At 63.1% G+C, this 57,671-nt stretch carries 50 protein-coding genes, 1 tRNA gene and 1 pseudogene; 30 read left to right on the top strand and 22 right to left on the bottom strand.

The window, feature by feature from the left end:
• The first annotated feature begins 767 nt into the window (after positions 1-767).
• The 9 genes from AC1DCF_RS14165 to AC1DCF_RS14205 all read left to right on the top strand — a co-directional run bounded on the left by AC1DCF_RS14165 (position 768) and on the right by AC1DCF_RS14205 (position 8,602).
• The gene (locus AC1DCF_RS14165) at positions 768-1,655 is read left to right on the top strand and encodes a ParA family protein (RefSeq protein ID WP_441789308.1); all 888 of its coding nucleotides are present in this window, start codon (positions 768-770) and stop codon (positions 1,653-1,655) included.
• A complete protein-coding gene (locus AC1DCF_RS14170) occupies positions 1,639-2,448 on the top strand; it encodes a segregation and condensation protein A (RefSeq protein WP_477211578.1) in 810 nt (269 codons plus the stop codon). The genes AC1DCF_RS14165 and AC1DCF_RS14170 overlap by 17 nt, the downstream gene beginning before the upstream one ends.
• Positions 2,438-3,079 (top strand): SMC-Scp complex subunit ScpB, encoded by a 642-nt coding sequence (gene scpB / locus AC1DCF_RS14175; RefSeq protein ID WP_477211579.1) that lies wholly within the window; start codon positions 2,438-2,440, stop codon positions 3,077-3,079. Before AC1DCF_RS14170 ends, scpB begins: the two co-directional genes overlap by 11 nt.
• Positions 3,076-3,909 carry a pseudouridine synthase gene (locus tag AC1DCF_RS14180; protein WP_477211580.1) on the top strand — a complete coding sequence of 278 codons (834 nt, stop codon included), beginning with the start codon at positions 3,076-3,078 and terminating at the stop codon, positions 3,907-3,909. The genes scpB and AC1DCF_RS14180 overlap by 4 nt, the downstream gene beginning before the upstream one ends.
• A gap of 79 nt (positions 3,910-3,988) precedes the next feature.
• Entirely contained in the window at positions 3,989-5,071 is a 1,083-nt protein-coding gene (locus tag AC1DCF_RS14185) for a prephenate dehydrogenase (protein WP_477211581.1), read from the top strand.
• A 4-nt stretch (positions 5,072-5,075) separates the two neighbouring features.
• Entirely contained in the window at positions 5,076-5,786 is a 711-nt protein-coding gene (cmk, locus tag AC1DCF_RS14190) for a (d)CMP kinase (RefSeq protein WP_477211582.1), read from the top strand.
• Complete coding sequence (der, locus tag AC1DCF_RS14195; RefSeq protein ID WP_477211583.1) at positions 5,779-7,302, top strand: ribosome biogenesis GTPase Der; 1,524 nt, start codon at positions 5,779-5,781, stop codon at positions 7,300-7,302. Before cmk ends, der begins: the two co-directional genes overlap by 8 nt.
• 330 nt (positions 7,303-7,632) lie before the next feature.
• Positions 7,633-8,076 carry a TlpA family protein disulfide reductase gene (locus tag AC1DCF_RS14200; protein ID WP_477211584.1) on the top strand — a complete coding sequence of 148 codons (444 nt, stop codon included), beginning with the start codon at positions 7,633-7,635 and terminating at the stop codon, positions 8,074-8,076.
• The gene (locus AC1DCF_RS14205) at positions 8,060-8,602 is read left to right on the top strand and encodes a DUF4395 domain-containing protein (RefSeq protein WP_477211585.1); all 543 of its coding nucleotides are present in this window, start codon (positions 8,060-8,062) and stop codon (positions 8,600-8,602) included. Before AC1DCF_RS14200 ends, AC1DCF_RS14205 begins: the two co-directional genes overlap by 17 nt.
• A 179-nt stretch (positions 8,603-8,781) precedes the next feature.
• Here AC1DCF_RS14205 and AC1DCF_RS14210 read toward each other — a convergent pair whose 3' ends face one another.
• The 3 genes from AC1DCF_RS14210 to AC1DCF_RS14220 all read right to left on the bottom strand — a co-directional run bounded on the left by AC1DCF_RS14210 (position 8,782) and on the right by AC1DCF_RS14220 (position 11,819).
• A complete protein-coding gene (locus tag AC1DCF_RS14210) occupies positions 8,782-10,260 on the bottom strand; it encodes a DUF2252 domain-containing protein (protein WP_477211586.1) in 1,479 nt (492 codons plus the stop codon).
• A 321-nt stretch (positions 10,261-10,581) separates the two neighbouring features.
• A complete protein-coding gene (locus AC1DCF_RS14215; protein WP_477211587.1) occupies positions 10,582-11,067 on the bottom strand; it encodes a hypothetical protein in 486 nt (161 codons plus the stop codon).
• A 152-nt stretch (positions 11,068-11,219) separates the two neighbouring features.
• The gene (locus tag AC1DCF_RS14220) at positions 11,220-11,819 is read right to left on the bottom strand and encodes a GNAT family N-acetyltransferase (protein ID WP_477211588.1); all 600 of its coding nucleotides are present in this window, start codon (positions 11,817-11,819) and stop codon (positions 11,220-11,222) included.
• Positions 11,820-11,937: 118 nt separating this feature from the next.
• Between AC1DCF_RS14220 and AC1DCF_RS14225 the strand changes: the two genes are divergently transcribed.
• The 3 genes from AC1DCF_RS14225 to AC1DCF_RS14235 all read left to right on the top strand — a co-directional run bounded on the left by AC1DCF_RS14225 (position 11,938) and on the right by AC1DCF_RS14235 (position 13,640).
• Positions 11,938-12,014: transfer RNA gene (locus tag AC1DCF_RS14225), tRNA-Pro, on the top strand.
• Between the two features lie 177 nt (positions 12,015-12,191).
• Positions 12,192-12,446, top strand: a complete 255-nt coding sequence (locus AC1DCF_RS14230) for a helix-turn-helix domain-containing protein (RefSeq protein ID WP_477211589.1) — start codon at positions 12,192-12,194, stop codon at positions 12,444-12,446.
• A gap of 21 nt (positions 12,447-12,467) precedes the next feature.
• On the top strand, positions 12,468-13,640 hold the full coding sequence (locus AC1DCF_RS14235; RefSeq protein WP_477211590.1) for a tyrosine-type recombinase/integrase: 1,173 nt from the start codon (positions 12,468-12,470) through the stop codon (positions 13,638-13,640).
• 565 nt (positions 13,641-14,205) lie between these two features.
• Here AC1DCF_RS14235 and AC1DCF_RS14240 read toward each other — a convergent pair.
• Positions 14,206-14,517: pseudogene (locus AC1DCF_RS14240) on the bottom strand (IS3-like element ISAar46 family transposase); the annotation flags it as partial.
• 468 nt (positions 14,518-14,985) lie between these two features.
• On the opposite strand from AC1DCF_RS14240, the gene AC1DCF_RS14245 reads away from it, so the two are divergent.
• On the top strand, positions 14,986-15,597 hold the full coding sequence (locus AC1DCF_RS14245) for an HD domain-containing protein (protein WP_477211591.1): 612 nt from the start codon (positions 14,986-14,988) through the stop codon (positions 15,595-15,597).
• Between the two features lie 311 nt (positions 15,598-15,908).
• Here the strand turns inward: AC1DCF_RS14245 and AC1DCF_RS14250 are convergent, their stop codons facing one another.
• The 3 genes from AC1DCF_RS14250 to AC1DCF_RS14260 form a co-directional block, all read right to left on the bottom strand.
• Positions 15,909-16,580: a cyclase family protein gene (locus tag AC1DCF_RS14250; RefSeq protein ID WP_477211592.1), complete on the bottom strand. Its 672-nt coding sequence runs from the start codon at positions 16,578-16,580 to the stop codon at positions 15,909-15,911.
• Between the two features lie 334 nt (positions 16,581-16,914).
• The gene (locus AC1DCF_RS14255; RefSeq protein WP_477211593.1) at positions 16,915-17,301 is read right to left on the bottom strand and encodes a hypothetical protein; all 387 of its coding nucleotides are present in this window, start codon (positions 17,299-17,301) and stop codon (positions 16,915-16,917) included.
• Positions 17,302-17,489: 188 nt separating this feature from the next.
• The gene (locus AC1DCF_RS14260; protein WP_477211594.1) at positions 17,490-18,113 is read right to left on the bottom strand and encodes a TetR family transcriptional regulator C-terminal domain-containing protein; all 624 of its coding nucleotides are present in this window, start codon (positions 18,111-18,113) and stop codon (positions 17,490-17,492) included.
• A gap of 180 nt (positions 18,114-18,293) precedes the next feature.
• Between AC1DCF_RS14260 and AC1DCF_RS14265 the strand changes: the two genes are divergently transcribed.
• Together AC1DCF_RS14265 and AC1DCF_RS14270 are read left to right on the top strand one after the other, a co-directional pair.
• Positions 18,294-19,055, top strand: a complete 762-nt coding sequence (locus AC1DCF_RS14265) for an MBL fold metallo-hydrolase (protein WP_477211595.1) — start codon at positions 18,294-18,296, stop codon at positions 19,053-19,055.
• Complete coding sequence (locus AC1DCF_RS14270) at positions 19,052-19,891, top strand: alpha/beta fold hydrolase (RefSeq protein ID WP_477211596.1); 840 nt, start codon at positions 19,052-19,054, stop codon at positions 19,889-19,891. Before AC1DCF_RS14265 ends, AC1DCF_RS14270 begins: the two co-directional genes overlap by 4 nt.
• 133 nt (positions 19,892-20,024) lie before the next feature.
• Here the strand turns inward: AC1DCF_RS14270 and AC1DCF_RS14275 are convergent, their stop codons facing one another.
• On the bottom strand, positions 20,025-20,468 hold the full coding sequence (locus AC1DCF_RS14275; RefSeq protein ID WP_477211597.1) for a MarR family winged helix-turn-helix transcriptional regulator: 444 nt from the start codon (positions 20,466-20,468) through the stop codon (positions 20,025-20,027).
• An 82-nt stretch (positions 20,469-20,550) separates the two neighbouring features.
• On the opposite strand from AC1DCF_RS14275, the gene AC1DCF_RS14280 reads away from it, so the two are divergent.
• Positions 20,551-20,892 carry a rhodanese-like domain-containing protein gene (locus AC1DCF_RS14280; RefSeq protein WP_477211598.1) on the top strand — a complete coding sequence of 114 codons (342 nt, stop codon included), beginning with the start codon at positions 20,551-20,553 and terminating at the stop codon, positions 20,890-20,892.
• 691 nt (positions 20,893-21,583) lie between these two features.
• Here AC1DCF_RS14280 and AC1DCF_RS14285 read toward each other — a convergent pair.
• A complete protein-coding gene (locus AC1DCF_RS14285; protein WP_477211599.1) occupies positions 21,584-22,840 on the bottom strand; it encodes an MFS transporter in 1,257 nt (418 codons plus the stop codon).
• Between the two features lie 55 nt (positions 22,841-22,895).
• Between AC1DCF_RS14285 and AC1DCF_RS14290 the strand changes: the two genes are divergently transcribed.
• The 6 genes from AC1DCF_RS14290 to AC1DCF_RS14315 all read left to right on the top strand — a co-directional run bounded on the left by AC1DCF_RS14290 (position 22,896) and on the right by AC1DCF_RS14315 (position 31,818).
• Positions 22,896-23,849 carry an ArsR/SmtB family transcription factor gene (locus AC1DCF_RS14290; RefSeq protein WP_477211600.1) on the top strand — a complete coding sequence of 318 codons (954 nt, stop codon included), beginning with the start codon at positions 22,896-22,898 and terminating at the stop codon, positions 23,847-23,849.
• Positions 23,850-24,979: 1,130 nt separating this feature from the next.
• Complete coding sequence (locus tag AC1DCF_RS14295) at positions 24,980-27,091, top strand: ATP-dependent nuclease (protein WP_477211601.1); 2,112 nt, start codon at positions 24,980-24,982, stop codon at positions 27,089-27,091.
• Positions 27,088-28,872, top strand: a complete 1,785-nt coding sequence (locus tag AC1DCF_RS14300; RefSeq protein WP_477211602.1) for a UvrD-helicase domain-containing protein — start codon at positions 27,088-27,090, stop codon at positions 28,870-28,872. Before AC1DCF_RS14295 ends, AC1DCF_RS14300 begins: the two co-directional genes overlap by 4 nt.
• Before the next feature lie 260 nt (positions 28,873-29,132).
• Positions 29,133-29,843, top strand: a complete 711-nt coding sequence (locus AC1DCF_RS14305; RefSeq protein ID WP_477211603.1) for a hypothetical protein — start codon at positions 29,133-29,135, stop codon at positions 29,841-29,843.
• Positions 29,844-29,880: 37 nt separating this feature from the next.
• Entirely contained in the window at positions 29,881-30,879 is a 999-nt protein-coding gene (locus AC1DCF_RS14310; RefSeq protein ID WP_477211604.1) for an HNH endonuclease, read from the top strand.
• Between the two features lie 465 nt (positions 30,880-31,344).
• Entirely contained in the window at positions 31,345-31,818 is a 474-nt protein-coding gene (locus AC1DCF_RS14315; RefSeq protein WP_477211605.1) for a hypothetical protein, read from the top strand.
• Positions 31,819-32,388: 570 nt separating this feature from the next.
• On the opposite strand, the gene AC1DCF_RS14320 is transcribed toward AC1DCF_RS14315, so the two are convergent.
• The 4 genes from AC1DCF_RS14320 to AC1DCF_RS14335 all read right to left on the bottom strand — a co-directional run bounded on the left by AC1DCF_RS14320 (position 32,389) and on the right by AC1DCF_RS14335 (position 35,573).
• The gene (locus tag AC1DCF_RS14320; protein WP_477211606.1) at positions 32,389-32,769 is read right to left on the bottom strand and encodes a hypothetical protein; all 381 of its coding nucleotides are present in this window, start codon (positions 32,767-32,769) and stop codon (positions 32,389-32,391) included.
• Positions 32,770-32,906: 137 nt separating this feature from the next.
• Positions 32,907-33,578: a cyclase family protein gene (locus AC1DCF_RS14325; RefSeq protein WP_477211607.1), complete on the bottom strand. Its 672-nt coding sequence runs from the start codon at positions 33,576-33,578 to the stop codon at positions 32,907-32,909.
• A gap of 389 nt (positions 33,579-33,967) precedes the next feature.
• Positions 33,968-34,228 (bottom strand): hypothetical protein, encoded by a 261-nt coding sequence (locus tag AC1DCF_RS14330; protein WP_477211608.1) that lies wholly within the window; start codon positions 34,226-34,228, stop codon positions 33,968-33,970.
• A gap of 58 nt (positions 34,229-34,286) precedes the next feature.
• A complete protein-coding gene (locus AC1DCF_RS14335; protein ID WP_477211609.1) occupies positions 34,287-35,573 on the bottom strand; it encodes a DJ-1/PfpI family protein in 1,287 nt (428 codons plus the stop codon).
• Between the two features lie 406 nt (positions 35,574-35,979).
• Between AC1DCF_RS14335 and AC1DCF_RS14340 the strand changes: the two genes are divergently transcribed.
• Both AC1DCF_RS14340 and mobF read left to right on the top strand, forming a co-directional pair.
• A complete protein-coding gene (locus AC1DCF_RS14340) occupies positions 35,980-36,921 on the top strand; it encodes a GlxA family transcriptional regulator (protein WP_477211610.1) in 942 nt (313 codons plus the stop codon).
• A gap of 882 nt (positions 36,922-37,803) precedes the next feature.
• Positions 37,804-41,289, top strand: a complete 3,486-nt coding sequence (gene mobF / locus AC1DCF_RS14345; protein WP_477211741.1) for a MobF family relaxase — start codon at positions 37,804-37,806, stop codon at positions 41,287-41,289.
• 592 nt (positions 41,290-41,881) lie between these two features.
• Here the strand turns inward: mobF and AC1DCF_RS14350 are convergent.
• Entirely contained in the window at positions 41,882-42,520 is a 639-nt protein-coding gene (locus AC1DCF_RS14350) for a TetR/AcrR family transcriptional regulator (RefSeq protein WP_477211611.1), read from the bottom strand.
• Positions 42,521-42,544: 24 nt separating this feature from the next.
• Between AC1DCF_RS14350 and AC1DCF_RS14355 the strand changes: the two genes are divergently transcribed.
• From AC1DCF_RS14355 to AC1DCF_RS14365, 3 genes are read left to right on the top strand one after another with little or no spacing between them, the layout of a single operon-like run.
• Entirely contained in the window at positions 42,545-45,022 is a 2,478-nt protein-coding gene (locus tag AC1DCF_RS14355; protein WP_477211612.1) for a glycoside hydrolase family 3 C-terminal domain-containing protein, read from the top strand.
• A gap of 60 nt (positions 45,023-45,082) precedes the next feature.
• Positions 45,083-46,369, top strand: coding sequence for an MFS transporter (locus AC1DCF_RS14360; protein ID WP_477211613.1), 1,287 nt, complete (start codon positions 45,083-45,085; stop codon positions 46,367-46,369).
• A gap of 20 nt (positions 46,370-46,389) precedes the next feature.
• Complete coding sequence (locus AC1DCF_RS14365) at positions 46,390-47,862, top strand: carboxylesterase/lipase family protein (RefSeq protein WP_477211614.1); 1,473 nt, start codon at positions 46,390-46,392, stop codon at positions 47,860-47,862.
• Between the two features lie 83 nt (positions 47,863-47,945).
• On the opposite strand, the gene AC1DCF_RS14370 is transcribed toward AC1DCF_RS14365, so the two are convergent.
• From AC1DCF_RS14370 to AC1DCF_RS14390, 5 genes are all read right to left on the bottom strand, one after another.
• Complete coding sequence (locus AC1DCF_RS14370; RefSeq protein ID WP_477211615.1) at positions 47,946-48,050, bottom strand: hypothetical protein; 105 nt, start codon at positions 48,048-48,050, stop codon at positions 47,946-47,948.
• Positions 48,051-48,509: 459 nt separating this feature from the next.
• Complete coding sequence (locus AC1DCF_RS14375) at positions 48,510-48,761, bottom strand: hypothetical protein (RefSeq protein ID WP_477211616.1); 252 nt, start codon at positions 48,759-48,761, stop codon at positions 48,510-48,512.
• A gap of 265 nt (positions 48,762-49,026) precedes the next feature.
• Complete coding sequence (locus tag AC1DCF_RS14380) at positions 49,027-49,452, bottom strand: hypothetical protein (protein WP_477211617.1); 426 nt, start codon at positions 49,450-49,452, stop codon at positions 49,027-49,029.
• Positions 49,453-50,232: 780 nt separating this feature from the next.
• Complete coding sequence (locus tag AC1DCF_RS14385) at positions 50,233-50,694, bottom strand: SRPBCC domain-containing protein (RefSeq protein WP_477211618.1); 462 nt, start codon at positions 50,692-50,694, stop codon at positions 50,233-50,235.
• 183 nt (positions 50,695-50,877) lie between these two features.
• Positions 50,878-51,048, bottom strand: a complete 171-nt coding sequence (locus AC1DCF_RS14390; protein ID WP_477211619.1) for a hypothetical protein — start codon at positions 51,046-51,048, stop codon at positions 50,878-50,880.
• 151 nt (positions 51,049-51,199) lie between these two features.
• Here AC1DCF_RS14390 and AC1DCF_RS14395 point away from each other — a divergent pair, with 151 nt between their 5' ends.
• Entirely contained in the window at positions 51,200-52,369 is a 1,170-nt protein-coding gene (locus AC1DCF_RS14395; protein WP_477211620.1) for a DUF8173 domain-containing protein, read from the top strand.
• 214 nt (positions 52,370-52,583) lie between these two features.
• Complete coding sequence (locus AC1DCF_RS14400) at positions 52,584-53,240, top strand: histidine phosphatase family protein (RefSeq protein ID WP_477211621.1); 657 nt, start codon at positions 52,584-52,586, stop codon at positions 53,238-53,240.
• 12 nt (positions 53,241-53,252) lie between these two features.
• Here the strand turns inward: AC1DCF_RS14400 and pdxY are convergent, their stop codons facing one another.
• From pdxY to AC1DCF_RS14415, 3 genes are all read right to left on the bottom strand, one after another.
• Complete coding sequence (gene pdxY, locus AC1DCF_RS14405; RefSeq protein WP_477211622.1) at positions 53,253-54,104, bottom strand: pyridoxal kinase PdxY; 852 nt, start codon at positions 54,102-54,104, stop codon at positions 53,253-53,255.
• Between the two features lie 236 nt (positions 54,105-54,340).
• A complete protein-coding gene (locus AC1DCF_RS14410; protein ID WP_477211623.1) occupies positions 54,341-54,805 on the bottom strand; it encodes a CHAP domain-containing protein in 465 nt (154 codons plus the stop codon).
• Positions 54,806-55,295: 490 nt separating this feature from the next.
• Positions 55,296-56,570 carry an AraC family transcriptional regulator gene (locus AC1DCF_RS14415; protein WP_477211624.1) on the bottom strand — a complete coding sequence of 425 codons (1,275 nt, stop codon included), beginning with the start codon at positions 56,568-56,570 and terminating at the stop codon, positions 55,296-55,298.
• 381 nt (positions 56,571-56,951) lie between these two features.
• On the opposite strand from AC1DCF_RS14415, the gene AC1DCF_RS14420 reads away from it, so the two are divergent.
• Positions 56,952-57,632 (top strand): SGNH/GDSL hydrolase family protein, encoded by a 681-nt coding sequence (locus AC1DCF_RS14420; RefSeq protein ID WP_477211625.1) that lies wholly within the window; start codon positions 56,952-56,954, stop codon positions 57,630-57,632.
• The last annotated feature ends 39 nt before the right edge of the window (positions 57,633-57,671 follow it).

Raw genomic sequence — 57,671 nt, forward strand, 5'->3', positions numbered from 1 at the left:
ACTCCTTACATCACTCCTTACATCGTTGAAAATGCGGGTGTTATTACGTGCCGGCCTGGGATTCCTCACGGACATCTCTGTAATGAGTCACGGACCCTGTGGGGGTTCGGACGGGCTTCTGATCAAGTCACGTCGAGGATCGCAGGCCGGCCCTCACGCGTKCRGYGGRGTGGACAAGTCGACAGCAAGACACGTTCCAAAGAACGGTCAGAGATCCGGCGAGTCACACCCCACCGTGCGCATGAGAACCAACCTGCCAGCTGATAGCCAGACCAGCTAGTGACCATTACAGAGATCGGGTGAGCCGATCTCTGAAGTGTGGTCGCGTCCGAGGATCGGCCGGCGGAGGTCTCGACAGGCTCGACCACCGATTCGGCCGGGTACCCAATTCAGGAACGGAGGTGTGTCGCGGCCCTGAAACCGGGCTATTTCGCCGGTTTCGGCAGGCCGACACACCTCCGCTCCTGATTTCGGTACCGGCCGGAGGTCTCGACCTGATTTTGGTACGGGACGGAAGTCCGGACGGGTGCGACCCCGAACGAGCCGAGTCCCGTGGCTAACTCAGGAAAAACGGATGCGTCGCCGCAGCATCCGCAGAATCATGCGCGCAATTTCGGGAGATCGCTGGGATTTCCTGAGTTAGCCACATCTGAAGCACGAATTCGGGGCCGGACCGGGCCTGATGCGGCGATGCGCGCCATCCGGAGGCCGCTCTCTCGCTAGAATCGAGCAGGTAATTGGCTGCAGGACGGATAGAGGACATCTCAGTGGCGCGTAGGCAGGACAACCGGACAGAGCTCCCGGGGCTCGAAGTGAAGGCTGTCGGCCCCACAGGACGCCCGCTGCGAGAGTTTCCCGACCCGCGCCCCCTCAAGCTTCATGGCCCCGCCCGCATCATCTCGCTCTGCAACCAGAAGGGTGGCGTCGGCAAGACCACGACCACCATCAACCTGGCTGCGGCGCTCGCCGGCTACGGCCGCCGCGTGCTCGTCGTCGACTTCGACCCGCAGGGCGCCCTCTCGGCCGGCCTCGGCGTGCCCACCCACGACGTGGCCACCATCTACGACCTGCTGCTGAGCGGATCGAAAGACCCGTTCGACGCCATCCAGCACACCAACGTGCAGGGCCTGGACATCATCCCGGCCAACATTGACCTCTCGGCCGCCGAAGTGCACCTCGTCAACGAGGTTGCCCGCGAGCAGATTCTGGCCCGCGTGCTGCGCAAGGTCTCGGCCGACTACGACGTCATTCTGATCGACTGCCAGCCGTCGCTCGGCATCCTGACCGTGAATGCCCTGACGGCCAGCCACGGCGTGCTCATCCCGCTCGAGTGCGAGTTCTTCGCGCTGCGCGGCGTCGCCCTGCTGATCGAGACGATCGACAAGGTGCGCGACCGGCTGAACCCGGCCATCGAGCTCGACGGCATCCTGGCGACCATGTACGACTCCCGCACGCTGCACTCGCGTGAGGTTCTGGAGCGTGTAGTTGACGCGTTCGGCAACCAGGTGCTCGAGACGGTCATCGGCCGCACGGTCAAGTTCCCCGACGCCAGCGTGGCCGGGCAGCCGATCACCGATTTCGCTCCGGAACACCCGGCGGCCAAGGCCTACCGCCAGATGGCGCGGGAACTGATCCAGCGTGGCGCTGTCGCCTAACGCGGTCGAAACTCCCGCCTTCTCGGTGGCCCTCGGCAACTTCGAGGGCCCGTTCGATCTGCTTCTCACCCTGATCGGCAAGCACGAACTCGACATCACCGAGATCGCGCTCAGCCGGGTCACCGACGAGTTCATCTCCTACCTGCGCGGCCTCGACTCGGCCGAGGAACTCGATCAGGCCACCGAGTTTCTGGTCGTCGCGGCGACCCTGCTCGACCTCAAGGTGGCCGGGCTGCTGCCGCTCGGCGAGCTCGTCGACGCCGAAGACGTGGCCCTGCTCGAGGCACGCGACCTGCTCTTCGCCCGGCTGCTGCAATACCGCGCGTTCAAGGAGGCGTCGGCCTGGTTCGCCGGACAGCTCGAAACCGAATCCGCCCGGCATGTGCGCTCGGTGCGGCTCGAAGAGAAGTACCGTCAGCAGACCCCCGAACTGATCTGGACGCTCACCCCGGCCGACTTCGCCGCCCTGGCCACGCTCGCGCTGACGCCGAAAGAGCTGCCGAGCGTCGGCCTCGACCACCTGCATGCGCCGCTGGTCAGCATCCGTGAGCAGGCCGCGCACGTCGTGGCGATTCTGCGCGCCGCCGACAGCGTGAGCTTTCGCGAGCTGATCGTCGGCGCCGACCAGAAGGGCGTCGTCATCGCCCGCTTTCTGGCCGTGCTCGAGCTCTACCGGCGCGGCGCGCTCTCGTTCGAACAGATTGAACCACTCGGCGAGCTCAGCCTGCGCTGGTGCGCCGAGAACTGGTCAGAAGAAAACCTCGCGAACCTCGGAGCCGACTATGACAACTGACAACGCGACAACTGACAACGCGATCGCAGGCAACACCGCGACGACGGATGCAACATCCGCCGACCGCGACTCGGCTCTCGACCGCAAGCTCGAAGCCATCCTGATCGTGGCCGACGAGCCGCAGAGCCTGGTTCACCTGGCCAGTGCCCTCGACGAACCGCTGCCCGTCGTGCGCGCCGCGGTCGCCCGCCTCGTCGCGGATTTCGACGGCGACGGCAACGGCTTCGGTGGCACCGTGCGCCGCGGCTTCGAACTGCGCGAGGTCGCCGGCGGCTGGCGCATCTACGTGCGGGCGACGCACGACGAACTGGTCACCGACTTTGTGCTCACCCAGAACCCGAGCCGGCTCTCGCAGGCCGCTTTGGAGACACTCGCGGTGATCGCCTATAAGCAACCGATCAGCCGCGGGGCGGTAGCCTCAATCAGGGCCGTCAACGTCGATGGAGTGGTACGCACCCTCCTCGGCCGTGGTTTGATCACTGAGGCCTTCACCGACAGCGAGACGGGTGCGATCAACTACGCCACCACAGACTTGCTGCTGACCCAGCTCGGAATCAACTCGCTCGACGAGTTGCCACACTTATCGCCGTTGCTCGATGACGGCGCAGAAGGATTTGAGGATCTACGATGACCAGCGATTTCGCACCCGACGCCGGCAACCCCGAAGCAGCCGTAGACGGCGTACGTCTGCAGAAGGTGATGGCCTCCGCCGGAGTCGCCTCCCGCCGCGTCTCTGAAGAGATGATCGCCGCCGGCCGCGTGCGCGTGAACGGCAAGGTCGTGACCGAAGCCGGGCGTCGCATCCACCCGGAGACCGACGAGATCGCCGTGGACAACATCGCCGTGCAGCTCGACACCAGCCGCCGCTACCTGATGCTGAACAAGCCGGTCGGCGTCGTGTCGTCGATGCAGGACGAGAGCGGTCGCCCCGACCTGCGCGAGTTCACCAAGGACTACGAGGAACGCCTCTTCAACGTCGGACGCCTGGACGCGATGACCAGCGGTCTGCTCATTCTCACCAACGACGGTGACCTCGCGCACGTGCTTGCGCACCCCTCGTTCGGTGTGACCAAGACCTACATCGCCAAGGTGGAGCGCCGCGTCACCGCGCAGACCATCGCCGCTCTGCAGAACGGCATCGAGCTCGAAGACGGCCCGATCGCAGCCGACAAGGCCCGCGTGCTCACCGGTCAGGGCGGCGACGGCTTCAGCCTCGTCGAGATCACCCTGCACTCCGGCCGCAACCGCATCGTGCGTCGTATGTTGGATGCCGTCGGTCACCCGGTCGTCGACCTGGTGCGCCGCCAGTTCGGGCCCCTGAACCTCGGCACTTTGCGGGCCGGCGCCGTGCGCGACCTCACTAAGGTTGAACTCGGCGAGCTGCTCACGGTGTCGCGCGCTGCGCGTCCGGCGCAGGGTGCCGCCTCCCCGGCCTCCGACAATTCAGACGCCGCCAACTAGCAGCCCCAAGCTGCAGTCAGCAGCGAGCTGGCACCAGTCAGCACTAGCCAGCAAGCTTCACACAGCAAGGAGAACGTGAGTGGTGGAGAGTCGCCTCGTCGGGCCGGTTCGCATCGTCGGTGTCGGCCTGCTCGGAACCAGCGTGGGCCTCGGCCTCCGCAACCGCGGCATTGAGACGATCCTCGCCGACGCCTCGCCCACGAACCTCAGCATCGCCATCGACTACGGGGCCGGCCGTGCCGCCCGTGACGATGACGAACCGCAGCTGATCGTGGTCTGTGTTCCGCCTGATGTGACGGCCGAAATCGTCGCGCGCGAGCTCGACGCGTTTCCGAACGCGATCGTGACGGATGTCGCCAGCGTCAAGCTGGCCCCCCTGGCCGAACTGCGGGAGCGGGGCGCCGACGTGTCCCGCTACATCGGCTCGCACCCGATGGCCGGCCGGGAACGCGGCGGACCCCTCTCGGGCCGCGCCGACCTGTTCATCGGTCGTCCCTGGGTGGTCGCCGCGCACGGCGGCATCAGCTACCAGAAGGCCAATGCGATCGACGATCTGATTCTCGACCTCGGCGCCGTGCTCATCGAAATGACCCCCGAGGAACACGACAGGGGAGTGGCGCTCGTTTCGCACGTTCCCCAGGTGATCTCCACGATCCTTGGCCGCCAGCTCGCCGACGCTCCGCATGCGTCGCTGAACCTCGCCGGTCAGGGCGTGCGTGACATGACCCGTCTGGCCGCGAGCGACGCCGACCTCTGGGTGCAGATTCTGGGCGCGAACGCGAAGCCGGTGCGGGACATCCTGCTCACCTACCGCGACGACCTCGATCGGTTCATCGACGCGCTCGCCGACCCGGCCGCGCCCGGCGCGCGTCGCAAGGTGGCCGAAGAGATGATCGGCGGCAACGCCGGCGTCGCCCGCCTGCCCGGCAAGCACGGTCACGACCGCCAGTTCTCGTCGATGATCGTGATGATCGACGACACCCCGGGCCAGCTCGCCCGCCTGCTGCACGAGATCGGCGAGATCGGGGTGAACCTCGAAGACCTGCGTCTCGAGCACTCGCCCGGGGCCGAGATCGGCCTGGTCGAAATTTCTGTTCTACCCGAGGTGGTCGCCCGCCTCACCGATGAGCTGGCCGCGCGCGGCTGGCGGATTGCCGGATAACCGTATGACCCTGAACACCCACACGACTCCCGACGACGTTCCCATCGTCGTCGCCATCGACGGACCGGCCGGCAGCGGCAAGTCCAGCGTCAGCAAGGCGGCGGCCCGTCGCCTCGGCTACGCGTTTCTCGACACCGGCGCCGCCTACCGCGCGTTCGCCTGGTTCGCGCTTTCGCGGGGCATCGACATGAGCGATGCGGATGCTGTCGCGACGTTGCTGGTGGACTTCGACTACTTCATCGGCACCGACCCCGATGACTACATCGTGCAGGTCGGCGACACCGACGTGACCGACGCCATCCGTGAGCCACGGGTGACGTCAGCGGTCAGCGCGATCGCCAAGGTTCCGGCCGTGCGCGAGCACCTCACCAACCTGTTCCGGCGCATCGCCCGCGACGTGCTGAAGCCCGGAATTGTGATCGAAGGCCGCGACATCACGACCGTCGTGGCGCCCGGCGCCGACGCTCGCATCCTTCTCACAGCATCCGAAGAGGCTAGAATGGCTAGGCGCTCTCTGGAAATATCGACCCAATCGGCCGAAACAGTAGCAGAACAGCTGCGATCGAGAGACTTGGCTGACTCGAAGGTTGTCGAGTTCATGAGCGCCGCAGACGGTGTGACCACCGTCGACTCCACCCATCTCGACTTCGAGCAGACCATTGACGCGGTCATCGACGTCATCACCACACGTACCGCGAGGAACTCGCATGAATAGCAACGATTACGACGACACGAGCCCCGAGCTCGTCGACGACGAGCTGGCCGACAAGCTGGCGAACCTTGACGAGGAATTGGAAGTAACCCGCGCCGCGGCGTTGCGTTCCGGCCTCGACGACTATGAACTTGATGAAGAGGACTTCGACGTTCTCAACCTGGCGACGGAAGACCCCGACGCCATTCAGTACCTGCCGGCCCTGCCGGTCATCGCCATCGTCGGCCGCCCGAACGTGGGCAAGTCAGCACTGGTGAACCGTATCCTCGGCCGCCGCGAGGCAGTCGTCGAGGACACCCCCGGCGTCACCCGTGACCGCGTCACCTACAAGGGTGAGTGGAACGAGCGCCGGTTCAGCCTCGTCGACACCGGCGGCTGGGAGCCCGACGCCAAGGGCATCGACGCATCCGTCGCCATGCAGGCCGAGATCGCGATCGACCTCTGCGACCTGGTCATGTTCATCGTTGACTCCAACGTTGGCCCGACCTCCACCGACGAGGCCGTCGTCAAGATGCTGCGCAAGAGCGGCAAACCCGTCTTCCTCGTCGCCAACAAGGTCGACGACATCCGTCAGGAGCCCGAAGCGGCCAACCTCTGGGCGCTCGGCCTCGGCCAGCCCTGGCCGGTCTCCGCTCTGCACGGGCGTGGCGTGGCTGACCTTCTCGACGCGATCCTTCTGGAACTGCCCGAGATCTCGAACGTTGCCAAGCAGGAAGTCGGCGGCCCGCGCCGCGTCGCCCTGCTCGGCCGCCCGAACGTGGGCAAGTCCAGCCTGCTCAACAAGGTTGTCGGCGAAGAACGTGTCGTCGTCAACGAGATGGCCGGCACCACCCGCGACCCGGTTGACGAGCAGGTTGAGCTCGGCGGCAAGGTCTGGCGTTTCGTTGACACCGCCGGCATCCGTCGTCGCGTGCACCTCTCGCAGGGCGCCGACTTCTACGCCTCGCTGCGCACCAGTGCCGCGCTGGAAAAGGCCGAAGTCGCCGTCGTTCTGATCGACGTCACCGAGGTCATCAGCGAGCAGGATGTGCGCATCATCGACTTGGTTCTCGAGTCGGGCCGTGCGCTCGTGCTCGCGTTCAACAAGTGGGACATGATCGACGACGACCGTCGCCGCTACCTCGAGCGTGAAATCGAGCAGGACCTGGCCCACGTGGCCTGGGCCCCGCGCGTGAACATCTCGGCGCGCACCGGTCGCCACATGGAGAAGCTGGTTCCTGCTCTCGAGATCGCTCTCGAGTCGTGGGACACCCGCGTCGCCACCGGCAAGTTCAACGCGTTCTTGGCCGAGCTCGCCGCGGCACACCCGCACCCCGTGCGTGGTGGCAAGCAGCCCCGCATCCTGTTCGGTACGCAGGCGTCCAGCCGTCCGCCGACATTCGTCATCTTCACCACCGGGTTCCTCGACCCGGGGTACCGCCGCTATATCACGCGTCGTCTGCGCGAGATCTATGGATTCATCGGCAGCCCGATCAACATCAGCATGCGAGTTCGCGAGAAGCGCGCGCGCAACAAGTAGCTGTTGGTCTTACGAGCCCGTCTCGACTTCGGTCGGGGCGGGCTCTTTTGCGTCTCCTCCCGTCTCGTTGATCGAGGAGCGCCCGACGAAGTCGGCCGCGTCTCGAGATCTCGTGAGTCGATCTCCGGACCTGGCCATCCCGTTGGTCGAGCCTGTCGAGACCAAGTGGGCCGATCTCTGGCGTGGGATTCCCGTTGGTCGAGCTTGTCGAGACCGCGTGGGCCGATCTCGAGACGTGGTCGCGGGATCTCGACAGGCTCGACCACCGGAACCACGTAATGTCCTGTCACACTCCGCAGGGAGCGCGGCGGCTGGCGTAGCGTCGGCAGCATGCATCCGCTCGCCGCGCTCACTCTCGTGCTCGGCCTGGTCGCCGTCGCGACCGGGCTCGGCCTGGTCTGGCGCCGCCAACAGGGGCGGCTCCGCGTCGTTGCGTCCGAGTTGATCCGCCCGACGGATGTCGCCAGCTCGGCCCCGTTCGGCGCCCGCGCGACGCTGCTGCAGTTCAGTACCGACCTCTGCTCGCGCTGCCCGGGAACGCACCGGCTGCTCGGCGCGGTGGCCGACGCCCGACCCGGCGTCGTGCACCTCGACATCGACCTCACACACCGCGCGGATCTCGCGAACCGCTTCAACATTCTGCAGACCCCGACGACGATCGTGCTCGACGGGTCGGGGCGCATCCGCGCTCGGATCAATGGCGTGCCCAACCGGAGTCAGCTCACCACGCAACTCGACGATCTTGTCAGGAGTGACCATGTCCACAGCGGCTAATACATCGGGTGCCGGTTCGGCAGGCGGCACGCAGGACAACACGCAGGACAACACGCAGGACAACACGCAGCGCAGCGCGGGGATCGACCCGCGCGGGCCTCGGTTCAGCGCTGCGATCACGGCCGTGCTGCTGCTGGCGGTGGTCTTCTTGGCGCTGGTGGGGGCGTCCGTCGCGGCGTTGGTCCTGCTCGCAGCGATTGCGGCACTGTTCGCTTGGGGTGCGTTTGCCGGGGTCAAGCGTCACCCCTACGGGCTGCTGTTCAAGAAGCTGGTGCGCCCGCACTTGCAAGCGCCAACCGAGCTGGAAGACCCGGCTCCGCCGACGTTCGCACAGGGGGTCGGACTTTTCGTGACGCTGATCGGTGTGGTGATCGGGCTCCTCGGTGTCGCGCCCGCCGTGCCGATCGCGGCGGCGGCAGCCTTTGTGGCGGCGTTTCTGAACTCCGTGTTCGGCTACTGCCTCGGCTGCCAGTTGTACGTGCTGCTCGTGCGGGCCGGGGTGCTCGGCCGGGTGCGCGCGGCCTGACCATCCCGTTGGTCGAGCCCGTCGAGACCCGGTGGGCCGGTCTCGAGACTCTGGTCGCGTGATTTCGACAGGCTCAATCACCGATCCGTTGGTCGAGCTTGTCGAGACCTGGTGGGCCGGTCTCGAGACGTTGGTCGCGTGATTTCGACAGGCTCAATCACCGAAACCGACAGGCTCACTCACTGGCGGGCAGTGCCCCTGAACAACCCCTGCGCCCGCGCCTTCTCCTGCGCGCGGGCCAGCGCCAATTCGGGCGACATGTCGGGCATGGGGAAGGTTCCGGCTCTGATCGCTTCGCCCAGCTGCACGAAGTCTGCGTGCGATTGATCGGCGTAGGCGTGAGCCCACTCGGTAACCGCAGTGGTGAAAGCATCGGAGTTGCCAATGTAACCGGCGGCAAATGCCGCATTGGGGCTCTGTGAGTGGGCACGAGCCAATAACCGACCGCAGGCGTCGACATAGTCGAGAAAGGTGTTGCGTTTCAGCGCCTCAATGTCGATCGAGATGTTGCGGTCGCGAAACTGGCGCACGTAAAACCCCAGCCCGATGCCCGTGAAGTAGCCGAGGAACGGGTCAGAAACCGCCTGCAGGATGCGTTGGTTGGCGACGACTCGGAGGCCGTGATCCGCGGTGAGGGCTTCCGGTTCGTTGAGGTGGGAGACGACCGGCTCGATGCCGCCATACTCGTTGAGCACCGAACGCCCGGCCTCCTTGATCTGCAGGATCAGACCCTCGCCGCTTGGCCCGGTGAGCACCGCGATGAAGCAACGAGTGCCGACGCTGCCGACACCGACGACGCGGCGCACGATATCCGTCACGGTGTACTGAGAGAGCAAGAAGGCGATGTCGGGCGAGACCGAGTGCCGGTAGGTCTCAATCATTTCCTTGACTTGGAACTCGTAGTCCGGAGGGACATGGGTCAGGGTCGGTGGTCGTTCGACGATGGAGATCGTGCCGTCGTCGCCGAGTTCGGTGATCCGGTTGAGTTCCCGGGCGGAAGTGCGACGTGCCGAGGCGGTGAGCGCCTGGTCGATCACCAGCTGGGTGTCCTTGCCGTAGCGAGAAGACCCCAGGTTCACCTCGGCGCGGCGGTAATAACGCTCGAGGGTGTCGAGTTCGAGCATTTCATTGAGCCCCAGCCGATACGCGGCGGCAGCGGCGTGTGCGGCTTCGCGCACTTCGCGAGACGAGAACCCCTTGTGCCTGCCGGCGATGACGACACTAGTGACGAAGCGTTTCACGTCCCACTCCCACGGGCCGAAGGCGGCCTCGTCGAAGTCGTTCAGATCGAAGACCATCGTGCGTTGCGGCGAGGCGAAGAGCCCGAAATTCGAGATGTGGGCGTCACCGCAGAGCACCACACCGGCACCGGTCGTCGGGGCGCCGGCGAGGTCGGCGGCTTGCAGGGCGGCGGTGCCGCGGTAGAACGCGAACGGGTTTTGCATCATCCGTTCCAGGCGCAGCGGCACCAGCCAGGGCAGTCGGCCCTCGTTCTGCTGGCGCAGGATGTCGAGTGGATCGCGCCCGGCATCGGCGGTGTACTCGGAATGGGCCGTTCGGGGCAGTGTCTGTCGGGCCTGACGCCCAGCCTTCAGACGATCATCCAACGTGGTGATCGGCGGGTGCTCGAACCTGTGCCGCGAGGAGGAACCGTTCATTTCGCCCGCCTTTCACCGATGAAGGGTGTGGATCAGGGTACTCCCACTGATCCCCGGATTGCACGTAGTGTTCCGACATCCGCTCGCGCGATCCGGTGGTCGAGCTTGTCGAGACCTCCGTCAGTCGGTCCTTGGATCCCGCGCCGAGTTCCGACATCCGCTCGCGCGATCCGGTGGTCGAGCTTGTCGAGACCTCCGTCAGACGGTCCTTGGATCCCGCGCCGGGTTCAGAGATCGGCTCGCGTGATCTCGACGAGCTCGATCAACGCACAAAAAGGCGGCCCCGCGCTTTCGCGCCGGACCGCCTTCGTCAGATCTGGATTAGGCCTTGGTGTCGCCTTCGGTCGGTGCTGCCGGCGTCTCGTCGTCGGCAACGGCGGGAGCGTCAACCGTTGCAGTCTCCGCCGCCGAAACGGGCGTCTCCGGGGCCGTGAACGCAACCGCAGGAGCAGTCGCGGTGGGTGCCGCGATGACGATGTCATCATCCGTGTCGGCGAAGTCGGCTTCGCTCACAGCGGCCGCAGCGACTGCCGAGCGTGCGATCACGAACGACACAGCGTGAATGGCCAGAGCGATGAGCAGGCCCAGTACGCCGACACCGATGAGGGTGGCGCCGAGCGAGCTGCCCGACTGCAGGGTGAAGAGCTTGCCGTAGTCGGCCGACTGCTTCGTGTAGAGGTCGGCCTGGCCGGAGTTCGACGAGGTCATGAGCACGTAGCCGACGAGGCCGACAACCACCGAGGCCAACCACAGAATGGCCAGCGAGTAGTTGGTTTTCGTCGGGGCGCCGGGAGTTTTCGGAGACATGATTTCCTTCGTCGTGTTGAGCGGCCCGAAGCGGGCCACTGAAAACCGTAGGGGAGTCAGCTATGTGGTTTCTATGAGGGGCCTGAGGATCCTCGCAATCTCTTACTGCCAGCGGCGGTGCGGGCGTGTCGGCGATGTTTGCTTGATAGCGCCTAGTCGGTGAGCCGCAGTTGCACCACGGCACGGTCGGATTTCGGGCGTGCGGCGACGGTGAACCCGGCGCGCTCGAAGAGCGAGAGCGGCCCGTGATAGAGGTCGGCCGAGGAAGCTCTGGGTCGCTCGGCGACGTCGACGGGGTAGGCCTCGACGATCCGTGCGCCGTGCGCGCGGGCGTGCTCGACGGCTCCCTGCAACAGGGCGCCGCTCACCCCGCGCTTTCGAAAGCCGACGCGGACGACGAAGCAGGTCACAGCCCAGACGGATGCGTCGTCGAGGTCATCGAGTCCGCCCGCCGCGACCAGGGGCATCCGTTTGAGCCGACTGTAATTCGGCCGGGGCTCGACCGCGCACCAGCCGACCGGTTCGTCGCCGAGATAGGCCAACACGCCCGGGGCGGGTGTCGGTGCCTCAATCTGTTCACGCAGCGTCCGGCTGAATTCTTCACGGGGGCGGTCGTTCCATTCGGCGTTGCTCAGCTTGAAGAATTGGCACCAGCAACCGGCCGGATCGCCGCGGATTCCAAAGACAGTGCGCACGTCATCCCACGGCACGGTGTCGACGGGGCGTACGGTCAAATCGGAGAGCACGGGCATGCTGCCACGCTAACGCGATGCCGGGTGTGCGCAAAGGGTCTGCGGAGGCGGTAAGCTATTCGAGTTGTCTCTTGCAGGTGCAAATCGGTTCGCCGGGATGCGTTTGGGGGAGTAGCAACGGGCTGTAGCGCAGCTTGGTAGCGCACCTGACTGGGGGTCAGGGGGTCGCAGGTTCAAATCCTGTCAGCCCGACCAAATGTCCCGGAAACTCAAGGGTTTCCGGGACTTTTTTGGTTAGAGATTTGATTAACCCATCACTACCCCATCACTTTCACCGTTTTGGAGCCGCTGAGCCGGCCCTGTTGTCCGGGGCGCCGACGTCGTTTTCAGTCGCTGCCGATCGTCCGGGATCGTGGCGCGCACCTTCTGGGCATGAGCATCCACGACGACAACCCAACCGCTCCTCCCACCAGCGCCTGGGGGCTCGAGCCCCTGATGGACGTTGCCGAGCTGGCGACCTACCTGGGCATCCCGATCTCCACGGTCTACGACTGGCGGGTGCACGGCAAAGGACCCACTGCCTACCGGTTCGGCAAACACCTCAAGTTCGCCGTCTCCGACGTGCGGGCCTGGATCGCCCAGCAGCGCGAGCCCTCCAGCCCGCCCGGGCGCCCCGATCGGCGGTGAGCTGAGATGGCCCGGCACCGGTTGACAATCGGCACGTTCGGCGACATCGGCACCCGTAAAACGCCAACCGGCCGATACGAGGCGAGAACCCGCTACCGCGACTGGGACGGCCACGCGCGTCTGGTGCAGGCCACCGGCGCTACCGCCAAGGCCGCCGAGCGGGCACTGAAGGCCAAGCTCGCCGACCGGGACCTGTTCCAACCCGCCGACACTTCACTCTCACCCGACAGCCTATTCAGTGACCTGGTGACCTACTGGTTGGAGGACATCGACCTGGAGGGCCGGATCTCCAAGACCACCCGGAACCTGTACGAGCGCAATATGCGCACCCTCGTGTCACCGGCGTTCGATCGCCTCACGCTGCGCGAGATCGGCGTCGCCCGCTGCGACAAGTTCATCAAGCAGCTGGCGAAGCTTTCCTACAACCGCGCCAAGCAGGCCCGGGTCGTCCTGCGGCTGGCGCTGGAGTTGGCGGTGCGGCACGAGGTCCTGCCGCGCAACCCGATGGACCACGTCTCCCGCCTCTACCGCGAGCCGCACATCCCCGAGGCTCTCACCGCCCCCGAAGTCAACGTGATCCGCGCCGCGATCGCCCAGTGGGAGATCGCCGCCGACCACATCTCCGGCCCCAAGCCCGACGGCCAGCTCGGCGCGATCGTCGAGGTCATGCTCGGCACCTCGGCCCGCATCGGCGAGGTGTTGGCCATCCGCCGCCGCGACATCGACATCACCAGCCCTGTTCCGTCCATCCGCATCGCCGGCACGATCGTCAGCCGCAAAGGCGAGCCGACCTTCCGGCAGGACCACCCCAAGACCGCCAGGTCAAGTCGCGTTGTCGCACTGCCCACCTTCACCGCCGACGCGGTCCGCCGCCGGCTCGCCAAAGTCGGGAGTATGGGCCTGGATTCACTGCTGTTCCAGTCCCGGGACGGCACCCCGCTGACCACCGCGAACGTGCGCCGTCAGCTCCGACAGGTGCTCGACGGAGCGGGCATTACTGGGGTGACCCCGCACCTGTTCCGCCGCACGGTTGCGACCGCGGTCAACGACAACGCCAGCATCGAACTCGCCGCGGAACTGCTCGGCCACACGGACACCAGGGTCACGGTGATGCACTACATCCAACGCAGCGAACTGGTGAACCCGGCCACCGCCGCACTCCTCGACCGGGCGTTCGCGAAGGATGACGATTGAACACGGTGCCGCCACGGTGGCGGTACCGTGTCATCTGGGGTTTTGCTGTTTTCCCTGAAACCTCGGTGATCACTTCACGAGCGGGCGGACTGAGAACTGGAATTGGCTTCCTTTGTACACCGAAGTTTGTCCATGCACAATCGCCATTTTGGGCTGCTGTGGGCGAGATGGGAGCGCCCACTCACGAGGCGTGCGGAATGAGATTTCGCCATGGACAGCGGGGAGACCGGCAAGAGCGACGTCCAGAAACCGGCCACGGGCGCTGCGGCACCAGGCGACGCCGCCTGGACACTGCCCGAAGCCATGACAGGCCGGGCAAGCCCCGCGAAAGCAGCGGTCGGCGACAAGCCGGTCTTCGCCTACATCGCCAGCCTGCCGCAGCCGCAGCGCGGCATCGCCGAAGCGGTCGATGCACTGGCGGCCAAGACGCTGCCCAACCTCCGGCGCTCCGTGAAGTTGGGCATGTCGTACTACGGAGTCGGCGACGGGTGGTGCTTCAGCCGCGGCGGTTTCGCCGGCCACGTCAAGCTCATGTTCATCGACAGCGCAGCGCTCGAACCGGCACCGTCGTGGCCCGTCGGCGCTCGGAAATTTCCAGCTGACGGCGCAGCCGTGCAATCTCGGCTTACTCCGGGCTCAACCGGCCAATCTTCTCGCCCGGCTTCTTACCCGCGAGCACTCCCGCGTCGCGCAGTTTTCGCCACTCGGTGATCAGCGAGGAATAGATGCCCTGCTCCCGCAAATACGCACCGCCCTCGTTGAGGGCGATGGCCACCTCATACGCGGCCAGATGATCAAGCTTCTGCGCCGGAGTGATCGTGCGCCTCGGCGTGGGACCCCCAGAATGGGGCCGGGGACTACTGCTACTGCTACTCATGGGACCACCGTCGCGCACGGCGATCAAAGAAGGGCTGGACATGCTGGATAGATTCCTGGTTCTCGCCCTACGTCATGCGGCGGACTTGCTGCGAGTGACTGGCCTCACCCAACCCTGACACGTAGGGATGCGACGGTTGCGCCGTCGGGGCAATTCATGACGCTGAGTTGTTCGCAGGGTAAGTAGGTTTCCCGAGTGGATCCGTTGCCAGATTGAGCCGATGCCACATGCTTTGGAGGATTTACCTCGTGCAGAGGAGTACTGAACACCCAGTGCTCAATGCTCGCCTGCACGACCCCGAAAACACGCGGCCCGTTGTGCAGGAGGTTATTGAAAGTGACAACCGCGAGCTTCCGGGGGAGCGTTCGGTAGACCTCCGTCTTACGAAACGACTGTCTGGCAGGTTCTGTGGACACACTGGCAGGTTCTGTGGGATACAGGTGCGTCGCGTCGTGCAGGATTGTGAACATGCGCCTGAAGGACTTTACCCCGCCTGACACTGCAGCTGCCCGGGCAGCCCTCGAACTCGCGACCACCTATCACACACCGGCCTTGCTCTCGCATGTGATCCGGTCGTGGCTGTGGGCGCAGGGATTCGCCGTCCTAGAGGGGCGGACAGACATCGACCACGAACTGCTCTACGTCTCGGCCGTGCTACACGACATCGGAACGGCCCCGGATTTCGACAACAACAGGTTGTCGTACGAAGAAGCGGGCGGTCACGTCGCCGTCGCGCTCACTACTGGGGCGGGATGGCCGCCTGCCCGACGTCAACGAGCACTTGAGGTGATCGTCCGCCACAACTGGCCATCGGTGGACCCGGCACTGGACGCAGAGGGGTACCTACTCGAGATCGCCACCGCCCTCGACATCTCAGGAGCTCGCCCCGATATGCTCCCATCCGAATTCCTGCGCGACGTGATGGCCGCGTATCCGCGCCTGACGCTGGCAGAGGAATTCACGGCCTGCGTGATGGACCAAGCCGCCCGCAAGCCGACCACCGCCGCGCACCGGCTCGTAACCGGTGGACTTGCCCGGAAGCTGAAAGAGAACCCGCTAGAAAGCGTGCTCGACCGGTAATGCGTTTCCATGCTCCGACGGCCGCTTCCCCATCAAGGGGCCGCGTTCTAGTCGGGAACCCCCAAGTTCCCGCAGAGGGTTCCGTTTGCGGGCCTGCACGCGAACACGCACTGTGATGTGGTCAACTCGGCGAGCCCGGCCGATGCTTGCGGCGTCGAGCGCAGGAAGTTACTTGAGAATCGCCACTGCAAGTGACTGGCTAGCTGTACTGCCCAGGGACGTTGGTTGAATCGGTGTGACGAATCGCTGTAGTCGTTTCTGATCGGGTTGCAGATACCCTGCGGATTGATGGCGGAGCCCGCCGAGCGATCTCAGCTTGGTCGATCGAGTTCGGCGAATGCACGCACCGGGAAGGTGCCGAAGTTTGCAATCTTCGGCGCAACGGCGGTGAACCTTGCCCCGCGCGCCGGTAGCTTGCCGAGGTTGGTGAGGTGTTCGACGATATGGATGCCGGCGCCCAGCAACAATGCGTGTACCGGTCGCTCGCCACTGGAATCCTTGTCGTCGATATTCAGCGAGTCGATTCCTACCAGGCCGACGCCGGCATCGACGAGGAATCGTGCCCCTTCTTCGGTGAGGTAGGGAGCGCCGTCTCCGTAGGTTGGCGTTCCGAAGTGCCGATCCCAGCCCGTGTGGAGGAGCACTGCGGATCCGGCGAGATCCCGTCCGCGAAATGCGCTGGCATCGACACCCCGCGCGGGGGCGTTAGGCAGATGGATGACTTCGGCGCGGAGGCCGACAAGCGAGTCGAGTTCAAGCCCGGCGAGGTCGATTCCTCCGGCAACGCAGTGGAAGGGACTGTCGATGTAGGTGCCGGTGTTGCCGATCATGGTAATTGTGTCCATCGTGAACTCGGTTCCGGGCGCGTATCGGGCCGGCGAGTCCTCGCGAGAAAGGAACGGTGTGATCGTGGGTGCGGGCAGTCCTGGGTAGGTGACGAGGCCGACGCTGATGGTGTGACTCAGGTCGATGATGTGAGGCATCGGGTTTCCTTTTCATGGTTGTGCGATGGTGATCATTCGAGATCGCCATCGATACGGTCAGGCCGTTTGGTGGCGGAACCGGACGAGAAGGTAAGTCGCCAGCACCGCCGCAAGAAACGCCGCTACGCCCGCGGCGATGATTGCTGCATGGAATCCTGCTGCAATACTTGCGATCGCCGCGATGGAGCTGAAAACACTGACGCCGATGGCGCCCCGTTCTGCGAGCTCACGTGTGCGAGTCCGGATGCGAGCCCGGATCGCTCGACTGGGATACCTGGAGCAATCACCATCGTGGACGGCGTGAAGCTCAGGGCCACACTCCTGCCCCCTTACCTCAGTGGAGCGCAAGGACCAAGTAGAGGGCCGCGAGGGCCAGCGTGGTGGGGGTCATGATGAGTCGTTCGGGTTTGCTGCGGGAGATCCCGTTCATGAGGACGCCGAGCACGAAGTATGCCGTCATCACCCACATGGTGATGGCAGTAAAGGATTCGCTGACCAACGCTGGGACTACGACGGCCTTGGCCAGCGCTGTGTAGGCGAAAAGGGCATACACGCCTATGGATACCGCGCTCCCGATTCTCAGTTTGGCAGGGAGGACACGGTGTTGCCCGCCCCACGCCATCCTCCCCAGCGGAGCTCCACCGATGAGTGCGGCCTGGAAGATGGTCAGGCCGGCCAGAAGGGAGCAGGCGAGTATTGCGAAAAGCTGATCCAACGGCATTACAAATCCATCCTCTTGTTTAGTGCCAAGCAATCTATAGGGTGCGTTTCGAACCGGGCAGCTGAGGGTTCAAACGGCACAGTGAAGGACGAACCCTCCAAGGCGTCTGACGGGCGAAAGGCTCTCAATTTCTTCCTGCCTAGTAGATTCGCCGCTCGTCATCCTCAGGCACTTGTTCGCAGTTTTGACTACCAATCCCCAAAGATCCGGACAAGCGCGCGTTTCGCCGCGGCGTAGGACTCAGCCGAACCGCTGAGGAGCGAACGCGCATTTGCCGCCTCGAGGAATGCCGTCGTCTCGAACACCAGTTGGTTCACGTCGACCTCAAGAAGTTCTCCGCTGTCGGCTGCCGCCTGGATTTCCGACGCCAGCAAGGAGCGCCATTCAAGAACCACCTTCACGACTGCTTCCCTCACCGGGCCCGATTTGGAATCCAACTCCGTGCTGGCCGCCGCGAAGAAACATCCGCCGACAAAGACCCGGTCGCGGCTGTAGGAAAGCCAAGCGTCAAGAAGGACACGAAGTCTTTGCAAGCCGGGCGCGGCGTTAAGGGAGGGCGCTACGACCGCGGCGATGAAAACCTCTCGCGCCGCTTCGACGGTCGCGATCTGAAGCTGCTCTTTCGAACCGAACAATACGGCTACTCCGCTCTTACTGAGAGCGGCACGAGACGCCAGACCCCCCATCGAGAGACCCCCGAGCCCTTCAATTGACGCCATGTTCACCGCTTGCTCCATGACACTTTTTCTTGATTTCAGGCCTCTGGCCGTCCTGCCATCCATATGGACCTCTATTCCGTGGTGTGTGATCACAAGCTTAGTGTACGCTCGTGCGTATAGTTACTGATTCGCCTCATTGTCCGCCTCGGCTTGCTGTCGGTGGACCTGTACGTGTGGCGATTCAGGCTCGGGAACCCGTCTACCTCACCACGGACTGCCCTGGTGCCGGCCACAAGGTCGACATGTTGAAATTCAAGATTCTAAGGAACACCCATGCAGACAACCCTGACCCATATCGGCACCGCAACAATGCTCGTTCAATTCGGCGGTCTCACGTTCCTCACCGATCCGGTGTTCGATCCCGCTCCTACTGAGTATGTATCGGGGCCGGTGGTCCTGCGGAGCACCATCGAGCCGGCCATGTCCGCAAGCGAACTTCCGCCATTTGACGCCGTGCTGCTCAGTCACGACGAACACCCGGACAATCTAGATGAGGCCGGCAGGAAGTTGCTGGAGGGGAAGCCCGTCATGACCACCGAAAGCGGTGCTGGACGGCTGGGTGGCCAAGCGGTTGGCATTGCCCCTTGGAGCAGCCACACGTTCGCTGTGGGGGAGAATTCCGTGATCATCACAGCGACGCCTGCGCATCACGGTCCCGGTGGGGACGTGATTGGATTCATCCTCCGGGTCCCCGGCGAAGAGAAGGTTCTTTACATTTCCGGAGACACCACCTATGAAAGCGACCTTGACCAAATCGGCGAAATGTTCTCGGTCGGAGTAGCAGTGCTGCATCTCGGCGCGGCGAAGTTTGCCATACTCGGGGACCAGATGATCAGTATGGACAGCGCGAACGCAGCCAAGTTCACTGCCTCTCTCGCGGCCGACATGGTGGTGCCGATCCATTTCTCCTCGTGGGAACACTTCACGGAAACGGAAGATGAGATCGCGGCTTCATTTGCGGGAGCCGGTCTGACTGACCGCCTGAAATGGCTCACTCCCGGGGTGCCACAAGTCCTTGAGGTAGAGGCTTCATGAGCGTGCCCCATTCGATTGTTCCCGTAGCGATGCGCTTGTTGGACGCAGTGAGTCCTCGCATCGCTGCCCACGCGGCGTCGGCGATGTTCTGGCATCTCGGCAGGCCACCTTCCGTGCGAGCGGTGGACCGGGAGATCCACGAGACCGCCGCCGTGGAACACATGGTATTCGGCCGCACTTCCGTGGCGGTATACACCTGGGGCACCGGAGACTCGGTGATTCTGCTCGTGCACGGGTGGCGGAGCCGGGCGTCCCGGTTCAGCCATCTCGTGCGGGCACTGACGAACGACGGCCGCATGATCGTTTCATTTGATGCTCCCGGCCATGGGGCGTCGGGCAAGGGGCCATCCGACGTTGTTGAGTGGGCACGCATCATTCGGGAACTTGAAGCTCGCTATGGTCATTTCGACGCTATTGTCGGGCATTCATTCGGCGTGCTTGCCGCTTTCCAGGCCGTGCGGATGGGGCTCACCACGGGCCGAATGGCGACAATCGCTGGAGTGCACAGCCTTGAGAACCTCGTGACGACCTTCACCCGAATGATCCAGTTACCGACGCGAGCGCAGGTCCATTTCCGAGGTCGAATCAATCGGCTGGTGTTTGATGCCAGCCCGTTCGCGTGGGGGCAGATTGTGTCCCAGTTCGATTCAGGCAGCAACCGTATGCCGCTTCTCGTGGTGCATGATGCCTCAGATGCCATAGTCGGCATCGACCAGGCCGGGCTCATTGCCGGCGCCCACGCTGGTCCCACCTCGGTGGTGTACACCGAAGGGCTCGGTCACAACCGAATCCTGACCGATCGACGTGTCGTGGACGCCATTACCGAATTCGTCTAAACGTAAGCCGAGTCGCCGGTTCCCGGGCGCAAGGGTGACGGTCGATCGTTCGCATGATCGGTAGCAAACGGCCGCCGATAGCCCCAGTTCCGGTCCCCCTTATCTTCGATCCACCGCCCCGCATTTCTTGAGTTCACCCTGCGGGCTTCCGGATCTTGTTGAGGACTCGCCCCAATAGTGCTAAATCCTCGTCGGTGAGGTTGGACGCGAACTGACATTCGATCGCGCGGACATAGACCGGAGCGGTTGCACGGAACTCGGCTAGTCCCACTTTCGTAATTGCCGCGTACGCTGAGCGCCGGTCGCCTGGATGCTCCTCCTTGGTGATCAGGCCTCGGCTCGCGAGTTCGTCGACGAGACGGCTGACCCTCGATCGACTAAGGACGACCCGCTCCGCGAGGTCACCTATTCGTAGTCGGCCTTCAGGTTCTGTTGCGAGCTCGAGCAGCACGTCGTACCACGACAGCGGCAGGCCGGTCTGCCTTTGGACTTCCTTGTCCAGCGCGGGAACGAGGGCGGCGTGCACTTGGAGCAGTGCGCCCCAAGCGTCGGCGGCGAGCTTCTTGCGAGAGGGCATGCCCTAAACATAGAGGAGTTGCGTGCGCACGCACGCATAGGTATTGTTGTGTGCGCACGCACATAAACCACGAAAGGGCATCATGACCAAACTCATCACCCGCGACGACCTCAAGGCAGCCATCGACTCCCGAACTGTCACCGTCATCGACGCGCTTGGAGGCATTTACTACGAGCAGCAGCACCTTCCAGGAGCACTGCCACTCGTGGGCGCGGATGTCGTAGAGCAGGCCACGAGCTTGCTTCCGGACAAGGACGCCGCGATCATCACCTACTGTTCGAATGCTTCCTGTCCGAACAGCCAGAACGTCGCGAACATGCTCACGGCAGCTGGATACACAAATGTTCGCAAGTACAGGGAGGGCATTCAAGATTGGGTAGAGGCTGGTCTGTCGATCGAGTCGGGCGCATACATCTGTCCCTGATGGAATGACCGATCTGGTCGGGCCAGCAGCTGGGCACATGTCCGCGGCGAGGCTCGATGACCCGGGCGCCTGCTGGCAAGAAGACTTACTGCCGCCTATATCGGGCCGCGCGCCTGGGTTGAGTTCCCGACCTTGACCCCTGGTTTCCTCGGAAACCAGGGGTTCCCTTGTTTCCAGGCGCACTGATCCCGGTGAGTAGCCCATCGACGAACGCGGCTGAGCACGAGCCCGACAACTAGCCAGATGGCCAGGTTCAGGGCGACCAGCGGGAATTCCCAAGAGCCGTTCTGCTCGAAGTTCGCGAAACTCTCGGACCGGAACGCGCGGCGCATGCCCCGCGCCATCCACGTCAGCGGGAACATGCTGGCCGCGTTCTGCATCCATTCCGGAGCTCCGACGGGCAGCTGCTCGTCAGAGGCGCGTCGGCTCGGTGATCACCGCCGTTGTGCTCCGGCGACCGCGGAGCTGATCCGACTCGATCAGAAGCCGGATGTTGCCGATCCGCTGCTCGTACTGCGCCCGCAGAAAACGCGCGACTGCCCAACTCAGGAAGGCAGGACGGAACCAAGGTGTCAGGAAATCGACTTCGTAGCCCGCATTCCATCTGTGCCTTGCCCGGGTGGCCTCCCAAGAGGCGTGAGTTCTAAGCGGCTAGCCGTCAGTTGCCATCAGCAGTGGCGAGGTGACACGATCAAGCGTTAGAGGGGGCACGGTGGGCGATCGCGCGAATACCGGCCGATGACGCGAGGAAGATAGCGCCGAGTGCGACCCAGCCTGCCGTTCCATTGTCTACAACCGTCACGGCGATCACAGCGGGGGTCACCATTGTGCCGATTGAGAACGCCATCGCGAATAGTCCTTGGTATGCGCCGGCGCTACGCGGGTCAGCGAGCTCGTAGCTAAGGCCCCAGATGCCTGCCGAGGAGAGGATTTCAGCGAACGTGTGGGCAATGGTTGCGACGATGATCACCGCGATAGCCACCACGGGCGGCACACCTGCGGACGCCGCATACACGGCGCAAGCAATAGCCATGAAGATGCCCGCCCAGGAGACCGCTTTTCCTGCGCGTCGAATGTCATGGCTGCCTCGCGAGAGTGGAATTTGCAGAGCGACTACCAACACGGTGTTGACGATCAGAGCTATGGACACGACGACCACAGGGGCCTCTGTGTGGTGCAATACCCATAAGGGGAGACCAATTTCGGCGAGACCGAACTGTATTCCAAATAACGCAGAGAGCATTGCCAGCCCCAGATAGCGTGGGTCCCGCCACGGTGACCGGCCAACCAAGTGTGCAGAGGCCACCCGGCCGTCCTTCGAAAGCACAATTGCGTCTACGCGCAGTGGCAAGGCGGCGATACGTGCGGCGCTGCCTAGGGTTGCCAGGGCTGCGATACCGAGAGTTATGCGGTACGCGTCGGACGTGTTCATCAACAGCGGGATACTCGCCGCAGCGGAGCCGAGTGCAATTCCAACATTTCCTACAGTCAGCAGAATCGCTCGTGCCCTGATCCGGATTTCGCCTTCGAAGGCCCGGCCGACGATGGCCGCTCTCACGGCCTTGCTGCCGCTGTTGGCCCCGGTCACCACGCAGGCGATTATGAGCGCAACAAAGAACGATGAGGCGAAAGCGTAGGACACTAAGGCGAGCCCTTCCACCACCAACAGCGCAAGAAGGAGTCTTCTAGCGCTCAATCTGTCGGCGAGGCTGCCGCCGAGCCACGACGTGCCCACGCCTACCGCGCTTGAGAGAGTAAGAATTACGGCGATCTCTGCGACGCTGAGCCCGATGATCAACGTGAAGTACAGGACGGTGAGCGCGAAGAAGACACCGCGGCCAAGGGCGTTGAAGAATATCGAGGTGGCGAGAATTCGTAGTACCTGTTGGTTTGTCTGCCCGTCAGGTTGAACTTCGATGCTGTCGGTGGTGGGAGCTTTAGTAGGCACATGTCAGTTCTGCCAGAAGTGAGCGAGCCAAAGAACTGATGTAGGTTATTGCTTCATGCTGACCTACATGCTGACCGAGGAAGACGTTGGCGAAGTCCGGTTCGGTATTTCACCCCTGTGCGAGATGGGGCTCTCACTACGATCTATCAAGGATCCGGCCCGGTTTCCGCTCCAGCTTCCCTGGCTGAGACGCACGGAAAGGGCGCGCGCAAGCCTGAATACCGAAGTGCTGATGGCGCTGATCGACATGCGTTTATGGACGCCGGACCTGCTCAATCCGCGACCGGGATCTCCGCTCACGCGCATCGCCGACGAACTGGACACATTCCGCTCGACTGATCCTTCGCTCTTCATCCGGCAGATTTCGGAATTGCACGGTGAGATACCGCCGGTGCTCAGGGGCGATCCGAGAGCGGCACTCGACCGAACAGCCGATAGTCTCGAGCACTACTGGGAGAGCTGCTTCCAACCACACTGGCTACGGATGCGCACGCTGCTTGAAGCTGACATCGCCTATCGCGGTCGGCAGATTGCTCAGGCCGGATTGTCGGCGATGATCAACACCATCGATACCAAGGTGTCCATCGCCAACGCCGTCGTATCGGTGCATATGAAGTGCCAACTTGCCGCCTCGAAAGCAGTCGCAGGGCGCGGTGTTACTTTCGTGCCCACCATTTTTACCAGCGGCCCATGCGCACCGACCGACCCCAACGAACCACCGATGATTATGTACGCGGCACGCGGCCAGGGTGCAATGTGGGAGACCGACACCTTGGCGACTGATTCAGGGGCCATCCAACTACTCGGTCGAACCCGAGCGGCCCTGCTGACAGTTCTCAGCGAGCCGTCATCGTCCACAGAACTAGGAATGCGCATGGGCGTCACAGCGTCCGCAGTCAACCAGCACCTGCGGGCACTCCATGCCGGACGCCTCGTCACCACAACGCGCCACGGCCGCGCTGTGCTTTATCTTCGAAGCGAGCTAGGCACCGCGATTCTCGGTGGGTAGGGCATCACAGAATCGGCCGACGTTGAATTTGGGTGGCGGGAAGCCGCGTACGCGTCGGCGACTGGCGGTTTCGATGTCTTCGGTGCTGCCGCTCTTCACCTGATTGCTGAGGGATTCGATTGAGTTGCGGGCATGGGTGAGGAACTCGTCCCATTTTTCGGTGCCAAAATCTGTGCGCCAGCTGTTGTGCCAACGTTTCCGACCCGAACGATGGAGACGATATGCGCGCACGACGATTGGCGTTGACGATTGTTGGCTTGCCGCTGGGGCGAGTGGTCATATGAGCTGTTATCGGCGGCTTCCACGACCGCGACGTTGGCGTGAGCCGTACCTGCCCGCGAGCGCATCCTCGTAGGCGGCGAGCCACACAGACGCCGTTAGTCGACGAGCGTGAGCCGCTGATGCCACGCGTACGAACCAGATGCTGGCAACGGCTAGAACTGAGCCAAGTATCACCGCGACTACTGCTTGGCTGTTGGTTCCTGCGAATGTCAGCGCACAAGCAGAGATGATTACAGCGACCATGCTGAGCGGTACTTCGGCGCCGTTTGCGCTATGCGACCGTAGGATTCCTAGGATCTGAAGACGCGCTTCGGGGTTTCGACGGGTAGCTTTCTCGAATTCAAAGACGCGATCCATCGTCAATCTATCGGCGTGAGAAGTCGGAAGGAACGCGCGGGCCACATCGGAGAGTTCATCCGGCAGATATGGAACGCTTTTGGCCGATAAGTACGCATCGCGGGACGCTTGGTCCCGGAGTTTTCGTCTCTGACTCATTGAGCCCTTGTTAGTCCCTGTTTGCATGGAATGAGCTTGCCCGATACTGGCGTCGTTCGCGTAGTCCCCGACGTGGGGATTCGATACCTCGAGCCGATCTCTGCTGTCGCGAACAGACGGGGGTCGCCGAGTTGCGTGGCAACACACGACGGTGACGGGCGGCGGGACACCGTGTGCCACAGTTGAACTCATTCGAGCAGGAGCAATTCCTACCCGCCGCACAAAAGAAGTCTTTAGCAGTGCCGAGCATGTCCTAATCGATCCTCGACCCTTCGTCGGGCATGCTTGGGCGATCAAGTATCTTTCAATTCCATAGGGCGCAAGACGATGCGGTCCATGAGTTAGGACTACGAATGCCCAAGGACTCCGAACCTTCGATCGATGACTTTCAGCAGGAAGCTCCTGCAATTCCGCAGCTACGTGTCAGCAATGTCAGCGTGAGGAATTTCAGGCTTCTGCGTGAAGTGGACGTCGCTCTCAGTGAGAGAGCGACGGTTCTCGTTGGGCGCAACAACACGGGAAAGACCTCATTAGCGGAGGTCATGACACGGTTCTTCCAAAAGGCGAGCTTCAGGCTCGCGCTTGCAGACTTCTCGTCTGAAACATACGACCAGTTTCGACGTGCATGTGAGTTGTATCTCGATCACGATGAAGACGCGGCCAGGGACGCTCTGCCGACGATCAGTTTGACGATTACCATCGCGTACGACCCGAAACTTCCTGAGTACGGTCCATTGTCTGCTCTCATCGTTGATCTTGATCTGAACTGCAACGAGGCCAAAGTCAGGTTCGACTACGCGCTCGAAGGCGGTCGACTGAAGGAGTTCTTTGAAGGCATCTCCCTTGACCCGACCACTGGTGCTGTCCCATGTGCAGAGGTCGTGCTTGACGCTATTGGTGACCGAATTCCCAAACTATTCAAACGAACGATCGCGGCTGTTGACCCGAACGATTCGTCGAACATTAGAGAAGTTACGCTCGATGCAGTTCGCAAGCTCATCACAGTTGATTTCTTGCAAGCCCAGCGTGGTCTTGACGACGAAAAAGAGCGTCCCAAGGAGCTCATCGGGCAGATCTTCCAGTCGCTCTTTACCGCCGCATCTAACGCAGAAGACGAAACCGCTCAGCGGAGGACCGCCGATGATCTTGCAAAAGCTGTGGAGGGAATTGAGACTCAACTTGGTGCCCAGGTAGGGCGCATGGTTGCCGGCGTCATTCCGACGCTCGAACGATTCGGGTATCCCGGTTTGAATGACCAGGAACTTGAGACGAAGACCAAGCTTGACATCGAGCGATTGCTCTCGAATTACACAAGCGTCCATTACCGCGGAGTGGCGGGAGTTTCACTCCCAGAGTCATACAGCGGTCTCGGCTCACGGAATCTCATCTTGATTCTTTTGACTCTCCTGAGTTACTACCGGGAGTACGCGGCAAGGGGCAACACCCCGGGTGTACATCTCGTTTTCGTGGAGGAGCCGGAAGCTCATTTGCATCCGCAGATGCAGGAGGTTTTCATCGATCAACTGAGCAGTCTCGCGAAACTCTTCCCTGGCATCGACAAGACCAGTCAGGATTGGTCGGCCCAATTCCTTGTGTCCACACACTCCTCGCATGTCGCCAACAAGGCAGAATTCTCGTCGATCCGGTATTTCCGCCTGGCTCGTGCCGTGACAGGTCAGCAGGGGTTCCATGCGGACGTACTCGATCTCAGCCGCGCCGAAAACCTCGACGAAAAGTTCCTCCACCAATACTTGACGCTGACACGATCGGATCTGTTCTTCGCGGACAAGGCAATACTCGTCGAAGGAACCAGTGAGCGTCTGATCGTTCCAAAAGCGATTGAAAAGAGCGCGGAGAAGCTCTCGAGTCAGTATGTGACGCTGTTGGAAGTTGGCGGTGCCTATGCGCACATTTTCTTCCCTTTACTCGACTTCCTGGGCCTGCCAAGCCTAACTATCACGGACATTGACGCCGTCGGTATTCAAGTCGGTGGCACGAAACGTACGGCAGCTCGCGTGCATTCCGGTGACCGAACAAGCAATGCGACTATCAAGCACTGGTTCTCTGACAAAGAAGTAACTCCCACGGAGCTACTTCGGAAAGCGGAGACGGATTCCATCCAGCGTGGGAATCGATACATCGCCTACCAAGTGCCTGAAGTAGAACAACTACCTGATGCGGAAGTTGAAGCATGCGGCAGGTCCTTTGAAGATGCCTTTATTCTGGCCAATCCCACTCTTTTTGGGCTCACGCTGACCGGAGATGTGGTGGTCGATGAAGCGACTGCCCAGGCGGAAGCTGAGGCGCACAAGAAGAGCGACTTCGCGTTAAGGTTCGCCATTGAGGACACCGACTGGGTAACGCCTCGCTACATCCAGAGGGGACTCGACTGGCTTCTGAGCTTCCGCCATCCCGAGACTGCTGAAGTCGCAACCGACGCCGGGGGCACGGTGGTTGTGAAGTGAGCGAGTTGAATTCGGAACTCTTGAGGACCGCGGAGCAAGAAAGTGATTCCGCGTTGCAGTCGGTCTTCGCGGCCTTGGAGGCTCGGGAGAATTTCAAACTTGAGGCGGGTGCGGGTGCAGGAAAGACGTACTCCCTCATACGGGCGTTGCAACACATTCTCTCAGAACGCTCGAAATACCTTCCAAGAGCAGACCAGCAAATCGCTTGCCTGACATACACCAACGTGGCTCGCGATGAGATTATCAACCGAACGGATTCGAGCCCTTTTGTGTTCGCCGACACGCTGCACGGGTTTCTCTGGGAAATGATCCGGCCGTATCGAAAGGCTCTGGCACAAGCCATTCTCGTGGCCGAGAAATGGCAAGAAACGCTCGAAGGGCGCAGAACGCTTGACGGGTTGGAAATTGACTACAATCTTGGCTTTCGAGGGATCGATGATCACGTCGTAACCCTCCACCACGACGATGTTCCCGCCCTTGCCATGGAGTTGCTCAAGAACGCGAAGTTTCGTGCACTGATTGCGGACCGATTTCCAATCATCTTCATCGACGAGTATCAGGACACTCCCAAAGGGCTCGTGGAGGCGATGCTCGTCGGCCACAGGGAAGACCCTCTGACATCTGTCTACGGATTCTTCGGAGACCATTGGCAGCAGATCTACGACAACACTTGTGGATCAATCGAACATCCAGCGGTAACCGCAATCCCCAAGAACGCCAACTTCCGTTCCGGCACGGCAATCGTTAGCTTTCTCAATCAGCTTCGGCCAGAACTGCAGCAGGCAGCTGCCCATGATGCAGGTACCGGGACAATCACGATCTACCACACCAATGAATGGCCCGGCGAACGCCTTGGCAGCAACTGGAAGGGGCAGATCTCACACGCCGCGAGCCACCGGACGTTGGATTGGGCTATTTTAGATGCTCAAGAACACCGCTGGGCCAATGCAAGTGACGACGTCAAGAATCTCATGCTCACCCATACTTCGATCGCCAACGAGCTCGGGTACGAATCACTACCCACCATCTTCAAATACAACGATGCGTTCATCCGTAAACAGGACCCTGTCCTCGCCTTTTTGCTCGATGTCGTCGAGTCAGCAGCCGTCGCGTTCCAAACGCACAGGTATGGTGACCTCTTCGATGTTCTCGGACGTACCCGGCCCCACATCCGGTCTCCTCGAGACAAATCTCAATGGACCAACCTCTTCGAGAAACTCAACGACCTACGCGACAGCGGAACGGTAGGCGATGTGCTCGACCACCTCAATGGTCAAAAGCTGTTCTCGATCCCGAGCAAAGTACAACACCGCCAAACCAGCCTCGATGAAGCACTCGCGGAACTTGAACAGGGCACAGCGCTATCCGAGCGTCGCCTCGTTGAGTATCAGCGACTGAGAAGCGTGTCGTACTCGGAAATTCAAGCTTTGGCGTCATATGTGGATGACAAGACGATGTTTTCAACGAAGCACAATGTCAAGGGTGCCGAATTCGACAATGTGGTCGTCGTGCTCGGACGCGGCTGGTCAGCCTACGACTTTGCCAAGATGCTCGAGAACTTTCCGAGGAGAGACCAGCTCAATGACAGCGAACGAAAAAGCTTCGAACGGTCACGAAATCTGTTCTACGTTGCAGCTTCGCGCGCCAAACACAACCTTGTTCTTATCTTTACTCAGAAGCTAGAGCAGGGCGCGCTAGAGACTTTAACGAACTGGGTTGGCGGCTCAAACATCGTTCCAATTTCATTCGCTGACGAAACCACGCCCGCGTCGGGCTCATAGCTGTTCGGTCATCAGCAAAAGAGGCATTGAGGAAGATGTCACCAAGTCAGCGACCCGCGATACTTCCGCACGTGCAAAAGTGCCACGGAGTTCCTTAGCGACCTGAGTCGCCCATTCCTATGTCTGGTTGAGACGCACTGGCGAAGGCGCCGCAGACGGTGATGCACGCGGAAGCGTGGCTGGGCGGCGGGGAAGCCGGCGCGCAAATGTCCGAGGTCGCCGGTAGCGTTCGCGTAAGTCACTAACAATCTAGGAGTCCCATGTCATCCGATGAGTATCCCTTCCCAGTTGCGGTTTCGCAGCTGGGCGAACTGGACTCGCGCGAATCTCAGAACGCGCGTGCTATCAAGTGGCTTCTTGCGCAGGCCGGCGGTTCCGTCGTCGTCGTTACCCCTCGCAAGCAGTTTGAAAGCGAGAGCCTCAAACGACTGATTGCACGTCCTGACACGACCCACCTCACCTGGCGCGGTTTCTTCGCAGGGTCGCTCACCAACCGCCGGGTGATCTATGCCTGGCCAGATCGACAGCACCTGAACGAGCTCTGGGAGGTCGATGCCGATGCACTTGTCGTCCTTGAATGGGGTGGAACCGAGACTGCGGCATGGATCGAAGATGCTAGACCTGTACGGCTCTTGCCCGGACTGACGGTGCAGGCCCCGTCAGGACCCGATTCCGGGGTAGCGGCCGAGCCGCTGCCGAATGGCATCGGCGGGATTCTTGAATACATCGCGGACTGGGCTGCCGGCTACGACTCCGGATTGAAATGGAATGAGGAGGACAAACTAAAGGCAGACATGATGAACTGCCCGGAACGGTGGGAGTCCGTCAAAGTTGAGCAAGTTCGAGCCAAGTGCCGGGACCTGAAAATGCGACCGAACGATGTCGAGACGATCGTTGGATTCCTGGAGCGTCGGAAGGAGGGACGCCGATTCAATGTGAGGAGTTCCTACCGGGACTTCCGATTCGCGTAGCGGCTCCATCGTTGGCGCAGATGCCAGACTGAGCACCATGGCTGATCAAGACGCTCACTTCCGAATCATGGACGAGGCGCTGAAGCATCCCGACGGCCGCGCCAAAGGCGGCGAGCCGTGCGTCATATGCGACGACCCAGTATCAACCAGCGCTCACTGGGTGCAACGCGACCGGCACGTGTGCTCCGGACGATGCAACGGCCTTCTGCGTCGCCGATATGGAAGAGGTAGCGCGAGCATTAACGCCGAGAAAGTGGCTGCGGCGGTCGAATCCGTCGGGCCCCGACCGAATCCGCGCACCAGCGGGCCACGCGCGTTCCAAACTCGGCCGGACGCCCACCTGCCCGAACTTCCCATCGAGTGGGAAGGCTACGGTCCGCACCCCGGCGATGTTATCGAGCGGTACGGCATCCTGACCCAATACCTCGTGCAGGACATGCCGGACGGCTATTTCACCTCGAGGGTCGTGATAGCCGTCGCCGAGAGCGGAGACGTGTTCGTCGCCGGTGCCAACAGCGATGGCTACTACTCGTCCCTAGTGATCGGGCCGCACTCGCCAGAAGGTGAACGGCTCGAAGGACAACTGTTCACCCATACCTTTCTTGTCAACGGCGTGCTGTGCGAGTGGCACCGTGAGCGCATCACAGACCTCCAGCCTGACGGCATGGACTACTTCTTCTGGGAGTGCTACGCCGCCGCGCCCATCGATGCTCCGAAGTACCCCGAGCCGATGCATTCCGCTCGCTACAGGGCGGAGATGGATCGTCGCCGACGGGTCAGCAGCAACTCGGCAAAGCATGAGCGGCGGGCGCGCGAGGAAGCCAGGATTGAACGATTCGATCCGCTGGAAGTATACGAACGAGACGAATGGCTCTGCGGCATCTGCGGAGATGAGGTCGATCCAGCGGTGCTCCATCCCGATCCAATGAGCGCGAGCCTGGATCACGTTGTACCTCTGTCGAAAGGTGGCGATCACATACGAGAGAACTCCGTCCTCGCGCACTTGATCTGCAACATCCGCAAGTCGGCCAACTGAGCGTACACACCCATAGTCCCGATGCCCGGGGGAATGAATGACGCCTGCGCGATGACGTCTAATCCGAGTGGATTCCGCCGGGCAATTTCAACCGCATCGGCCACAGTGTCGAGGTGATCCGGCCACAGGAACCCATGTATGTCGAGTGTTTCAGTTGCTCGAGCGTGCCTGAGATCGTGCGGAGTCGGATTCTTGTCGACGAACCGCGCACCCGCAACAGCCCGTGACCCGACGCGATTTCTCCAATTGCTGTCGTGTAAGTCACCACTACCCGCCCGCTCGCTAAAGACCTCGACGTGCGTCACTTTGCCTGCCGCGGCGACGAGGCGCGGGCTGTAGTTCGTGACACGGTGACTCGGGAGCTGCCGCATGCGCCGTTCGGGCATCGGCCGGCGCAGAGCTGACATCTATCGCTGTACACTCGCAGAAACGTTAATTGGCCTCCATAGACCCGGGAGCAATTCGATGAGTTTTTCACTTGCTGTATTACAGGCAATGAACGATACCGCTTACCGCATGCATGGGCAGGAGAAGTCAAACCGTGAGTTTCGCAAGCGAATCGCCGCGGCTTGCTCGGCATTCCCTGGCATGCCTGGCCTTGAGACAATGCGCTTCGACGAGGGTAGGGATGTCTACTACCCGGTCGTCTTTGCTTCCTCAACGGGGGGATTCCTAGGCATGAGTACCTCGAATCGATGCCTGCTGGGGGTTTCCATGACAGGGACAGGGAATTCGAAGATGAGGTGCAGTTTCGAGGACTTGCTCATCGGATACTCGGACTTTAACTGGCACACAATCGAAAATGTTCTCCAGCGCGCACTCCAGGGCGACCCAATGTCATTCGATGAGTGGACGGAGCAGAAGGGGCAGGCGGGAACCAAGATCGTCAACTACGGAGACGACAACACCATCGGAGGTCGGGACGTGACACGGTGGTAGCCGACTATGGTTCGCCGATAACCGTCCGCGGCGACGGCAACATCGTGGCCGGACGTGATGTGAATGTTGGCTCTACGACGTTCTCGATCGATCAGGTCCCGTCGGCCTTTCAGCGCGAGTTCCAGACATTGGAAAAATATGTTAGATCTTCGGACTCTGCTGAAGCGAGACGTGCCAGAATCCGAACGTTCGCCCAAGACATGACAATCTCAGGATTTGGAGCAGCTTCCGGCGCCATCGTCGCGCATCTCCTTGACTTGATCTGAGTTGCATCCTCTGGGACCACGTGCCAACTTAGGCAGACGCACAAGCTTCATCTGGCTCTTCGGAATCAAAGTTTAGGTGGGGTCTGAATCGTGCGGCTTCGAGCAGTTCTCTGGCGATGGAGTGCTCCCATCGGTTACGGAGAGCGTGCGTTGCGCTATTAGTAATCGCCGTCTGTCGAAGTCGATTGGCACACTCTCTTCATCGGGAAGCTCCGGGCAATAGCGCGTCGCGGACTTGGCGGACTAGCTTTTTTAGTCTGTCGGCCTTGCCGTTCCTCTTGCCATCGCGTGCTTTGCCGGGCGCTCAGGCGGCAGCGATGAGTGTCGCGAGGATAGCCAGCGCAAGAGAGACGGGAACCATCACCTGCTTCTCCGGTGCGCTCTTCGACGCGAGGTTCGGCAGGACGCTCAGTATCAGGAAGCCCGCGATCACCCACATGGCGATGACCGCGACGAGGCGGGCGGGGAAGGCGTTTGTGATGTCGGCGCGCTCAAGGGCGATGAAAGCGAAGATGGCGTAGGCCACTATCGACAGGGCGCTGCCGACCCGCAGTTGCCGGGGGAGAACTATGTGCTGTCCGCCCCAGGCAAAACGGCCGAAGGGGAGCCCCGCCGCGAGCATCAGCTGAAAGACCGCGAGGGCTGTGAGCATTACGACGAAGGCAATGGCGAGTCCGGGTGTCATGGTGAGTCGTCCGTTCTGGTGTTGGTGTTGGTGTTGGTGGTGGTGGTGGTGGTGGTGGGTGTTGCGGATCTAGTAGCGGTGCGGGATGAGCACATGTCCATTTGCTGCGGGCTGATAGTGGAGTCGGCCGGGCGATCTCAGCGTGGTCGATCGAGTTCGGCGAACGCTCGAACGGGGAAGGTACCGAAGTTCGCGATCTTCGGCGCAACCGCGGTGAACGTTGCCCCGCGGGGCGGCAGCTCGCCGAGGTTGGTGAGGTGTTCGACGATGTGGATACCGGCTCCCAGCAATAGTGCGTGCACCGGTCGTTCGCCGCTGGAATCTTTGTCGTCGACATTCAGCGAATCGATTCCTACCAGGCCGACGCCGGCCTCGATGAGGAATCGTGCGCCTTCCTCGGCGAGGTAGGGGGCGCCATCTCCATAGGCCGGAGTTCCGAATTTCCGATCCCAGCCCGTGTGCAGGAGTACTGCGGATCCGGCGAGATCCCGTCCTCGGAAGGCCGATGCAGGAACGCCGCGCTCCGGGGCGTTGGGCAGATGGATTACTTCGGCGCTGAGGCCGACCAGCGAGTCGAGGTCAAGCCCGGCGAGGTCGATTCCTCCGGCAAAGCAGTGGAAGGGGCTGTCGAGGTAGGTGCCTGTGTTGCCGATCATGGTGATGATGTCCATCGTGAACTCAGTGCCGGGCGCGTACCGGGCCGGCGAGTCCTCGCGGGAGAGGAACGGTGTGATCGTGGGGGCGGGCAGGCCGGGGTAGGTGACGAGGCCGACGGTGATGGTGTGACTCAGGTCGATGATGCGGGGCATCGGTCTTCCTTTCGATGGGTTGTGAGATGGGTGACCATCACTCGGTGATGGGCGGGGCTTCATTCCGCTCGCGTTAGGTGACTACTCAAATCGGGATCAAGATCGGCGCAGTCAGGGCGCTTGGTGGCGGTATCGGACCAGGAGGTATGCCGCCAGCACCGCTGCGAGAAAGGCCGTCGCCCCGGCGGCGATGAATGCTGCATGGAATCCCGCTGCAATGCTGTGCGGCGCCCGATCCTCTGTGACTTGGTAGGCGGGCCTCTCGATGACCTTGGAGACGGACGTGACCACGACTGACGGGCTTGCTGTTCTTCGACAGTGGTTCGAAGGCGGCGTCGAAGCCCGATTCCGTGCCGGCGTCTTCGAGTTCACCCGCCGGTCCCAGACAGCTAGCGCCGAGCGTTCCGGATCTTGCCGTACCCGCGCATGAGCTGCGGGACGACGAAGTAGACCGCTACTGGTACGACAATGATGGAAAGGACGAATGAACGAAGTACTGGATTCAACTCGCTCGCGAACGGGGCGATGGCGAAGGAGCCGACGGTCACGAGCGGAAAGATCGCGACCCAGGTGATCAACGCCCGGATGTGGACGGACGGCGGCTTCGGTGCCGCAGTCCGGGCGGGGGATTTCGTGGTTGAGAGTGACATGGTGATGTTCCTTTCGATTGTTGGGTGGTCGATTCCCGAGCGCGGCGTTGAGGTGACTTCAGGCCCGGACGGCCCGGCGGCGCCGAACCCAGCGAAGGATTGCGGTGGGGAGCAGCCCTACTGCAACGGCGAGGAGGAAACCGAGAGCCAGGAGGAGGGGCGTTCGTGCCTGCACGGCCAGGGGCGCCGCTTCCTGCGTGACCCGATAGATCGGGTATTCGATCATCTTGCTGACGGAGCGAACGACCGACGGGCTGCTGCTCTTCGACAGTTGTTCGAAGGCGGCATCGAAGCCCTGCTCGCTGCCGGCTTGTCCGAGTTCGCCCGCAACCACGGTGGCGGGCGCATCACGGAGCAGTGAGGTCTTTATGACCAGGCCGTGCCTGGTTGTCACGAAACCGTTGACTGACAGCGCGGAGGTGGTGGCCCCCTGCGAGTAGCTGTAGACCTCGAAGATCGAGGCGGCATCGATCTCGTCGACCCCGTCGCGCAGTTCGACGGCGATGCTCGGCCGTCCCCAGGGGAATGCTGTGTTCATCAGGAAGGCTGTGTCTTCGAGTCCGAACCGTTGCACGGGCATCGCGGTCGGGGCGTTGAGTTTCCATCCCGGGTAGCGGATGGATTCGCCGACGCGGGTGGCTTCCGCGTCGCCAGCCATGTCGGCGATGACTTTGAGTGTGCCGGGGATGCTGGAGGTGACGCCACCGGTGGTGGTGACGCGGCCGTCCTGGACGTAGCGCTGTCCGGTAACCCAGGACACCTCGGGGTTGGAGGTTTTGAGGGCGGCGATTCGGGACCAGTGGGATGTTGCCTGGAGTCCGTCGAGGATGCCGGAGGCGGCGAGCAGCCGGGAGCCGGCGCAGATGCCGAGGATGCGGGCGCCCGCGGTGTACTGGCTGACGATGAACTGTCGCGCCGCGGCTTCGTCGGGCCCGGCTGGACTGTTCACGGCCGGGACCACAACCAGGTCAGGGGTGGGTGCGGCACCTGAGGCCACCTCGGCGAACGTGTGGGCTGGTACGACCGACATCCCACCGTCGACGGCGGCAGGATCGGTTGAGTCCGCGATCGTGTAGACGAAGAAGTCGGGCGAGCTGGCGAGCACGTCGTATGGGGCGAGAGCGTCGGCGGTATCCGATCCCGACTGCCCGAGAACGACCGCGACGATGAATTGACCGTCGCGCGTCGAGTCGCGGGGTTTCGGCGAGACTGCCGCGCTGTTTATCGCGGACGCCGTCTCACCGCCCGATCGGGACAGTCCGGCGATGGCGATGGCGGCGAAGGTGGCGAAGGTGAGGATGACGGCGAGGGCGATACTGCCGATGCGTCGGGCGATTTTTGCCATGGTGGTCTCCAATTGGATTTGTCTGATTAGTGGTGTGCTCGGGGAGGGCGTGTTAGAGGGTCTGAATGAGAGAGATCAGCGATTCGGGAGGCATTTACTCCGGGCAGGATTCAGGCGTTTGGGAGTTCGTCGCACTGGGTGTGCGGCGCCGACGTGCCGCGCCAACCGGGACCGCATTGGCGACTCGTTCGTTGCTCACCATGTGACGGAGGGAGACGACGGTCGCGGCGATCGCGATCGTGTTGACAGGCCACTTCCACCGGAAACCGGGGCGGCGGGGGAGTCCCCGTGGTCGCGATTCTTGTTTGTGAGCATGACTTCACGGTATTGTTCGCTTGCCGACTCACCTAGGACACGCTGTTGACGATCTCGGCCACGAAGGAAGACAGTGAGCGAACCACGCATCGTGATCGTCGGTTTCCCCTCCGTGCAGATCCTCGACGTGACAGGACCGCTAGAGGTGTTTTCCACCGCCTCGCGGTTCCTGCCCATCGCGCCGTACGCCACGCAGCTGGTGAGTACCGCTGGCGGGCCGGTGCTGTCGACGAGCGGGCTGGAATTTGCCACGGGACCGATGAGCGGGGTGGTCGGAGACATCGACACTCTCGTGGTCGCCGGCGGCAGCGACATGGATGAGGCCGCGGGCGATCCGAGGCTGGTCGACGGCATCCGGCGACTGGCTTCGCTATCCCGACGGGTCACCTCTGTGTGCTCAGGCGCGTTCCTGCTCGCCGCCGCAGGGCTTCTGGACGACCGGCGGGCGACCACCCACTGGGCCGAGTGCGACATGCTCAGCCGTGCCTACCCGAAAGTCTCCGTCGAACCCGACGCCATCTATGTGCAGGACGGCAACGTCTGGACCTCCGCCGGCGTCACCGCCGGAATCGACCTGGCCCTGGCGTTGGTTGCCGACGACCATGGGAGAAAAGCGGCCGCGACCGTCGCGCGGCGCCTGGTCGTCTACCTCCGGCGTTCGGGAGGCCAGGGGCAGTTCTCGGCACTGTTGGCCGCGCAGTCCGCGAACGAGGAGCCGATCCGCGACGTGCTGGCCTGGGTCCCCGACAACCTGACCGCCGACCTCTCCATTCCGGCGATGGCAACTCGCGCCCACCTATCGGAGCGGCAGTTCAGCCGCGTGTTCAAATCCGAGGTGGGCATCACTCCGGCCGAACATGTGGAAGTGGTGCGGATGGAGGCGGCATGCAACCTCCTCGAAACGACGCTGATGCCAGTGGAGGAGATCGCGCGAACATGCGGGTTCGGAGCTCCGGAGACCATGAATCGAACCTTCCGACGTCGCCTCAACACCACCCCGGGCAACCATCGAGACCACTTCGGCGTCGCCTGACCGACAAGCCAACCGTTGGCGAGGGCACAAAGGGCAATGGAGCCGAAAGGGATCCTCCATGCCGGGGCATCCCAAATCCGGGATGGCCATCGCCCGCCATCGCGCGGACTGGCCGAAAGGTTATGACGATTCAGGCTTTGCTTGCAGCAGGGCCCGAACAGTTTGCGGCAGCGCTTCCTCTACCTCTTTCTCTGAGAGGCGGCCGGTCCTGACTTCGGAGGCCGCACCGTGCAGGATCGCAAAATAGCATGCAGTCTGCCACCCGACAGATTGATCGATACGAAACGCACCCTCGGCCCGACCACGTGCCAAGAGCTCTTCGACGCGCACCCAGAGTACCGAGACCTCGCTAGTCGCCGGACGCGTTGAACCAGCCCCTACAGCGGGAGGAAGTCGTTAGCGTACTCCGGGAGCACGTCAACACTTTCGGAGTGCCGCTTGTGACAGGGCCGTCCTCCCGGGCTCCTCGGCTGCGAAACCGCCTTCGCTGTGGTTGTTACCGACCGAAGGATTCACCATGTCTCTCCACTTCGAGCACCCCCTCAGAACCACATTCCCCGCCGGGGTGAGCCGTCCGTCCCAGCGCTCGAGGTCGACCAAACAGTCGCGCCGCGTCCGGAGGAAGAAATCGCCGACGTCCTGCGGGCGAAACCAGAAGTCGAAGACCACAGCGAGCATCGCTGGACTGGCTCATCCTCGATCAACCGATGACCGGCCGCAGTATCGACTAGCCGGAAGCCCGATCGCCGACACACTAGCTTGACCTGGAAACGGCGCCCAGAGCGACAGCCTCCGACCCCGCATTCGAATTGCCACGCCTCTTGCAGATCGAGGCGGCGCACCTCCTAAGCAATAGGGGAGGAGGGTGCGGTGACGGTGTCGATGCGTGTGATGAGTGCCGGCGATGGCTACAAGTACTTGCTGCGCACTGTCGCTGCCGGAGACGCGGAGCGGTCGCTGTCCACGCCATTGACTCGTTACTACAGCGCGCAGGGAACGCCACCGGGTCGATGGAAGGGAAGCGGCCTCCCGGGCCTCGGCTCGGGGCGCATCGTCGAGGGTGCTGAAGTAACGGAGGCCCAGCTGCAGAGACTGATCGGGTCGGGGCGCGACCCGGTCGACGGCGCACCCCTCGGTCGCGCCTATCCCGAGTACCGCAGCGCAGCAGATCGAGCGCCGACCGACATCGGCCAGGAGCCGGGAGCCCGGCGGCGTGCGGTCGCCGGGTACGATTTCACGTTCTCGATTCCGAAATCGGCAAGCATCCTGTGGGGCTTGGCAGACGCAGCTACCCAGGCACGGATTGTGGACGCACACCATGCGGCGGTTGCCGAAGTTCTCGCATACATGGAGCGCGAGGTCGCGGCGACGCGGACAGGAACCACCGCACTCGACGGAGCCGTTGCGCAAGTCGATGTGACGGGCCTGATCGCCACGGCGTTCGACCACTTCGACAGCCGGGCTGGCGACCCGCATCTCCACACGCACGTGGTGATCAGTAACAAGGTGCAAACCGTGCTCGACGGCAAGTGGCGTTCGCTCGACGGCCGGCCGATGCACGCGGCCGTGGTTGCGCTCTCCGAACTGCACGAATCCTTGTTTGCCGACGCTTTGACGCGGTCCCTCGGTGTGCGCTGGGAGATGCGCGACCGGGGGAGGGATCGTCACCCTGCCTTGTCGATCAGTACCGTTCCGGAGGCGCTCGTCGCGGAGTTCTCGACGCGCTCGCGCCACATCGATACCGCGACCGACGCGCTGATCGACGCATACCTGAGCAGACACGGCCACCGTCCAAGCCCGGTGACGATCATGAAGCTCCGCGCGCAGGCGACGCTGACCACGCGGCCCGCGAAGGACGTGCGCTCCCTTGCTGAACTCACCGAGACGTGGCGTGAACAAGCAGAGCACGTGGTGGGAGCCGACGCGACGAAGTGGGTGATCGCGTCAGCCCCAAACTCCCCGGCACCGATGTTGCGTGCCGAGGATGTGCCTCGGGAGGTACTCGATGCGCTCGGGTCGAGCGTGATGTCAGCGGTCGGTGAGAAACGCACGACCTGGCGGCATTGGAATCTCGCCGCCGAGGCAGCCCGCCAGATGATGGAACACCGATTCGTATCGGCGACTGATCGCGAAGCCGTCATCGGCCTCGTCGTGGATGCCGCAGAGCGGGCCTCGTTGCGGATCACACCACCCGAGCTCGCGCCGAGCCCTACCGCGTTCCGGCGTGCCGACGGCACGTCCTTCTTCCGCCCGAAGCACACCACCCTCTTCACCTCGACACAGCTGCTCGACGCGGAATCTCGGCTGCTGGAGCGTGCTGCGGACACGACCGGACCCCGAGCTGTCGTGTCGATGCTCCGTGCAACCTCGCACATGCGGCTGCCCGGTAGCGCAATGCTTGCCGACGACCAGATTGCAGCACTCACGGCGATCGTTGACTCAGGGCGGGTTCTTGATGTTCTGGTGGGTCCGGCCGGTGCAGGCAAGACGACCGCGATGAACGCGCTACGGCAGGCGTGGGAGGCAGCGCATGGTGCGGGCTCGGTCGTGGGACTCGCTCCCTCGGCCGCCGCCGCTCAAGTGCTCGCGGAGGACCTCGGCGTTACAACCGAGAACCTGGCGAAATGGTGGCACAACCATCTCGACCACGGAGCGACGTTTCACGCCGGCCAGCTCGTCATCATCGACGAAGCATCCCTGGCGGGCACGCTGTCCTTGGATCGGATCACCGCGCTTGCCTCGACCGCAGGCGCCAAGGTGCTGCTGGTCGGCGACTACGCGCAGCTGCACTCGGTGGACGCCGGCGGCGCATTCTCGATGCTGGTCCACAGTCGGGCGGATGCCCCGGAGCTCGACGACGTGCACCGTTTCAGACACGAGTGGGAGAAGACAGCCTCCCTCGGACTGCGCCAGGGCGACCCCGATTCGATCGACCGCTACATCGCGCACGACAGAGTGAGCGGCGGGACCACCGAGTCGATGGCGGATGCCGCCTACGCGGCCTGGCGCGCGGACAGCCGAGCCGGCAGAAAGACCGTGCTGATCAGCGACTCGAACGAGGCTGTCGCATCCCTGAATGCACGCGCCCGCACAGAACTCATCCTCGAAGGTCGCGTCGACGCACTTCGCGAAGTCTCCCTCCACGACGGAAACCGTGCGGCGGTCGGGGACACGGTGATCACACGCCGGAACGACCGGCAGCTTCGCAACTCCCAAACCTGGGTGCGCAACGGTGACCGGTGGACTGTGATTGGTGTGCGCCGGAACGGCTCGGTCGAAGTTCGCCGGCACGGCCGCCGGTGGGGGAGCGCGGTGCTGCTTCCCTCGGACTACGTCGCGCACCACCTCGAACTCGGCTATGCCGTCACCTCGCACCGGGCGCAAGGCATCACAACCGACACCGCGCACGTCGTCGTGACCACGGGCATGACGCGCGAGAACCTCTACGTCGCGATGACGCGAGGTCGCGAGGCGAACACCGCCTACGTCGCCGTCGACCGGCCCGATGTGGCCCACGTCGGGCCGCGACCGGGCGACGACCAAGACACGACGGCACGCAGCATCCTCTGCGGGATTTTGAAGCACGTCGGAGCCGAACTGTCCGCACACGAGTCGATCGTGGCGCAGCAGGATGTCCGGGGTTCGGTGGCTCAACTCGCGGCGGAGTACGAGACCATCGCGGCGGCTGCACAGCGCGACAGGTGGATGGCGTTGGTGCGCGGCAGCGGGCTCTCACCAGGCCAGGCCGACGACGCCATCAAGTCGCAGGCGTTCGGGGCGTTGACGGGGGAACTCCGGCGTGCCGAAGCCCACCATCTCGATGTCGAGAGCCTGCTCGCTCGCGGAGTTGCGGCACGCGGGTCTGGGGACGCCCAGGACGTGGCAGCTGTCCTTTGCTCCCGGGTAGCACTGGCGATCGCGCGTGACGCTGCCGCGGGTCGGTCGCGCAAAAGTCCACGATTGGTCGTGGGGCTTATCCCGAAGGCAATCGGACCGATGGCAGCCGAGATGCGCCGGGCCCTCGACGAGCGCAGCGACCTGATCGAAGCCCGAGCGAGCGCTGTCCTCGACGAAGCACTGCTCGCCGGAGAGACGTGGATTCGGGAACTCGGGGCCGTCCCACAGCGAAAGCTGACAACCGGTTGGAGACGGCAGGCGTGCACCGTAGCGGCGTACCGGGACCGTTATGCAATCGTCGGCGCGAGCGCGCTCGGCCCCGTGCCGCAAACGGTGACCCCGCGACGCGATGCCGCTCGGGCTCGTGCCGCGCTTGAGGCTGCCAAGCGGCTCGCTGAAGGAAGAGACGCATTTGCGACACAGCGCCCGAGTTTCACCGCGGGTCCTCCGCCTATTCGGATCGAGATCTAGTATCCGGTCGGGCAACCGACGGGAGCGCCACTACTCGTGGTATCGCGGGTTCAATTCCCACTCCCGCACTCTGACCAGGATTTCTTTCGGTCAAAGGGCCTCTATTTTTGATCGGATAACACGCAGCTCCGCTCTAGACTCCGGTCTCGGTCTGAGTTTCGGGCAAAGTTCCGTTGCGCGTCCCGGCAGGCAGTGGGTCTTTCGTGCCACTGGTGCTCAGGGCCGGCGGCGGGGTGTGCGTCGCTGGTCCGATTTGGATGGCTGCCCGTTCAGCGGCGCAGCTCGAGCGCTCGGAGTCGCCGGCGCCCTCATCGATAGCCGACCGATATCGAGCCGAGGGCGACGTCTGGGCATGATGGCAAGCCGAGTTAGTGGGCGCGCGACTAGGTCCGGTTCAAGCTACCGCTTCCACATAGCGAGTTCATCGTCGAACCACGCGATATCAAAGAGGGCCAGCGGCCAGCTGTCGAGGCTCGCAAAAGATCGGAGTTGGCTGGCGAGTATTGATGCGGGAGCCGGAGCTAGGGCCTAAGTAGTCGCGATCGACTGAAGCGAGATCGAGCAGGGAGAGGGGACTGCAGGGGACGCCATATCAATTGACATCTTGGGGCCCCCGCTTCGTATTCCGAATCGATGCGATGAGGCCGGCGGTGTAGCGCCGGAAGTCCTCAACCATGTCGATGCGCTCTGGGTTGAGCAGCCACTGCAGCTGTAGGCCATCCATGACCGCGACGATCTGACGGGCGAGGCGATCTGCATCGATGTCGGCGCGCAGTTCTCCTGACTTGATGCCTCCGCGAAGGCCCTCGGCGACTGAGTCGCAGATGATGCGAAAGCGCTCAGAAGCCCAGGGCGCGGCGGGGTGATTGCGCGTGGTGGCTTCTGCCGTGAGTGCGGTGAAGAGACGGGCGAGCTCTGGGGCGCGTGCGTTGCCCTCGACGATGGTGATGTGGTTCTCGAGGTCTTCGATTCCCTGCAGGGCTGAACTACCCGCCGCGACAGACTGGGACTCGGCGTCGCGCTCTTCGAGCACCGCGATCAGGATCGCGTCCTTGTTGGGGAAGTGGTGTCGCAGACCGGCCTCTGAGAGCCCGGTGCGATCGGCGATCCGAGACAGCGAGGTGCCCCGGTAGCCGTGCTCTGAGAACTCGAGCAACGCTGCGCGCAGGATGCGCTCTCGGCTCTGTCGACCGACCGCATATCCGCCGCGGAGGTGTTGCTCGTGTTCCATAGTCCATAGCCTAGCGAACCCCAAATGTCTCAGTTTGATAACAAGCCACGAATGCTCGTGGTTTTCACTTACAGTGATGCTCAAGAACGAAAGAGGCAGTTCAGCATGGAGCAGCGCACTCAACAGAAGCATCACCAGTCGCGTGTGGGCGAGCAGATCACCCTGCTCACGGGCGCCGATGATTGGCACACCGCTGCCAGCGCCGGGGTGCGCGCGATGCGCCTGTCGGACGGGCCCGTCGGCGTGCGCGGCGGCAGCTTCGATAGCGTGCGGCGCGGTGCGCTGTTGCCCAACCCGGCGGCCCTCGCGAGCACGTGGGACCGGGCGCTGATTCGTGAGGCCGGGCAATTGCTAGGCCGGGAGGCGCGCGACGCGGGGGTGGACTGGCTGCTCGCGCCGACGTTGAACCTGCCGCGAAGCCCGCTCGGCGGGCGCACCTTCGAGTGCTATTCGGAGGACCCGCTCCTCACCGCTGAGGTGGGCCTCGCGCTCATTCTCGGCATCCAATCGACCGGGGTCGCAGCCACCGCTAAGCACTTCGTCGCCAACGAGTCTGAGACCGAACGGCTGAGCTATAGCGTCCGCGTCTCCGAACGCGCGCTCCGCGAGCGGTACCTGCTCCCGTTCGAGGTCGCCGTCACGGAGGGCCGCGTCGCCGCCATCATGGCGAGCTACAACGCGCTCAACGGCACGCTCGCGACAGAGAACCGCTGGCTGCTCCACGACCTGCTGCGGACCGAGTGGGGCTTCACGGGCGCGGTCGTCTCGGACTGGGGCGCAGCTCGCACGACTGCCGACACGATTCTGGCGGGGCTTGACCTCGTCATGCCCGCCACGGAGAGCCCATGGGGTGACCAGCTGCGCGCGGCGGTGCGATCTGGCGAGGTCCCGGTCGCGGCGATCGAGCGCGCCGCAGGCCGAATTGCCGAGATCGCGCGCCGCACGGATCCCGCGCTGGAGCCCGCCGCCCTGGCCGACCAGGACGACGAGTCCGCCAAGTCGGTGCTGCGCCGCGCCGCGACGCTGGGCAGTGTGTTGCTGGCAAACGACGGGATCCTGCCCCTCGTAGACATGGACATAGACAAAGACGCGGACGCCGTGCGGTGTATCGCGCTCATCGGGCCAGGAGCCCGCGAACTATGCCTGCAGGGCGGCGGCAGCGCACTGATCCTGCCGAAGCATCACACCGGGCTCATCGAAGCGCTGCGCCAGCGTTTCGGCCCGGGGACCGAGTTCGTTCTGGCGGACGGCGTCCGCATCGGGCGCACGCTCCCGCTCCTCGACCCGACCAGGATCGAGGAAGCGCTGAGCCTCGAATTCGCCGATGCGCAGGGAGCGCCGATCAGTCGGCGGCAGCTGGACGTATCGCACGCCGTCCTCGAGAGCGCACCCGCGGGGACCGCGGCGGTCACGATGCGAGCGCGCGTGCGATTCGCCGAGACGGGGACGCACCAACTTGCCGTGCGCGGCGATGGGCACTTCACGCTGTCGGTGGACGGCGCCGTCACTGAGCTCACGAATGCGACCCCGGATCGCGACCCGCTCTCCCCGATCGTCGAGCCTGCCGAGTGTGTGTTCGAGGTTACCGAGGGGACGCACGACATCGCGCTCACGCTCCCTTGGGATCAGTCCGCTGACTGGCACGTCCTGGGCCTGGGTCATCTCGCCCCCGAGCCGGACGAGAAGACCCGGATCGCGCAGGCGGCCGAGCTCGCAGGCGGCGCAGACGTCGCGATCGTCGTTGTGGGGACGACTGCCGAATACGAGACCGAGGGCGTCGACCGGACCACCCTCGCGCTGCCGGGCGGCCAGGACGAGCTCGTGAAGCAGATCTGCCAGGCGAACCCGAACACCATCGTCGTCGTGAACGCCGGCTCGCCGGTGTTGCTGCCTTGGGCGAAACTCCCACGCGCCCTGCTCTGGGCCGGCTTCCCTGGGCAGGAGGGCGGCGAGGCCATCGCCGATATTCTCTTTGGCGACGCGGAGCCCGGCGGGCGGCTCGCGATGACCCTGCCGAGCACACAAGCAGATCTCCCCTCGATCATTCCCGACGACGGTGTTCTGGAGTTCACAGAGGAAGACCGCATTGGGTATCGGGCGGCAACGGACTCCGCGTACCCGTTCGGGCACGGACTCGGATATACCCAATGGGCGTTCGAGGCCGCGAGCGTTCAGCGCGGGCCAGATGGGGAGGTCGCGGTGTCCGTTACGGTCTCGAACGTTGGCCAGCGGGCCGGGCGGGAAGTTGTGCAGGCATACCTCCGCGACGAGGACGGGCTGCGAAGGCTCGTGGGCTTCGGCGCGATCGAGCTGGGCGCGGGAGAAACCGACATCACGGTCGTGCAAGTGCGCGCCCGATCACTGCGTCAGTGGCGCCTCGACGGATGGCGCCAGCGCACGGGCGAGCTGACCCTCGACATTGGCTCGTCAAGCTCCGTTCTCCCGCTCTCGGTCACCCTGGAGTGCCCGCAAAGCACCCGCACTGAGCTCGGCACCGGCTGACCAGAAGCTCGCCTGTTATTTCCCCTCATACCGTAAATAGAATGACAAAGGAGTCGTCACATGTCCGCTGAACCCACAACAAATCCGCCAACCACAGCCGAGGTGGCGATCGCGATGCCGGGTGAGGTCGCCCCCGGCCGGTTCGCCTACCGCCCGATGTTCTTCACGGCGCCGTTCGTGATGCTCGTTCTCTTCATCGTGTGGACCGCAGTTCCGAGTTTCCTCATCCCGATCCAAGTGCAGCAGCTCGCGGGCGGCACCGACACGGGGTCCCTGGCCTTCGCGAGTGTGTTTGGCAGCGTCGCCGCCATGATTGGCAACCCCATCTTCGGGCGGCTATCGGACCGCACGCGCAGCCGCTTCGGGCGCCGGACGCCCTGGATGCTCGTCTGCGGCGTCGGCGGCGCGCTCGTGATGCTGTTGCAGTCAAACGCCGGATCGATCCTTATGCTCGGTGTCTGCTGGGCCGCGACAAACCTCGTGCTCAATGGCTTCCAGGCAGCGTTCGTCGCGACCGTTCCGGACCGCGTGCCCAAGAGCAAGCTCGGCGCGGTGTCGTCTCTCGTCGGGGCGGGCCTGAACGCCGGCGTGCTCGTCGGGTCGCTGATCTTCGTCTTCTTCCCGGACATCGCGGCTACCTGGGGCTACGAGATCATTGCCGGCCTCATCCTGCTGGCCACGCTCGTCTTCGTGATCGGGAGCCCGGACCGGGACTCGCGCGACCTGCAGACCGAGCCCTTCAACCTCGGGAAGTTCGTGCGCAGCTTCTGGGTGAACCCGCGCAAGCACCCCGACTTTGCCTGGGTCTTCGTCTCGCGCGTGGCCATCATGATGGGCTACTTCATGATGTTCGCGTTCCTCATGTTTGCGCTGCAGGACTACGTGGGCCTGAGCATGGAAGAAGCCCTTCCGCAGGCGGCGCTGCTCTTCACTATCAATGGCGCGTTCTCGGTCGTGGGCTCGCTCGTTGCCGCCCCGTTCGCCGACAAGCCGGGCCGGCTAAAGGTCTTCGTTTTCGTCGCCGGGATCCTGCTCGCGCTGTCGCTCACAATCCCGCTGTTCAGCGCAACGATGGCGGCGATGATGGGGTTCGCCGTCATCAACGGGCTCGCGTTTGGCCTGTACATGTCCGTGGACACCGCGCTGGTCAACAAGGTGCTACCGGTCGCCGCTGACGCGGGTAAAGATCTCGGCATCATGAATGTCGCGATGGTCTTGCCGCAGGTCATTTCGGCTGTTGTCGGGGCGGCCGTTGTCGGCCTGTTTGGCTACTTCGGGCTCTTCGCGATCGCATCGGTGATCGCCATCATCGGCGCACTCGCGGTGCTCCCCGTCCGGAAGATCTAGGTCTCGTAGTCATGCAGCCTATGGTGCAGCTGTCCGTCGGAGCCCTGCGCGGAAGCCTGAGCGGGGGAGTGGAGCGGTATCTCGGGATCCCATTTGCCGCATCCCCTGACGGGGCACGTAGGTTGCAGCCGCCGCAGCCGGCCCCCGGCTGGGGCGGGGTGCTCGACGCCACTCGATTCGGGCCAGCGGCGCCGCAGCCGAGTGACGTGCCCCGAGAGGCCATGTTCGATTTGCCGGCGCACGAGTGGGCGGAGGCCGGGTGCCTAACGCTCAACATCTGGGCTCCGCGTTCGGGCGCAGCCTTGCTCCCGGTACTGGTCTGGATTCACGGGGGCGGGTTCTTCCTCGGCTCCGGCAGCGACCCCAGTCACGACGGCGCGCGGCTTGCCCACGAGCACGATGTCGTCGTGGTCACGATCAACTACCGCCTCGGCGCTCTGGGGTATCTCTGCGCCGAAGGGGTGCCGGCGAACCTAGGACTGCGGGATCAGGTGGCAGCTCTCCGGTGGGTGCGCGAGCACATCGGCGCCTTCGGCGGGGACAGCGGGAACGTGACCGTCTTTGGACAGTCGGCCGGGGCGATGAGCGCGGTGTGTCTCTTGGTCAGCCCGCCTGCCCGAGGGCTGTTCCACCGTGCGATCGTGCAAAGCGGAAGCGCGGAGATGGTGCTCACGCAGGATGAGGCGCGAGCCCGCGCGGCCGAATTTGTCGGCATGCTGGGTGTCGATGCCGCAGATACGGAGGGGCTACGGACCCTGGACATCAACGACCTCCTGCGGGCGCAATCCGCATTTGACCTCGAAATGGAGCAGCGCGGTGAGCTCGTCGCGTTCGGGCCGGTGATCGATGGGGAATGGCTCCCGGACCAGCCCCTTCGCGTCATCGAGGCAGGCGGAGGACATTGCATGCCGGTGATTCTCGGCAACACGCGACACGAAGGACGCATGTTTACCGAGCTTGTACCGGGTCCCCCGGTGGGGGCGGACATGGTCGAGGCGATGCTTGCGAAGGCGTTTGTCGATCCGGGAGCGGCCAGGGCGGCCTACCGCGCAAACGAAGACTGGAAGGGTGAGACCGACCTCTTTGCCGCGCTGCTCGGCGACGAGCTCTTTGGCCTTCCCACCGATCGCCTCGCCTGCGCGCTTTCGAACAACGGCTGGCCGACGTGGCGCTACCGATTTGATTGGCGCTCCACCGCACGGGGCGGCGTGCTGGGCGCCTGCCACTCGCTCGACATTCCGTTCGTGTTCGATTTGCTCGACCTGCCCGGGCTTGAGCGGTTCACCGGCGAAGACCCGCCCCAGGCGCTCGCCGACCAGATGAGTGCGGCCTGGGCCCGGTTTGCGCGGGACGGTGACCCAGGATCCGCCTGGCCGCGATTCGACGAGGCGACCCGGTACTGCCTGATCCTGGACGACGAGCCGCGCGTGCTGCGCGACCCGGACCGAGCCAAGCGACAGCTCTGGGAGTCCGGGTCGCGCAGGCCCGGCTAGGTCGAAGAAGGGGCCGCGCTCAGCGGCTGAGCACGCGATCGAGTTCCGCGATGCGGTTCCAGCGCCCGCCCGCCGCCGCAAGATCACGCGGTGAAACCCCCGCCGCGGGAGGGGAGTCGAGGGTCGGCGCCTGCGTTGAGCAGCATGCGCACCACCTGTGCCGCCCGGTCCCCGCCGTCCCCAAGCACGATTGCCTCGTGCAGCGCGGTCCAACCGAAGGTCGGGGCACAGTTAGAACGGCCGTGGGGAGACTACTTCTCTGGCGGTGTGTCCGCGCGGCGTTGCCGACTCTTGGGCGAGTCATACGAAGCCGATCCCGAACCATGTCCGCGCGTTCGGGGGCGCGGCATGAGGAGGAGCGTTTGGGGGGGCTCGTTGTATCGCTCAAAGCGGTTCAAATGGCCATCTTCTACCCATCAGAATCATTTTCAACCGACCCAAATTGACCGAGTACAATTGGAGGCAGTGAACCGCCCGGTTCCCTGTAAACACAAGGGAATCCGCAAGTTTTCCAAGACATTCGGCGACGACCAAATTAAGGCCTGAGCCTTCAGGGGGTCGCAGGTTCAAATCCTGTCAGCCCGACCAAAGGGCCGTTCTCGAAATTCTTCGCAGAACTGCCTCAAAGAAATCGCTCCTGATGAGAATCAGAAGCGATTTTTGTTTTGTCGGGCGGTTTTGTTGATTTTGGAGCTCGGTTTCGGCTGCTGCTCAAGCTCGCCCAATCCAGATTCATCGTCTTCGGTTTCATCCGCCGTGGGAGGCGTTGATAGCTCCGCCGTTGAAGTCGGAGCGAGAGATTCAAGGTATTGGTTCGAAGCGCTGGCGCAGCCGCTCAGGGAAAGCACGACTGCGCCGGCGAGCACTAACGCTGAAGCTGGGCGGAGATCGAATCGCATGGGCTTGACACTATCGCTCGGCCACCCATAGCTGAAGCAGCGTTTTCTAACATGAAGACAGCTCCAATGTCGGGAAGCGCGTTCGGCAAGCCGGACGCCTTCGCACACGCATCGCCCCGGCTATTCCCGCGGATGTCGGCCATGGGTCGCCTCCCACACTCGCCTCGACAATCGCATTTATGCCGCCAACTGGACGGAGCCCTCGGCACGCTCGTCGAATAACCGCCCGAGACCCCAGACTCGAACTATCTCGCTGAGCCTTCGATCACCATACGTGCGGCGGATGGTATGAGACCGCCTCCGCATTGATGCCTGCGCCATCAATCCACGCCTGAAGTCGCTGTACGGCTTCGAGCCTGCCGGCTGCGCGTTCCGGGACGAAGAGCCGCGTCAACGGGGCATCTTCTGGTGGCACCGCAGTCGCATGCAGGAGCCAACGTTCAAACGAAGTTCGGCGTGTGCACCGCTCATCGACAACGACTACGATCCGCTCATCGTCAAACTCGGAGGGGTCGATCACCCAGAGATCAGCCGCAGAGCCGTCATCTGGGTTGATTCCGGTCTCGTCAGGAACCCCAACGAAAGGCATGTCTTGATCGTGCCCGAGGAGTACGCCACGGGAAAACCGAATGTGTTTCGCCGAGTTGCCGCCAAGCAATGCAGCGGCTGGTGATCTTTTATGTGTAGCCATGACCCACAATGCTAATCTCACCTCGATTTCCCCCCCAGACCGGGCTAAGAATGGTTTCGAGCGCTCATAAAACGTGAGCATGGTAGCCGCCCAAATTCGAGTGGACTGGGGGTGCACGCTCAACCCTTTGATGTCGGTACCCATCAGTACGAATAGTCCCATGGCGGCTCTTGCTGAACGGGGCGCTGAACTGCTTCAGAGTCCTGCAAAGCGGAAGCTGCCTACCCTCGCCACGGCAGACATCTCGGTCCCGGTTATGTGGTCTTCCGAGGCATAATCCGGCCGGGGAGGGACTCAACCCCGGAGCGGGAATCTCTGTTGATCGCGTCGAACAACTGAACGCAGCGACCGGGTCGAAGCGCGAGCGAGCACCGTGCTCGACGAAGCACTACGCGGGGGACCCTTAGACGCGGGAAATCGGGGCCGGCCCGCATCGAAAGGTAACACCCGGGTGGATACAGCACCCGTGCACCGTGGCGGCATACCGGGACCGCTACGCCATCGTCGGCGTGAGCGCCCTCGGACCGGTCCAAGCGCTGGCGGCAGAGCCCCGCGATACCGCTCAAGCTCGTAGCGCGCTAGTGGCCGCCAAACGGATCGTGGAGGAACAGGACGCCTTTGCGACTCCGCGCGCGGGTCGTGCGCGTCCGCAGGTAATGCCGCTGAATCCCTGGACGATTTTTCGGCACTTTCGCGCACATCCTCTGCGCTCTGCCAAATGATCCTCTACCGGCCGAGCAAGGTGGCCAACTCGTCGAGCGACTCCTCCGTAAACGTGAACTACAGGGTGACACCCTCGAGTAGGAGCACGAGCTCGTCGAGTTCGACGTCCCAGCCCTCTCGGTTCTGGTCAAGACGTTCGCGACGGTAACGGGTGCCACCGGGGAGCGTGTCGAAGCCCGATTCGATCACCGTGACATCCGTCCCGGTGCCAGCATCGGAGATGGTGAAGCGCACATGCGTCGAGTACTCGTCGAGCTTTTCGGCGGGGATTCCCGACCAACGGAAGCCGAACGAGTCGTCGGGCACCACTTCGGTGATTTCGATCGGGAAGCTGCCGTAGCCATCCCAGTCGATGCTGCCAGTAGCACCGGGCTCGAGCGCGGCGAACTCCACACCGTCTCCGAACCACTTGACCATCACCTCGGGGTCGGTCAGCGCCTTCCAGACGCTCGCGCGCGAGGCCTCGATGTGCACGGTGCGGGTCACGGTGTGGCCTTTGATTCTTGCCTGATCAGACACGGTGTTTCCTTCTCGTTCGAGCTGAGCGCGACGGGACATTGCCCGCCGAGCGGCACGTGAAATGAAACGCGCCTCAACGAGCGTACCCACCATTGCTACTCGCGTTCACGGGCGGAGTACCCATGAATGCGAGTAGCAACGCATCAGCGGTCGGTCGGTGGGCTGTCCGGAGCCGAACCGGTATCAGTGGCAGACGAAGTCCACACCGTTCAGGCGGAACTGGCCGTTCAGCACTTTGCCGGTCATCCCGACGAAATGCTCGTCGAGCGACTCGTCGGGATACTCGTCGATCGAGAGGATTCGGGAGTTCGTGAACAGCGCCGCAGTCACGCTACGGCACCGGGGAATCGTCATCTCGGGCGGCACCTTCGGCATCGGTGTATCTTCCTCACTGACCGAAACCCGCCAGATTCAGCCCACCGAATCAACCCGCTCCGGGAGCATCCGGCCATGACACTCAACGAGTGACATCTGGACGCACTCGAGGTATGGAAGAGGAATCGAAATGAGAATTCTGTCACGCTCCTGGCGACTCGCCGCCACCGTTCTCGCGGCGGGGCTTCTCGTTCTCCCCGCAGGAGCAGCCGCATCCGCCGCGTCGTCGACCTCGAAGCCAATGTCCGTGTCGACCGCGGTTTCCGCAGCAAACGACGGCGAGGGCCCACAGTTCTACAGCGGTCTCGCCGTCGACGTCTCGGGTGCGGTCGACGGCGACGTGTATGCGTCGGGCCAGAGCGTCACGATCAGCGGCAAGATCAAGGGAGACGTGATCGCCGCAGCCCAGAACATCACCATCACCGGGACTGTTGACGGCAATGTGCGTCTTGCCGGGGGCAGCGTCATAATCAGCGGTGACGTCTCGCGCAGTGGAACAGTCTTCGCGGGGAGCGTGAATGTCACCGACGCCGGATCGATCGGCAACGATCTGGTGAGCGCCGGGGGAGATGTCGCGATCGCCGGGAAAATCGGCCGAGATCTGCTCGTCAGCACCGGACAGCTCACCATTGACGGAACAATCGGGGGCAACGTCACCTATCAAAGCAACTCCGCCGCACGCATCGCAACGGGCGCAGTGAGCGGCACCGTGGAGCGTGTCGAACGGCAGCCATCACCCGAAGTCGAGATCTCACCCTGGGCCGTATTCGTCGGCTGGCTTCTCGGGCTGCTCTACGCGCTGGTCGCTTTGAGCCTCATCACCATCGTCGCAGCCCTGCTTGTTCCGCGCGTGTTGCAGCGGGTAACAGACCACCTCATCCCGTCTCCCTGGAAGGCATTGCTCGTGGGGTTCGTGGCATCCATCGCCGTACCCATCGCGTTGCTGGCCCTCCTGGTGACCGTCATCGGCGCACCCCTCGCGCTTGCAGGCCTGTTGCTGTGGCTCGTGCTCATGCTCGCGACCTTCGTGTACAGCGCGTATTACATCGGACGCCTCCTGTTCCGCGGCAACCAGCATCCCGTCGTGAAGGCGCTCGTCGGCGGCGTGATCCTCATCGTCGCCCTGCAGATTCCGTGGCTGAACATCGTTGTCTGGGTCGCCATGGTGTTGTTCGGTCTCGGCGCACAGCTCCTGGCGATCCAGAGTCAGCGGCCATGGCGCACCCGGACCGAAACGGATGCGATGCCGCCCGCGGCAACGCCACCAACGGTCGGGGAGTCGCCGCAGACACAAGCCTGACATGCCCAGGAAGGAGCCCAACGAGCATCCGTCGGGCACGCGGAGGAGAGTTCGGCGGGGTCGTTGTATCGCTCAAAGCGGCTCAAATGGCCATCATCTACCCATCAGAATCATTCTGAGCCGACCCGAATTTCTTGAACGCTGGCACGATTCTGAAGCTTTCCGGTGATCAAGAACCTCCATCAGAACCGCGGCGCAATACTACTGTTGCCGTATGTTCACAAACGATCCGCTGCCCAACCATCCCGCTCCGGATAACCCCTCAGGGAAGCTGATTCTCTTGCGACATGGAGAGACGGAGTGGTCAAAGGCTGGCAAACACACCGGGCTGACGGATGTTCCGCTCACGGCCCGGGGAGAGGAACTTGCCCGCGGCGCAGGTCGATTGGTGGCCGAGTACGATTTTTCGCTCGTGCTGACCTCGCCGCTGCAGCGTGCGCGACGCACTGCTGAGCTCGCGGGCCTTCAGGCAGAGGTTGATCCGTTTCTCTTGGAATGGGACTACGGCGGGTACGAGGGGCGCACGACGCGCGAGATCCGCAACGAGCTCGGCTACAACTGGAGCGCATTTACGCACGGCGTGATTCGTGGTGAAACGCCCGGTGAAACGGTCGAGGAGGTCGCCGCCCGCGCATCGCGGGTGCTCACGCGTGTGCTGCCCGCGTTGGAGCAAGGAGATGTCGCCCTGATCGCACACGGCCATTTCCTGCGCATTTTGACAGCCGTGTACCTCAGGTTGGCCCCTCGATTCGGTGCTCAAATCACTCTGGATGCTGGATCGGTCTCCGTGCTCAGCTACTACCGTGAGCAGCCGGCCATCTTGTCTTGGAACTACGGAGCTGAACTGCCGATGGTGCCCTCGGAGTCCTAAGAGTCTGATTCCTTAGCGCACGCGCTGGGCGGCGAACTGCATGCGCGGATGAGCGTAGAAGTCTTGAGCCTGCACGAGCTGCAATTCTCGCTCACCCGATTGATGCGTCAGCTCGATGAGGTCGAACACACTGGATGCGGTCCGTTCCAGCGCTACAGCGGCGTCACCTGTCGCGCGGTAGTGCGCCGAGAATAGTGCCGCGGTGACGTCGCCCGATCCGTTCGCTTTGAAAGGCAGATGGGGAGTCTGCACGATCCACGCGCCCTCAGCATCCACTGCGAGCATCTCGACGGTGCCGGGCTCGCGGTCGGGGCGCTCCACACTCGTCACGAGAATGGTGCCCGGACCCATCGCCCGGGCGAGGTCGACGGAGTCGAGTGTCGAGTCCAGCGTCGATGGCTCGGTGCCGGTGAGGAATCCCAACTCGAACTGGTTCGGAGTGATGATGTCGGCCACGGGGACTACGCGATCCCGCAGTAGCTCGGGGATCTCGGGCGCCACGAAACACCCGGACTTCGCGTTGCCCATCACCGGGTCACACGCGTAGATGGCCGAGGGGTTCGCCGCTTTCACCCGTCGCACCGCATCCACGATGACGTCGCCGATTCCGGTGCCGCCTTGGTATCCCGAGAGCACGACGTCGATCTGGGCGAGCACGCCACGTTCCTCGATGCCGAGGATCACATCGTGCACATCCTCGGGTGCGATGAGGGATCCGCGCCACGCGCCATACCCCGTGTGGTTGGAGAAGTTCACCGTGTTGACCGGTAGCACTTCGACCCCGATGCGCTGAAGGGGGAACACAGCCGCCGAGTTGCCAACGTGACCGTGAGCGACGGCCGACTGAATCGAGAGAATCTTCACGACGTCAATCTTCCTCTCTTCGAACAGTCCGGGCCGCCGACGAGCTCGCCGGCATGCGGCTGAAGCGGCTGATCGTGAGTTCGCCGAAGTAACCGGCGAGGATTCCACGTACTGGACGATCGAGGACATCCTCGAGACGTTGCCGAACGATGACACGCGGCAGCAGGCAATCTCAGAAGCCACGTTCGTCGCTCACAAACTCACTGAAGCCAACACGTACTGACGTACGGCCGGCCTCAGGGGATGATGATGAAGTACACCAGTCCGTTGATGTCATGGCCGTAGTCGGCCAGTGACGCCTCGATGCTCTGGTCGACTTTCGGGTCGTTGCCTGGGTCGGTTTGGGCGGTGTACCGAACGGTGATGGTGCCGTCTACTCCGGTTTCTATGTTGGTGACGATGCCGGTGTGATCACGGTCGGACGGGTTCGAGGCGGAAGGCTGCCAGTCGAACTGGATGATGTCGCCGACTTGCACGGCGCCGCGCGCCGCAGGGGAGTCCGGTGTTTCTACGTATCCGTGCCCAGTCAGCCAGTTCCGAAGCTTCGTTGATGAAATGTGGAGCACATTTTCCGGAAGACCTCGGATCAGAAGCGATCGGGACGCGAAGTTGGCGCAGTCTTCATTTGGGATGTAGGAGTGACCCCACGAATACTTCTTCGTCCAAGCGTTTTCTGTCACCCACGCAAGTTGGGCTTCCAATCCACGTTCGCCTAGGAGCCAAGCCGGGGCGGCTGGCACAGGTTCCGGACTCGAGGCAGGCGATTCTGAGGGAGACTGAGCATCCGTCGTCGACGGTTCAGCGACCAGGGGCGGTACCGACGAGGGAGAATCCGCAGCAACTGGACGGCCGGCGGCTGTGTCCGTGATCACGATCTGACTCACTGTGGCACTCGGAGCACCCAGATGCCAAGAGCCGGTTGAGACCACGAGAGCGCAAGTAGCGACAGCAACAGCCGCTATGCCGTACCGATGAAATGCCTGCAATCGGAACTCCTCAGGTGTTTCCCTGAGGGCATGTGGAGGACTACTTTCCGCGACTTGATGCCAGCCTGTTGGCTGGTTCCTTCCGAAACCTACCCGTAGATCCTCGCCGCATTCACAATGGTCAGCATGTCGTCAACTGCCCCGACGACACCATGCCCCGAAGGGATGAGCAAATCAAGCCTGAACCCAGCTTCTTGAGGGGCGACTAGCGCCTCAAGGTGTCTGACGGGCGTTCGGCGAATCGTTTTCGGTATGCGGCCGCAAAGCGGCCAAGATGAACAAAACCCCATCGTGCTGCTACCTGCGTCACTGTCGCGGTACCAGGCTCGGCGGCCAGAAGTTCCTTGCGCACCTCCTCGAGCCTCAAATCGCGAAGGTATTGCAGGGGGGAGGTGCCAAGTGAACTGCGGAAGTTCTCCTGCAGGCTGCGCACGCTCGTCGAGGAAGCGGCGGCGAGTTCGGCCGCAGTCCACGCGTGAGCCGGGCGGGCACGCATCAGTTCCACCGCCTCAGACACTGCACGCGCGCCCGCGAGCGGCGGAGTGGCCCGAAGAATTTCGGAGTAGTTGTGAGGTTGAGCGAACAGCAGACTATGCACCAATGCTTGTTCTAGACGGTGCGCCGCGAGCGGGTGCTGGAGCATCCCGTCCGCTTGGTCTGACGCGGCATCGATGAGTCGGAGTGCCTGCAACACTGTATCTCCGGCCGCAGTGGCCAGGTCCAGCGCCATTGAAAACTCCAGCGGTGTCCCGAGGTTGCGTCCTAGAAGGCTCTCCAGTTCGAACCGTAGTTCAACCTTCGGGAGCATGAGGGCGATCTGGGCGAATTCGTCGTCACAGTCGAGATCGACGGGAAGACCGGGTGCGAAAATTGCGGCGGTCTGCGGAGTTGCGTAGACGGGGTCACGAGGGCCGGCTTGCATCCTCGCCCTGCCTGCGACGGGGATGTCGACATGGTAGTTGGCGGCTTCAACGGTCTGAATTCGAATGGCGACCCCGAACTGCAGGTACCCGACAGTCACGCGTCCAATCTTGATTGCGTTCAGGGACATGTCGAGGGAGGTCGAAGCGGATGCCGACGGGAAGTCCATCGGTAAGTACACCTCGCTCAGCGCCTGTCGCGCCACATCGAGGTCTCGGGAGGAGACGACGGGATGTCGGCTGAACGCCTCACGAAATGTCGACTGCATACCTCGATTCTCGCGTAGCGAAGCTCCGTAGGCCTTGGGGCCGCTACGTCTCGCGTGAATGGGATCACGCACGCCGCGCGTTTCGGATTTCGTGCGCGCCTGCGGACCCTTAGCTTTGGAAGAACATCGCCGGGGGACTTCGTCGGCCCCGTCTGAACGCGGATCTGCCAGGAGCGATTCCAACGGCCAACAGGAAAGGACAGGACAGACGTAGTGATGCAGTGCCCGAAATGTCAAGCGCGGACTCGCCTTGCCGACAACGAGTTCTTTGGAATGGGCCTCGCCGTTCATCGCTTCATTCGCATCTGCGATCAGTGTGGTTGGATCGCCTTCGAGTCCGGCGCAGAGCCGAGACTTGAGGTGGAGCAGCCGGACGCTCGCCAGTGGGACCGTCTCCGGCGCGCGCTTCGACGCGTCTGGAGGTGGCCATGGTCGCGACATCCACGCTCACGCGGTAGCTGACACCACCTCTGTCCGTCCCATCCTCAAGCGCAATGTCATTGATGGGAGTGTCCCGAGTCGCTTGCTGCAGCCGTAGTACCGAACCGCAAGGACCTCCGGTACGCACCGGTGCCCTCCCGCATTGCCACTGAAAGTCGTAGAACGCTAGTGCACGCGCCCAAACGTCAGTTATGCCAGTCAGTTTCACATTGGTTGCGGCAATGTCAGCACATGGTGCTGGGTCCGCTTTTCTGGGGATGGTTCAAAGTCACGACGCAGGAGCAACACGAATGGCGTTACCCGACAGGGCCATCCGAGATCAACATCGCCGGAACCGGCCCCGCCCGTATCCTCGTAGTTGGCGACGGCCCCGCGGCCGGTTTCGGCGTGCGGACCCACCAACTGGGAATCGGTGGACATCTGGCCAGATACCTGGTCGGACAGATCGAGGGCGGAGTTGTGGTGACTGTCGTGGCACAGCCGGCCGCGTCGGCTCGCTCGACCCGCGAACGCCTCGGCGATATTGACCTCGAAGGCTATGACTCCATCGTGCTCATGCTCGCAACAACCGACGCTTTTTGCCTCACTAATCGCCGTAGTTGGCGGCGCAACATGACCGCACTGGTGCACGCCCTGAAATCCACGGATGCATCATCCGTGTTCGTGACGAGCGCCGCCAGTCTGCATTTGGCAAGGCCTCTCGCCCCGTTCGTTCGCCGGATAGCAGGGAGGCACGCGCGAACGCTCAATGTCGAGACCAGTCGAATCTGCGCACAAACAAATACGCCAATGATTCCGTTAGATGCCGCCTCCGACCTCACATCCCGCACCTATGCAAAGTGGGGTCGCCGTATCGGTACGCACGTCGCAGGCTCCCTGCTCAGGCGACCGTCTTCCAAGCAACCAACGTGAACTCCCACGCAGCATGCAAGTACCGGAAGGCGCTCACGT

The sequence above is a fragment of the Leifsonia sp. 10L418 genome, from assembly GCF_056395445.1.

Bases quoted from the DNA above. Each gene is read 5' to 3' on its own strand.
- scpB (WP_477211579.1), top strand. From the start codon at position 2,438: ATGACAACTGACAACGCGACAACTGACAACGCGATCGCAGGCAACACC.
- AC1DCF_RS14180 (WP_477211580.1), top strand. From the start codon at position 3,076: ATGACCAGCGATTTCGCACCCGACGCCGGCAACCCCGAAGCAGCCGTA.
- cmk (WP_477211582.1), top strand. From the start codon at position 5,076: ATGACCCTGAACACCCACACGACTCCCGACGACGTTCCCATCGTCGTC.
- der (WP_477211583.1), top strand. From the start codon at position 5,779: ATGAATAGCAACGATTACGACGACACGAGCCCCGAGCTCGTCGACGAC.
- AC1DCF_RS14200 (WP_477211584.1), top strand. From the start codon at position 7,633: ATGCATCCGCTCGCCGCGCTCACTCTCGTGCTCGGCCTGGTCGCCGTC.
- AC1DCF_RS14205 (WP_477211585.1), top strand. From the start codon at position 8,060: ATGTCCACAGCGGCTAATACATCGGGTGCCGGTTCGGCAGGCGGCACG.
- AC1DCF_RS14210 (WP_477211586.1), bottom strand. From the start codon at position 10,260: ATGAACGGTTCCTCCTCGCGGCACAGGTTCGAGCACCCGCCGATCACC.
- AC1DCF_RS14215 (WP_477211587.1), bottom strand. From the start codon at position 11,067: ATGTCTCCGAAAACTCCCGGCGCCCCGACGAAAACCAACTACTCGCTG.
- AC1DCF_RS14220 (WP_477211588.1), bottom strand. From the start codon at position 11,819: ATGCCCGTGCTCTCCGATTTGACCGTACGCCCCGTCGACACCGTGCCG.
- AC1DCF_RS14230 (WP_477211589.1), top strand. From the start codon at position 12,192: ATGAGCATCCACGACGACAACCCAACCGCTCCTCCCACCAGCGCCTGG.
- AC1DCF_RS14245 (WP_477211591.1), top strand. From the start codon at position 14,986: ATGCGCCTGAAGGACTTTACCCCGCCTGACACTGCAGCTGCCCGGGCA.
- AC1DCF_RS14250 (WP_477211592.1), bottom strand. From the start codon at position 16,580: ATGCCTCACATCATCGACCTGAGTCACACCATCAGCGTCGGCCTCGTC.
- AC1DCF_RS14255 (WP_477211593.1), bottom strand. From the start codon at position 17,301: ATGCCGTTGGATCAGCTTTTCGCAATACTCGCCTGCTCCCTTCTGGCC.
- AC1DCF_RS14265 (WP_477211595.1), top strand. From the start codon at position 18,294: ATGCAGACAACCCTGACCCATATCGGCACCGCAACAATGCTCGTTCAA.
- AC1DCF_RS14270 (WP_477211596.1), top strand. From the start codon at position 19,052: ATGAGCGTGCCCCATTCGATTGTTCCCGTAGCGATGCGCTTGTTGGAC.
- AC1DCF_RS14275 (WP_477211597.1), bottom strand. From the start codon at position 20,468: ATGCCCTCTCGCAAGAAGCTCGCCGCCGACGCTTGGGGCGCACTGCTC.
- AC1DCF_RS14280 (WP_477211598.1), top strand. From the start codon at position 20,551: ATGACCAAACTCATCACCCGCGACGACCTCAAGGCAGCCATCGACTCC.
- AC1DCF_RS14290 (WP_477211600.1), top strand. From the start codon at position 22,896: ATGCTGACCTACATGCTGACCGAGGAAGACGTTGGCGAAGTCCGGTTC.
- AC1DCF_RS14295 (WP_477211601.1), top strand. From the start codon at position 24,980: ATGCCCAAGGACTCCGAACCTTCGATCGATGACTTTCAGCAGGAAGCT.
- AC1DCF_RS14305 (WP_477211603.1), top strand. From the start codon at position 29,133: ATGTCATCCGATGAGTATCCCTTCCCAGTTGCGGTTTCGCAGCTGGGC.
- AC1DCF_RS14310 (WP_477211604.1), top strand. From the start codon at position 29,881: ATGGCTGATCAAGACGCTCACTTCCGAATCATGGACGAGGCGCTGAAG.
- AC1DCF_RS14315 (WP_477211605.1), top strand. From the start codon at position 31,345: ATGAGTTTTTCACTTGCTGTATTACAGGCAATGAACGATACCGCTTAC.
- AC1DCF_RS14320 (WP_477211606.1), bottom strand. From the start codon at position 32,769: ATGACACCCGGACTCGCCATTGCCTTCGTCGTAATGCTCACAGCCCTC.
- AC1DCF_RS14325 (WP_477211607.1), bottom strand. From the start codon at position 33,578: ATGCCCCGCATCATCGACCTGAGTCACACCATCACCGTCGGCCTCGTC.
- AC1DCF_RS14330 (WP_477211608.1), bottom strand. From the start codon at position 34,228: ATGTCACTCTCAACCACGAAATCCCCCGCCCGGACTGCGGCACCGAAG.
- AC1DCF_RS14335 (WP_477211609.1), bottom strand. From the start codon at position 35,573: ATGGCAAAAATCGCCCGACGCATCGGCAGTATCGCCCTCGCCGTCATC.
- mobF (WP_477211741.1), top strand. From the start codon at position 37,804: ATGCGTGTGATGAGTGCCGGCGATGGCTACAAGTACTTGCTGCGCACT.
- AC1DCF_RS14350 (WP_477211611.1), bottom strand. From the start codon at position 42,520: ATGGAACACGAGCAACACCTCCGCGGCGGATATGCGGTCGGTCGACAG.
- AC1DCF_RS14355 (WP_477211612.1), top strand. From the start codon at position 42,545: ATGTCTCAGTTTGATAACAAGCCACGAATGCTCGTGGTTTTCACTTAC.
- AC1DCF_RS14360 (WP_477211613.1), top strand. From the start codon at position 45,083: ATGTCCGCTGAACCCACAACAAATCCGCCAACCACAGCCGAGGTGGCG.
- AC1DCF_RS14365 (WP_477211614.1), top strand. From the start codon at position 46,390: ATGGTGCAGCTGTCCGTCGGAGCCCTGCGCGGAAGCCTGAGCGGGGGA.
- AC1DCF_RS14375 (WP_477211616.1), bottom strand. From the start codon at position 48,761: ATGCGATTCGATCTCCGCCCAGCTTCAGCGTTAGTGCTCGCCGGCGCA.
- AC1DCF_RS14380 (WP_477211617.1), bottom strand. From the start codon at position 49,452: ATGGCTACACATAAAAGATCACCAGCCGCTGCATTGCTTGGCGGCAAC.
- AC1DCF_RS14390 (WP_477211619.1), bottom strand. From the start codon at position 51,048: ATGACGATTCCCCGGTGCCGTAGCGTGACTGCGGCGCTGTTCACGAAC.
- AC1DCF_RS14395 (WP_477211620.1), top strand. From the start codon at position 51,200: ATGAGAATTCTGTCACGCTCCTGGCGACTCGCCGCCACCGTTCTCGCG.
- AC1DCF_RS14400 (WP_477211621.1), top strand. From the start codon at position 52,584: ATGTTCACAAACGATCCGCTGCCCAACCATCCCGCTCCGGATAACCCC.
- AC1DCF_RS14415 (WP_477211624.1), bottom strand. From the start codon at position 56,570: ATGAACGGCGAGGCCCATTCCAAAGAACTCGTTGTCGGCAAGGCGAGT.
- AC1DCF_RS14420 (WP_477211625.1), top strand. From the start codon at position 56,952: ATGGTGCTGGGTCCGCTTTTCTGGGGATGGTTCAAAGTCACGACGCAG.